40 protein-coding genes and 3 pseudogenes are annotated in these 49541 nt (G+C 52.6%); 22 read left to right on the top strand and 21 right to left on the bottom strand.

The genetic code is table 11. The annotated features are described in order from the left end of the window. Both JM93_RS22030 and JM93_RS20945 read left to right on the top strand, forming a co-directional pair. On the top strand, positions 1-212 hold a 212-nt coding region (locus JM93_RS22030), incomplete at its 5' end, for a hypothetical protein (protein ID WP_208995242.1). Between the two features lie 960 nt (positions 213-1172). Further along, positions 1173-1589 (top strand): VOC family protein, encoded by a 417-nt coding sequence (locus tag JM93_RS20945; protein WP_145347541.1) that lies wholly within the window; start codon positions 1173-1175, stop codon positions 1587-1589. Between the two features lie 57 nt (positions 1590-1646). Here JM93_RS20945 and JM93_RS20950 read toward each other — a convergent pair. The 7 genes and pseudogenes from JM93_RS20950 to JM93_RS20980 form a co-directional block, all read right to left on the bottom strand. Next, positions 1647-1796, bottom strand: a pseudogene (locus JM93_RS20950) (ISNCY family transposase); the annotation flags it as partial. Positions 1797-1969: 173 nt separating this feature from the next. Continuing rightward, positions 1970-2362: a hypothetical protein gene (locus JM93_RS20955; RefSeq protein ID WP_145347543.1), complete on the bottom strand. Its 393-nt coding sequence runs from the start codon at positions 2360-2362 to the stop codon at positions 1970-1972. 102 nt (positions 2363-2464) lie between these two features. Then, the gene (locus JM93_RS20960; protein ID WP_145347545.1) at positions 2465-2803 is read right to left on the bottom strand and encodes a slr1659 superfamily regulator; all 339 of its coding nucleotides are present in this window, start codon (positions 2801-2803) and stop codon (positions 2465-2467) included. A 29-nt stretch (positions 2804-2832) separates the two neighbouring features. After that, the gene (locus tag JM93_RS20965) at positions 2833-3378 is read right to left on the bottom strand and encodes a slr1658 superfamily regulator (protein ID WP_145347547.1); all 546 of its coding nucleotides are present in this window, start codon (positions 3376-3378) and stop codon (positions 2833-2835) included. Between the two features lie 3 nt (positions 3379-3381). Further along, a complete protein-coding gene (locus tag JM93_RS20970; RefSeq protein ID WP_145347549.1) occupies positions 3382-5778 on the bottom strand; it encodes a SpoIIE family protein phosphatase in 2397 nt (798 codons plus the stop codon). Beyond that, entirely contained in the window at positions 5775-6950 is a 1176-nt protein-coding gene (locus JM93_RS20975; RefSeq protein WP_145347551.1) for a class I SAM-dependent methyltransferase, read from the bottom strand. The genes JM93_RS20970 and JM93_RS20975 overlap by 4 nt, the downstream gene beginning before the upstream one ends. Beyond that, on the bottom strand, positions 6947-7507 hold the full coding sequence (locus JM93_RS20980) for a hypothetical protein (protein WP_145347553.1): 561 nt from the start codon (positions 7505-7507) through the stop codon (positions 6947-6949). Before JM93_RS20980 ends, JM93_RS20975 begins: the two co-directional genes overlap by 4 nt. A 261-nt stretch (positions 7508-7768) precedes the next feature. On the opposite strand from JM93_RS20980, the gene JM93_RS20985 reads away from it, so the two are divergent. After that, positions 7769-8707 carry a PP2C family protein-serine/threonine phosphatase gene (locus JM93_RS20985; protein ID WP_145347555.1) on the top strand — a complete coding sequence of 313 codons (939 nt, stop codon included), beginning with the start codon at positions 7769-7771 and terminating at the stop codon, positions 8705-8707. Between the two features lie 24 nt (positions 8708-8731). On the opposite strand, the gene JM93_RS20990 is transcribed toward JM93_RS20985, so the two are convergent. Together JM93_RS20990 and JM93_RS20995 are read right to left on the bottom strand one after the other, a co-directional pair. Next, positions 8732-9172 (bottom strand): ATP-binding protein, encoded by a 441-nt coding sequence (locus tag JM93_RS20990; RefSeq protein WP_145347557.1) that lies wholly within the window; start codon positions 9170-9172, stop codon positions 8732-8734. A gap of 50 nt (positions 9173-9222) precedes the next feature. Beyond that, entirely contained in the window at positions 9223-9591 is a 369-nt protein-coding gene (locus JM93_RS20995; protein ID WP_145347559.1) for an STAS domain-containing protein, read from the bottom strand. Between the two features lie 182 nt (positions 9592-9773). On the opposite strand from JM93_RS20995, the gene tssA reads away from it, so the two are divergent. From tssA to JM93_RS21065, 15 genes and pseudogenes are all read left to right on the top strand, one after another. Next, positions 9774-11453 carry a type VI secretion system protein TssA gene (tssA, locus tag JM93_RS21000; RefSeq protein ID WP_145347561.1) on the top strand — a complete coding sequence of 560 codons (1680 nt, stop codon included), beginning with the start codon at positions 9774-9776 and terminating at the stop codon, positions 11451-11453. Positions 11454-11612: 159 nt separating this feature from the next. Then, positions 11613-12125, top strand: coding sequence for a type VI secretion system contractile sheath small subunit (gene tssB / locus JM93_RS21005; RefSeq protein ID WP_145347564.1), 513 nt, complete (start codon positions 11613-11615; stop codon positions 12123-12125). 84 nt (positions 12126-12209) lie between these two features. Further along, on the top strand, positions 12210-13691 hold the full coding sequence (gene tssC / locus JM93_RS21010; protein ID WP_145347566.1) for a type VI secretion system contractile sheath large subunit: 1482 nt from the start codon (positions 12210-12212) through the stop codon (positions 13689-13691). Positions 13692-13762: 71 nt separating this feature from the next. After that, positions 13763-14176 (top strand): type VI secretion system baseplate subunit TssE, encoded by a 414-nt coding sequence (gene tssE, locus JM93_RS21015; protein ID WP_145347568.1) that lies wholly within the window; start codon positions 13763-13765, stop codon positions 14174-14176. Between the two features lie 23 nt (positions 14177-14199). Continuing rightward, positions 14200-15942: a type VI secretion system baseplate subunit TssF gene (gene tssF / locus JM93_RS21020; protein WP_145347570.1), complete on the top strand. Its 1743-nt coding sequence runs from the start codon at positions 14200-14202 to the stop codon at positions 15940-15942. Further along, on the top strand, positions 15939-16982 hold the full coding sequence (gene tssG, locus JM93_RS21025; protein WP_145347572.1) for a type VI secretion system baseplate subunit TssG: 1044 nt from the start codon (positions 15939-15941) through the stop codon (positions 16980-16982). The genes tssF and tssG overlap by 4 nt, the downstream gene beginning before the upstream one ends. Beyond that, positions 16979-17233: pseudogene (locus tag JM93_RS22430) on the top strand (FHA domain-containing protein); the annotation flags it as partial. The gene tssG and the pseudogene JM93_RS22430, both read left to right, overlap by 4 nt. An 843-nt stretch (positions 17234-18076) precedes the next feature. Further along, positions 18077-18949, top strand: coding sequence for a type VI secretion system-associated FHA domain protein TagH (gene tagH / locus JM93_RS22230; protein ID WP_244300978.1), 873 nt, complete (start codon positions 18077-18079; stop codon positions 18947-18949). Beyond that, positions 18946-19437: a type VI secretion system lipoprotein TssJ gene (tssJ, locus tag JM93_RS21035; protein ID WP_145347576.1), complete on the top strand. Its 492-nt coding sequence runs from the start codon at positions 18946-18948 to the stop codon at positions 19435-19437. Before tagH ends, tssJ begins: the two co-directional genes overlap by 4 nt. A gap of 129 nt (positions 19438-19566) precedes the next feature. Next, complete coding sequence (gene tssK, locus JM93_RS21040) at positions 19567-20901, top strand: type VI secretion system baseplate subunit TssK (protein WP_145347578.1); 1335 nt, start codon at positions 19567-19569, stop codon at positions 20899-20901. 9 nt (positions 20902-20910) lie between these two features. Then, positions 20911-21828, top strand: a complete 918-nt coding sequence (icmH, locus tag JM93_RS21045) for a type IVB secretion system protein IcmH/DotU (protein ID WP_145347580.1) — start codon at positions 20911-20913, stop codon at positions 21826-21828. A 10-nt stretch (positions 21829-21838) separates the two neighbouring features. Beyond that, complete coding sequence (tssM, locus tag JM93_RS21050; protein WP_145347582.1) at positions 21839-25420, top strand: type VI secretion system membrane subunit TssM; 3582 nt, start codon at positions 21839-21841, stop codon at positions 25418-25420. 73 nt (positions 25421-25493) lie between these two features. Beyond that, a complete protein-coding gene (gene tagF / locus JM93_RS21055) occupies positions 25494-26246 on the top strand; it encodes a type VI secretion system-associated protein TagF (RefSeq protein ID WP_145347584.1) in 753 nt (250 codons plus the stop codon). Between the two features lie 67 nt (positions 26247-26313). Next, on the top strand, positions 26314-26988 hold the full coding sequence (locus tag JM93_RS21060; protein ID WP_145347586.1) for a PP2C family protein-serine/threonine phosphatase: 675 nt from the start codon (positions 26314-26316) through the stop codon (positions 26986-26988). A gap of 2 nt (positions 26989-26990) precedes the next feature. Further along, positions 26991-27956: a serine/threonine-protein kinase gene (locus tag JM93_RS21065; RefSeq protein WP_145347588.1), complete on the top strand. Its 966-nt coding sequence runs from the start codon at positions 26991-26993 to the stop codon at positions 27954-27956. Between the two features lie 11 nt (positions 27957-27967). Here JM93_RS21065 and JM93_RS21070 read toward each other — a convergent pair whose 3' ends face one another. The 9 genes from JM93_RS21070 to JM93_RS21110 are packed head-to-tail and all read right to left on the bottom strand — an operon-like array spanning position 27968 to position 40091. After that, on the bottom strand, positions 27968-29710 hold the full coding sequence (locus JM93_RS21070) for a hypothetical protein (RefSeq protein ID WP_145347590.1): 1743 nt from the start codon (positions 29708-29710) through the stop codon (positions 27968-27970). A 4-nt stretch (positions 29711-29714) separates the two neighbouring features. Beyond that, positions 29715-30068 carry a hypothetical protein gene (locus JM93_RS21075; protein ID WP_145347592.1) on the bottom strand — a complete coding sequence of 118 codons (354 nt, stop codon included), beginning with the start codon at positions 30066-30068 and terminating at the stop codon, positions 29715-29717. Next, positions 30068-31966, bottom strand: coding sequence for a tetratricopeptide repeat protein (locus JM93_RS21080; protein WP_145347594.1), 1899 nt, complete (start codon positions 31964-31966; stop codon positions 30068-30070). The genes JM93_RS21075 and JM93_RS21080 overlap by 1 nt, the downstream gene beginning before the upstream one ends. A gap of 52 nt (positions 31967-32018) precedes the next feature. Next, entirely contained in the window at positions 32019-32660 is a 642-nt protein-coding gene (locus JM93_RS21085) for a DUF3540 domain-containing protein (RefSeq protein ID WP_145347596.1), read from the bottom strand. Between the two features lie 24 nt (positions 32661-32684). Further along, positions 32685-33734 (bottom strand): hypothetical protein, encoded by a 1050-nt coding sequence (locus tag JM93_RS21090; protein WP_145347598.1) that lies wholly within the window; start codon positions 33732-33734, stop codon positions 32685-32687. A 34-nt stretch (positions 33735-33768) separates the two neighbouring features. Continuing rightward, positions 33769-35298, bottom strand: coding sequence for a type VI secretion system Vgr family protein (locus tag JM93_RS21095; RefSeq protein ID WP_145347600.1), 1530 nt, complete (start codon positions 35296-35298; stop codon positions 33769-33771). Positions 35299-35324: 26 nt separating this feature from the next. Then, positions 35325-35729 carry a PAAR-like domain-containing protein gene (locus JM93_RS21100; protein ID WP_145347602.1) on the bottom strand — a complete coding sequence of 135 codons (405 nt, stop codon included), beginning with the start codon at positions 35727-35729 and terminating at the stop codon, positions 35325-35327. Continuing rightward, complete coding sequence (locus JM93_RS21105) at positions 35729-36850, bottom strand: pentapeptide repeat-containing protein (RefSeq protein WP_170230790.1); 1122 nt, start codon at positions 36848-36850, stop codon at positions 35729-35731. Before JM93_RS21105 ends, JM93_RS21100 begins: the two co-directional genes overlap by 1 nt. Continuing rightward, entirely contained in the window at positions 36843-40091 is a 3249-nt protein-coding gene (locus tag JM93_RS21110) for a DUF2169 family type VI secretion system accessory protein (RefSeq protein WP_145347606.1), read from the bottom strand. Before JM93_RS21110 ends, JM93_RS21105 begins: the two co-directional genes overlap by 8 nt. 741 nt (positions 40092-40832) lie before the next feature. Here JM93_RS21110 and tssH point away from each other — a divergent pair. The 3 genes from tssH to JM93_RS21125 all read left to right on the top strand — a co-directional run bounded on the left by tssH (position 40833) and on the right by JM93_RS21125 (position 46881). After that, positions 40833-43586: a type VI secretion system ATPase TssH gene (gene tssH / locus JM93_RS21115; protein WP_145347608.1), complete on the top strand. Its 2754-nt coding sequence runs from the start codon at positions 40833-40835 to the stop codon at positions 43584-43586. Between the two features lie 130 nt (positions 43587-43716). After that, complete coding sequence (locus JM93_RS21120; protein ID WP_145347610.1) at positions 43717-45330, top strand: sigma-54-dependent Fis family transcriptional regulator; 1614 nt, start codon at positions 43717-43719, stop codon at positions 45328-45330. A gap of 84 nt (positions 45331-45414) precedes the next feature. Next, entirely contained in the window at positions 45415-46881 is a 1467-nt protein-coding gene (locus JM93_RS21125) for a serine/threonine-protein kinase (protein WP_145347612.1), read from the top strand. A 16-nt stretch (positions 46882-46897) separates the two neighbouring features. On the opposite strand, the gene JM93_RS21130 is transcribed toward JM93_RS21125, so the two are convergent. Both JM93_RS21130 and JM93_RS21135 read right to left on the bottom strand, forming a co-directional pair. Beyond that, positions 46898-47671 carry a MinD/ParA family ATP-binding protein gene (locus JM93_RS21130; protein ID WP_145347614.1) on the bottom strand — a complete coding sequence of 258 codons (774 nt, stop codon included), beginning with the start codon at positions 47669-47671 and terminating at the stop codon, positions 46898-46900. A gap of 21 nt (positions 47672-47692) precedes the next feature. Next, positions 47693-48103 (bottom strand): hypothetical protein, encoded by a 411-nt coding sequence (locus JM93_RS21135; protein ID WP_145347616.1) that lies wholly within the window; start codon positions 48101-48103, stop codon positions 47693-47695. A 189-nt stretch (positions 48104-48292) separates the two neighbouring features. On the opposite strand from JM93_RS21135, the pseudogene JM93_RS21140 reads away from it, so the two are divergent. Further along, positions 48293-49249: pseudogene (locus JM93_RS21140) on the top strand (IS3 family transposase); the annotation flags it as partial. 65 nt (positions 49250-49314) lie between these two features. Here JM93_RS21140 and JM93_RS21145 read toward each other — a convergent pair. Continuing rightward, positions 49315-49541: ATP-binding protein (locus JM93_RS21145; protein WP_170230792.1), on the bottom strand; the 227-nt coding region annotated here is incomplete at its 5' end.

Genomic DNA, 49541 nt, shown 5'->3' on the forward strand with positions numbered 1-49541 from the left:
TGCCGCCAGCGTTCGTTCTGAGCCAGGATCAAACTCTCAGGTTTAACTTAAAAGTCCAATCACAGGCTGCTTTAATCAATCGCTATAAAGCACTCAAACAATCGCATCTCTGCGACCGTGAATTAACAAGAGCTCAACTAACTCAAGGCCCTAAAACCCCAAGCCAATCGGCTTCCTTGTTTGAAAGATCAGCGTACCTGCGTAACTCTTAAAACATCCCAGGATAAATACCCCAGAACCGCAAGAGCAACGCCGTCCACGCTTCCCTTCCTTCAATACCAAATTGTCAAAGAACAGGGACAAAATCCCTAGGACACAACCCTCAACCTTAAGCGAAAACCAACCACTCGCCGAACCGTTCGATCCGGCCAAAATGACCAATTTTCTGGAATTAAGAGCGCAAAACCCTGTCGCCAGCGACGTTGCCGCCGTCGATGAGCCGGGTTATAGGACCACAAACCAAATGCGTCAACTAACTTTTTTCAAAAAATGAAATTCGAGGCTGCGCAAACAAGTCAGCCTGTGTATAACTTGGCTGAAATTGATATTATTTCAATTATATCAGATACTTATTTCAGACTATTTTTCATCCCTCTCACATGCCGTTTGGCGTGTACGTGCCGTTAGTGTGCTCAGATACAACTCTAGGAGTTTATCGTTCAGCCAGGGGAGGCAATTAGTCAATATTGTAACGGATTGTAAATCTATTGGGCCTTCCCGATTTGTGGCTCTACAGGTGCGGGACAACACATCACGTTCTGTCCGATACTGAGAAAGGATACGCACAATGACCCCGGTACTACGCCCCTCCAACGCTCGCGGACGTACCGATTTCGGCTGGCTCAGCAGCAAGCACACCTTCTCCTTCGGGAGCTACTTTTGTCAAAGCTGATTAGAGGCGCGACATGCGCAGCCCGATAGAAATGCGACAGTCAGACAGCGCCACTTGGCTAAGCGATCAGCCCCCGATCCGACCGGCTGGGCCGGGTTGCACGTAAGGTGAGGGGGCGGGTGACGGTCACAAATTGTCTTTAATGCGGGCAGCTGCGAATGCACCAATGTCGATTTTGGGAGATTGATAAGGGTCGTATATTGAGCCGAATTCGCTGTTGGCTTACACCAGCGCGGTGATCTCGTTTGAATGACCCTATTTCCGGAAAGAAACACGAAAAATGATAGCTTACGTCATAGTTGGTGTAGATGATGTCGCGCGCGCAAAGGAATTTTATTCGACGTTTCTGCCAGCGCTTGGTTACGAACTGGAGGAGGGGCCTGAGGGACTAAGTTATACACTGCCGGTACAACCGGGTCAGTCTCCCGTGATGCCTGACTTCTACGTCAAACCTCCCTTCGATGGGCGCCCGGCCACAACGGCCAACGGTTCTATGGTTGCATTTGAGGCGCGCAATCAAAAGCAGGTTCGTGATCTTCACGCCGCCGCGCTTGTGGCGGGCGGTTCCGATGAGGGGCAGCCGGGCTTTCGTGCTTCTTACGGACCTCAGTTCTATGTTGGCTACCTTCGCGATCCTCAAGGTAACAAGATCGCATTGTTCTCCAGTAATCCGAACGAACCAGGGCGCGACGGATAACGCCGCTTCCAGTGGAGGCAAAAGCCTTCACCACATCGCGAAAGATCGGTACCACCGTTATTCCGCCGCATCCATTCGTTCGAGCGCTTTCTTCCTCCGAGCGTTCACTTTCGGATCATTCATGAAATCCGTCCTTCGCCCAGGCTTGCGGCCGCGCTTCTGATAGCCGTTGCTCACGCTGCCGTCCGGGATGCCGAACATGTGGTCTTTTAAGCACAAACTGTTTCTTAAATCGGTCTGAATACCCGCCGATATTAGATCCGAGATAGAAACTTGTCGGAATGGGTGCGCTTCTGCGGAGAAAAAGGTTTGGCGGTGTCTTTAAATGTTTACTGCCACGCAGCCTCCAGAACCGAACCCGTGGGCAGACAGAAATGCACTTATTCGATTATGCTCTGACAGTAAGCCCGTGCATCCTGAACAGAACCAGACGTCGTTTGGACCTCAATCCGTAAAATTTTGCCATCTGCCTTGGTAAGTATCGCGAGGTCGCAGGATTTTTCCGGCGCTTCTAGACCCTTCACAAAATCAGTCTTGCGATTGTTGGAAGACCAGTAATAGACGAGTTCTTTTGGATCGTTTTGGGTTACCGTGATTGGGTCGGTTCCCGGCGGAACCGGTTCGAAGCCGATGACTTGAGCAGGCGGTCCGTATTTTAAAAAGAAATCTGATGAGGGCTGACCCACATACACGCTTTCGAGTCGCGGATTTTGCGAACCGCCCACACATGCAGACACTACAAAGCTGCAAACCAACGCTGGTCCAAATCGCATGTTGCGCCGGCTCCTGTGACGACATATTTCGTCGCACGATGACATGGCGCCCACTGAGGGTCCATAGCAATGCAAAAATGCTTCGGGTTGTCCACGAACAGATTAGTTGATCTGCAGTTCGAGGGCTGGGTGCAATCTTTGCAGATTTTTCAGGGATTTTGATTGCCATGGGATCGTCTTCGACCCCAGTACCTCAATACCGATATCCGGCTGCTTGCGGACTTCAATAGTAAATTTCGCAAGGAGGTTGATGCCAGAACTGTTCAAGAACTCCAGCCCTGTTAGGTCCAGGCAAATGGTTTCAGGCTTTGAGGCTAAAACATCATTCATCAACGACAAAATCGGAGCGTAGGCCTCCGTGCCCGAGAGACGCATGGTGCCCTCGTAGTGGATTTTTGCTCCTTCAACCCAGACCCTGTAGTCGTTGGTGCTAATTTCCATGTTCATCCCGTCCTCAGGAGTTTTTGCCTTTAGGAAAGCGCTAGAGCGGCAATCGTATTCAAGCGTACATGTCCATTTACATGTTCATCTTCAAATTGCCAGCCCAACTCGGCGCCATAATCGTTCATGAGTGTCAAAAGCCCGAGGCCCGACCCGCCGGACTCAGGGTCAAGCGCGTTGGCCTCAATCCGCTCAAGCAAGAGTTCTCCCGGATCCTTTTTTAGCATTACGTTCAAATGCTTTTGAAAACTGTCGGTGGTTTCACGCGAAATGACATTCGCAATCCCGGCCTCAAACCGCCCGTTCTCCAGAGAGCAGATAACTTCGATGTTGCCGGTTTCGCGGAACTTGACCGCATTTTCAAGAATTTCGTTGAGCAAATAACCGATGCTATGACGCGCATCCACGGCATCTACCCCTGCTCCACATGCACGAGAAAAGTACTCTCCCAAAAAATCAGAGGTCGTCCCGCAATGATGCCAGCTTATATCCAGCTTATCTGCAACCAGGACTATTCTGTAATTTTTTGCGCTTGCGCTATTCTCAAGGTGGGCACTCCCCAAATGCTCCGCCATAACCTACCTATGCTTTAGTACAACAAGAGTAATATCATCATACATCTTATGTGACCCTATATGATCTTTAACCTCTTGTATAATTGCTTCCGCAATTTCTTTCGCATTTTTTCCGCGATTGGACTGAGCACAGGCTGCCATTCGGTCGAAACCAAATTGTTCACCGGCCGCGTTGTCCGCCTCTGTGATGCCATCAGTATGCAGAACAAGGACGTCACTGGGGTCAAAAGGGATATCCAAACTCGCCACAAACGGCGAAATATCAAGTTCCAGTCCTACCGGGAATCCCAAGTCCAACGTATCGATACGTTCAATGTCGCCATTTGCCCTGATTACCAAGACCTCTTCATGCTGTCCGGAAATTGTGATTTTGTCATCCGCATAATCAACAAAGGCCAGCGTCAGATGCTTGTCGGAGTCTGTCCTCGCAATGTTTTTGTACATTGTCCTGTTTACGACCGACAGGAAGTTCGCAGGATCATAATCGCCCTTCTCCTGGAGTGCGCGGGCGATGGACTGTACCATCAGCATCAAAACTCCGCTCTCCAAGCCGTGACCGGTCACATCCCCAATACCGATCTTTACCCGGCCATCATTTTGTAAAACATCATAATAATCGCCACCGACTTCATCGGCCGGCTCCATATACGCCGCAATCTCGATTTGCGGGATATTCTCAAGTTCAGTGGATTTCGGCAGCACCATTTCCTGGATACGCTTTGCGACATCCAGCTCTGCACCAAGTCTCAGATTTTCAGTTTGAAGACGCTTGTTGAGTGCCACAATTTCTTTGTTCGCGGATTCCAGCTTCGCAGTCCGTTCCTCGACGAGGTTTTCCAAATTTTCAGTGTAGTGGCTGATCTCTTCAGCCATTCTATTGAAAGCTTGCCCAACAGCTCCAACTTCATCCTTGCTCGGAATGGAAACTCGGACACTATAATCTTTGTTCTGGAGTGCATTTGCTGCGCCAGCTAGTTGGCTCAAGCCGGCGGTGATGCGGCCCGAAATCGCGTAAACCGCAATAAATACAATAACCAAGCTAATTAAAAGCGCGGCCACTTGCCACTGGACAATGTTGCTTGTGGCTGCGGTGATTTCTCGCTGAACCTCATCCAGTGTTTGATACATTTCTTGCCGCGACACGAGAAAGCCAAGGGTCAAGCTTTCCGCAACGATCGAAGAACCGTTCCAAAGGTTGGCCGGATCAAGCCGTTTTAAGACGACAATGAAGTCTTCAGGCCCATCACCCTGGTCAATTGAAATTGTGTCGATGACAGTGTTGTTATCGGTCGGCAGCAAGAGATTGGAGATCGCCGGGAAGCGGCTTTGATTTAAGAAACGGTTCATTCCGGTCACCCCCTGACCGGCGGCGTCCACTGAAATGAGCCCCAAAGTTGCGGCCCCGGCCTCACTGATCGCAATTACATTTCCAGCTGAGCTTGTTAGAAATCCAAAACCTGTATCCGCAATCTGGACGTTCTCAACGAGGTTGGAAAACTGGTCAAGAGTGACGTCTACAGCCGTCATACCAGCAACATCAGTCCGGTCTTGTGTCCATAGTGGCTGGAAAAAACTTACGATTAATGCGCCAGTGATCGCGTCAACATATGGTTCTGTAGCAACGATATTTCGATCAACTGGCCTTGTGCTCGGATCTGCAAGCCAGCTTTGCCAACCTTCATAGACGCCGGGAAAAAAGAAGTCCCAGAAATTATCTTCATTGTGGCCGGGGTAGAGCTTGTCAAAGGTTTGGGCCTGCGTCGTGTAGGGCGTTGTTCGCATGATTGGCGTGTCTTTAGGGCCAACATAATACATTTGCAGCTTGTTCGAGCCCGAGGACATCAAAGCTGGAGCAACAAGATTGAAGGAAGAACTGTTGACGACCTGCTCTTCGGCAGCGGGCAGCATATTGCCTTCGTCATCCAGCAAATACCCCCAGACACTCACCACCGAGGGGCCTTCCAAATTCTGCGCCCAACCACCTTGTGCATCGAACGTAATGTCACGATCGCCAAGATCCGGATCGCTTTCAATGGCCTCACCGACCCGTGTTTCAGTTTCCGGGTGATCTATAAGGGCCTGCATCGAACTTCCCAACGCTTCGACTTCCGAATAGGTCTGGTCGAGCAATAGATTGGTGCGCAATGCTGTTGTATCGATATACGTGTTCAGATATTCGCGTGTGGCCTCGGTGAGGCCTTGGCTGACCGTCTCGGTCGCATCTCGGGACAAGCGCTGAACGTTCCAAATTGCCACACCGCCGGCAAGCATGATGTCGAAGAGAACGGCAGCCCCAACAACAAGCATGAACTTCGCCCGGAAACTATGCCGGGAAAACCGTGTAATTGAGTCAGATCGGTTTTCTTCTGGCTGCGCAGACGCTGGAAGCGTTTCAGTCATTTTGGTTTCCGTCCTGATGCTGCCCAAATGGGCCAGCCCGCGTATCCCTTTGGATGAAGAGCCGCAAAGATATGATCCTGAAAGCCTTGACGAAGTTCGGCAATCTGCTCTGGGGTATCTCCTCTGCGCACCGCCATCTGCCCAGCATAAACGTTTTCCCAAGACTGAATGATGTCGGCGAAATCCTGCGGGTCACCGTCGAGATTTGTTACCATGAAGCTCTCCATCAGGATGTCTTCAAAACCCGCATCCATCATGTACCGTCGACTTTTTGGGCCAAGCTCGATGTCCATATTAAAATGGTTCCAAAGCCGCGCCACTTCGTCGTAGGTCTTCTGGATTGAAGCGCCTCTTGGTTCCCCAAGGCAATGAGAGTTTTTTTCGTTGGTGATATAAACGCGACCGCCGGGCTTGCAGATGCGATAAAGCTCTTTAAGGATGAGTTCGGGTTTGTCAAAGACCTGGAGCGAGTGGCGGCAAGTCACGAAATCGAACTGATCGCTTTCGAGCAACATGTCAGATGCATCGCCAAAAACGTAGTCTATTCCTTTGATGCCAAATTCACTCGCAACTTGGCGCGCATATGCAAGGCTAGACTTTGAATGATCAAGGGCAACCACTCGACCGGGATTGTACTCCTTTTGGATCAAGACGGCGAAGTCACCGATGCCGCAGCAGATGTCGGCCACCAGCATGTCTTCGCGCAAACCATGCTTTGCCAACAACGCTTTTTCGTGGTGCCAAGTTAGATTGGTCTGCGTGCGCAGAATGGGAATAAAGCCGCCATCTTCCAGAAAGCTCTGCCCGGGGTAAAACTCGCTGTCATATTCGTTGACTGTGATTTTCGGAGTGTGCTCCTGCAACGTAGAAAACTTGTGTGTTGCCCAGCCCACAACGCTGGACGTGGTCACGTGAATGCTTAGGTCCGAACGGCCGCTTACGGTATCGATGAGCTTTCGCGCTATCGCCCGAAATGCAACATTGTTCATTCGCACAAGGCGCCGAACGTTAAAGTAAAGGCGGCCCTTTGCTTTTTGCGCAGCGGCCTCGAGCGCCTGAAGACAAGACGCCAACTCATCCGGCCGCTGCGGCCGCAGCGCTCCTTGAACAAGGAACTCTTGGTTGTTTTCATTGAACTGCCAGGTGAAGGAACGTAACTGAGTTGCGATCATGATTTGGTTGCCGTTTCTTCAAGCTGAAATTCTGCGACGATGCAAACACGCTGGTTTTGCTTGTCTTCGCGCAACTGGAGTGCTGCCCCGTAGTTTAAAACGAGCTCCAAAAGCCCGAGCGCGGGATCAATGGCGTCGGATTGGAATAGAATATTCAGATATGCTTCATTGGCGTTAGGGGCTGCAGTACGCTCGATGGCCGCCGCATAAAAATCTGCAACCGCGTCATTGGCAGGAATGCTCAACTCCACCCGATCGAGATTTCCGTTACGGAAGAACTTGCAGACAAGGCTTCCATTTTCGCCGTGAACACGGAATGCGGTTTCAAAAAGCTCATTGACGGCCGACGAATACAAATTCGCAAATAGCAATGAGTCGGTCCTATCCGTACTCACCATTTTCGAGACATACGTGGACATTAGGTCGCAGTTTCCCCAATCACTTGAGAATTCGGCGACATCCACATCCATCTCAAGCATAAAAGGAAGGCCGTTCGACATAGACGGCGTATCAGCATGCACTTGCATCAATCGACCCTTTGCCAGGATATTAAACACTGGACAAGCAAGCGGGTCCCATCAATTCGGGTAATCACTTTATCAAGCCCCCTAGTGCCAACGCGTTTGCGATTTCTGCTCGAACCAGCAATTCATCGCTAATTCACATATTTAACAGTAGGGTGTCATGGAATAGCAATCCCATGCAATTTTTTATGCGCGTAGTCAAAAACATTCACATGAAATTCTCAGTTCCCCTACGTTTCCAAAGAGGCTATCCCAGCCAAAACTAACAAAGGCTTAGAAGTCGCAGAAAAAAGCATGGCAGACGAGAGAAAAGGCGAAACCCCCGAGCCGGTGGAAGCTGAAGGAACAGCCCTCGCGCAACGGCAGGAATTGGAGGCCGAGCTCGCCCACTTGCGCGCGGAGTTTGCAGATCTGCAGTTGCTTTATGAAGCAACGATAGAGCATGGCGAAGCTGTTGAGGACCAATTGGCAGAGAGTAATATTCTGCTCAAGCAAGTTCAAACGCGGTTGGAGGCCGAGCTCCGGGACGCCAGCCGGTACGTCATGTCGATCCTGCCGGACACCAGGCAGGCCGATCCCACGGCCGAATGGCTTCTCGTGCCATCGACCGAACTTGGCGGGGATTCGTTAGGCTATCACGACATCGATGAGGATCATTTCGCCTTTTATCTTATAGATGTATGTGGACACGGCGTTGGCGCTGCCCTGTTGTCGGTATCGATCATTAATGTTTTGCGCGCAAATGCCTTGCCACATACTAATTTTACCGACCCGTCGGATGTCTTGTTTCACCTTAACAACGCGTTCCCGATGGAACGTCAGAACAACATGTTTTTCACAATCTGGTATGGCGTCTACCAGCGATCGACCCGTCGGCTATCCTACGCCTCCGGCGGGCATCCAGCAGCAATACGGATCCGGCGAAGCATCGACGGCACTAACACGTACGACCTTCTCGGCACATCGGAAGGCATGGTGATCGGTGGAATTCAAAACATGGAATTCGAGCAGAGCAGCACGATTTTAGAATCGGGTGATAGGCTGCTGGTTTTGAGCGATGGGACATTCGAGATCGATATCCCGGCTGGAGGGGTCCTATCGATAGAGCAGCTTGCCGAGCATGCGAAAAACACAAATGGCAACACCGCAAGTGTAATTTATGAGTGGCTGAAAAACCTTTCGGGGGTATCGACGCTGCCGGATGATTATACAATGGTGGAACTCACGTTCTAAAAACTCAAAACCATCGCTGTGGACTTAGCCGCTCATATCCGTTTTGCTTCTCGAAACAACGATTTGAGTGAAATTGGTACCATTGTGATGGTGGCTGGAGACTGTTTCGGAAAGTTGGTGCACCAGAAACAAGCCCAATCCTCCAACGCGCCGGTCTTCGGTACTTTGCCCTTCGAAGTCGGTAGCAGTAGACGCAGCCGTGTCAAACGGTATGCCGTGATCGGTTAGACATATCTCTATTTTGTCACCGGTCAGACTAAGACGCAAAATAATCTGGTCCGGACTTCCCGTAGGGTATCCATAGGATACTGTATTGGCGAACAGTTCTTCGACTACAACAGAGACAGTCCTGCGGGCATCGTCTGCTAGACCCGCGCGCAACGCAAAGGCGTCAATAAAATCATACAGCTGATTAAGGCTGCTGACTTCATTCAACACTTCGACTTGTTCCGCTTTTAAATGCATATCGCCAGTCCGGCTTTGGATCTCAATCCTTGACGTGGAATACTGAACCGTTACGCATCTTGGTTTTTGTTGGCAGCCCCTATGGCCGCCGACTTTGTTTTCGTGACTTCTACGATTTTAAGAAAGCCCGAAATCCTGAGGACTTCCATAACTGAGTCGTTTGGCGAAAACATAATGAGCTTTCGCCCCGAAGGCGAAAGTTGTTTTGCAACGATGAGGATTGATCGCAATCCAAAACTGGTCACGTAGTCGACACTTGACATATCCACCAAAAGATCGCCATCGGCTGCGTTTGCAACGCCGTTTAGGTGGTCCTCGAAGGCCTTTGCGGATAACGTTTCCAACCTTCCAACCGGACAGACGATTGTCACACCTTCTTCTTCAACGTCGGAAATGGTCAGTTGCGCGCTGTCAGCCATTGCCCTGATAGTCTCCCAGGCTTTTCAGAAACGAGATCTCGTCTGGAAAAGATATATTCCGTCAATTCGATAACTTTGATGTCAATCGCATGCCGATGTAAAGAAATTACTGACGCTGAAAACAACCGGGGCCGGAACACTGGCAGGTGAACGGACGCTCGCTTTGCTCACGGAGGGCAACTATGGCCAACGATATTCAAGTGCTCGATCTTGGTGACGAACGTGCCGGAGTTGGCCTTATGGACCTGCCAGATGGCGCAGAACCGGAAGAATTCCGCGACAGCGACCTTTTTGAGGAACTGGAAGCTGAGTTTCGCAAACTGGAGATTGATGGCCCTGCTGCGGTCAAATGGAACACGCTTAATCCCAAAACCATCGACGTTCTGGCCACCAGATCTAAAGACTTGGTTCTTGCGACCCGTCTTGCCTACGGTTTATTTCTTGAAGAAGGCTATGGCGGGCTGGCTGTGTCGATCATTATCTTACGCGACATGGCAAAAACGCATTGGGAGACGATGATCCCTCCGGCACGGCGTGAGCGCGGAAGAGCCGGCGCATACGACTGGTTCGCTGAAAAAATATCGCTCTTGGTCGAAACAACGCCTCCGTCTGGACCCGAATTGGTCAAGGCACTGATTTGCCATGATGCGCTGGTTGAACTCGACGAAACACTTGAAGCCAAATTTACAAAATCGTCGGCCGCGCTTGGCCCGCTAATAAGGGCTCTCAGGCCTTACGCTAAAGAAGCTCGCACAAACTTGGAAGCAGAAGCTGCTAAGGCGGCCGAACCTGAAACTGCAGAAACCAGTCCAGCGCCTGCAAGCCCTGAAATCTCCAAGGCAACAGATCAGCTAACGGGTGAGAAGCCGACTCCGACGGATACGCCGAAACCGCCACAGGCACCTGCTCCGCAGCCCATCCCAAACGCCGCTCAGCCGCCGGTGATTTCGACCGACGGGCCTCCAAGTGAAGCCTTGCAGGCATTGATGATTGCTGCAACGAAAACGGCAACTGCACTGCGCCAGCAAAACCCCGCAGATCCAACAGCCTATCAGTGTGCGAGGTTCGCTTTGTGGGGCCGCGTCAGCGAGCTTCCACCCAACCAGTCAGGAAAAACCAGCCTGCCGCCTCCTCAAAAAAGCAAACTCCAAGAGCTTGCCGCCCTGCAGAGCGCCGGCAACTACCAGAGTTTGATCTCTGCGGCAGAATCGGCCTTTGTATCGTCTCCATTCTGGCTTGACGCACAGTATATGCTCCATGAGTCCATGTCAGCTGCGGGAGATAAATTCGATGCAGCCCGTCGAATGGTGGCTGGCGAGTTGGCAGGATTTGTTCAGCGCTTTCCCGATCTTGCGACTCTATCGTTTAGCGACGGGACCCCCTTTGCAGATGCCGCGACCAGAGACTGGCTCAGCGGCTTTTCCGCTGGCTCTGGGTCCGCGCAAACCGCAGAACAAAATGAGCTTGATGGCGTAGTTTCAAAAGCGACAGGACTGGTACAAGGCGGGAAGGCTGTAGACGGACTGCATCTTCTTCAGAGCTATGCCCGTGGCTGCCCTTCAGAAAGAGACTGGTTCAAAGCGCAAATAAAGCTTGCAGATATTTGCCTACGATTTGAAATCCTGGCCCCGCTGTATGCTCAGCTGGCAAGCCTTCGGTCTATAGCTGTTTCCCGCGACCTCAAACGTTGGGAACCAGACTTAATCGTCCCCTTGTACAAACTATCGTGGCAAGCTCTAGTGCACAAAAATGCCCGTCAATACATTGCCGATGCTGAAGCCGTTTCTGTTAAGGCAGAAGTAATGGAAACACTTTCCGTCCTTGATATTTCTGCTGCGGCAGCGCTAACTGGAAAAAAATGATTCCTGATAGCACTGACCTGACGTTTAGGTCATCAAAAAAAATGCTTGTTAGTAAAAGGAATTACAAGAATTGGGGTTATTGCTAGCCCATTGACCTATGCGGACCAAGCCCGCCCTGAATTGGTTTAGTCGGCGCTTATAAACATGCGAGGAGTATCCATGGCTAAAGAATCTTCTGTTGCCCCCAAAGAGCGGGTAAATATCAAATATAAACCTGCGACCGGTGACGCTAAGGAAGAAGTGGAACTCCCGCTGAAAATGGTTGTACTTGGCGACTACACACTTCGCCCGGACGATACACCTGTCGAGGATCGCGAACTCATCAACATTAACAAAGACAACTTCAATGATGTGATGAAAAGCCAGAACCTTTCTCTTGACGTTGCAACTGACAACAAGCTGGTGGACACCCCAGAGGGAGAAGAAGCTGACAAACTAACTGTGTCGATGAAGTTCGACAGCCTGTCTGACTTTTCACCGGAAGCGGTGGTCCGGCAAAGCCCTGAGCTCAACCAACTTCTGGAACTGCGCGAGGCGCTCGTTGCACTCAAGGGCCCACTCGGCAACGTACCGGCTTTCAGGAAAGCCATTCAAAATGTTCTCGGCGACGACCAAGCTCGGGAAAAGCTTCTCGCTGAGTTGACCACAGCAACCGAGAAGTCGGACGACTAATCCGACGAGGACCTTTGGAATATCGCGGCTGCCAACGCAGCTAGATGACATTCTGTCGAAACCCAGAGAACGAGAGTTTTTCTAATGGCCGACACTGAAGCACAACAAGCGGGCGCTCAGACCGAAGAGCTTGACGCCTCCCTACTGGACCAAATCCTTCAAGAGACGAGACTTGCGCCAACCGACGACGGTTATGACGTCGCAAAAAAAGGCGTTGCGGCGTTCATTTCGGAATTGCTCAAGCCGAAATCGGGCGAAACGCAGGTCAATAGCGCCGCCATCGATATGATGATCACTGAGATCGACAGCAAGCTCAGTCAGCAGGTCGATCAGGTGCTGCATAACGAAGACTTCAAAAAACTCGAATCTGCTTGGCGCAGCCTGAAATTTCTGGTGGACCGGACGGACTTCCGTCAAAATATCAAGCTGGAGATGATGAGCGTCTCCAAAGACGAGTTGCTCGAAGATTTCGAAGACAGCCCGGAAGTAGTCAAATCTGGCCTTTATAAGCATATTTATACTGCTGAGTATGGCCAGTTTGGTGGTCAGCCAGTCGGAGCAGTGGTTACCAACTACGATTTTGGCCCAGGCTCTCAAGACATTAAGCTAGCGCAGTATTGTGCAAGTGTTGGCGCCATGTCTCATGCGCCATTCATTGCAGCTGCCGCGCCTGCAATGTTCGGCGTAGATAGCTTCGAGGAAATTCCAAACCTGAAGGATATGGAATCTATCTTTGAGGGCCCCAAATATGCAAAGTGGAACTCATTCCGCGAATCGGAAGATTCACGTTACTTTGCGCTAGCGATGCCGCGCTTCATGCTGCGGACGCCTTACGGTCCTGAAACGACACCTGTTAAGGCGTTCAACTACGAAGAAGAAGCGAACGGCAAGACAGAAAACTATCTCTGGGGCAATGCATCTTTCGCTCTCGCTTCAAAATTGAGCGACAGTTTTGCAAAATATCGTTGGTGCCCCAACATCATCGGACCGCAGTCGGGTGGCGCAGTCGAAGACTTGCCGCTTCATACATTTGAAGCCATGGGCCAGCTGCAAAGCAAAATCCCGACGGAAGTTCTTGTGTCCGACCGCAAGGAGTACGAACTTGCGGAGCAAGGCTTCATTTCCCTCACGATGCGCAAAGGTTCGGACAACGCGGCCTTCTTCTCCGCAAACTCAGTTCAAAAACCAAAGAACTTCGGCAACACCCCTGAAGGCAAAGATGCCGAACTCAACTACAAGCTTGGCACTCAGCTTCCATACATGATGATCATCAACCGATTGGCACACTATATCAAAGTGCTTCAACGCGAGAACATCGGAAGCTGGAAGAACCGGGGTGAGCTTGAGTCCGAGCTAAACAATTGGATCCGACAATACGTGTCTGATCAGGACAACCCCTCCGCAGATGTTCGCTCGCGCCGCCCCTTGCGTAAGGCATCTATCACTGTTTCGGATGTCGAGGGAGAACCAGGCTGGTACAGCGTTGGCATGGCTGTTCAGCCGCACTTCAAATACATGGGCGCGGACTTCACCCTTTCTTTGAAAGGCAAACTCGACAAGGCATAATCGGATTTCTTGCCTTACGAATTGTAACGGGTTGCCGCGAAAGCGGCAGCCTGTTTGCGGAGGAACCTCGAATGCCAATGAGCCTTTTTCAGAGGCTGGAAGAAGACGTTAAGATTGACGATTTCACGTCGCCCGACCAGGCTCAAGGCGTCCTTCTCGATAGCATTCTTCGCGACTTGAGCGTTCTTTTAAACAGCATGGCCGGTTGCTGTGAAATTCGTCCAGAGTATGGGCTCACTGATTTCAACGCGGTGTTTCAAAGCCACCGTGATACCGCTGTCGAATTGTGCCGCGACATCGAAACACAAATCGAAATGTTTGAGCCACGCTTGAAGAACCCTAAAGCGCGGATCGTTGACGATCCTGACCGGCCACTTGAATTTGTTTTTAATGTCGAAGCTCAACTCGACTATGCAGGCAAGACCATGCGTGTCAGGATCGATTCCGTGCTGGATAGCAACGGCAAAATCCGCATTAGCGCGTAGTCTAACAGGAGATTCAACCGAATATGTCGGTGAATTCGTACTACCGGGATGAGCTGAATTACCTTCGGGAGATGGGTGCTGTCTTTGCTCGGGCAAATCCCCGTCTGGCAAAATATCTTGCCAATGACCCCATGGACCCGGATGTCGAAAGACTACTCGAGGGGTTCGCGTTCCTGGTTGGGCGGCTGCGCCAGCGCCTCGATGCTGAAATGCCCGAAGTGGCCCAAAGTCTACTGAAACTTATCTGGCCACACTACCTGAGGCCGATCGCGCCGATAACGACACTCAAATTTAAGCATGCTCCTGGCGTCAGCGAGTTAGCAATCCGTGTGCCGAAAGGAACACGTGTTCAGACCGCGCCGCTCGACGGTCAGGCCCTGCCTTTCAGCACAAGTTTCGATCTCACGGTCCTACCTTTCGAGGTAAAAGACATCAAATTCGAAAACCGCAAAGAAAGCGCCGAACTCGACATCAGCTTCACTAAATCGGCTGGTATTGGCTTGCAGGCCCTAGAGTCGGCGCCGCTCACACTATACCTCGGCGGGCAAGGGGACGGGACAACATCCCGCCAGCTTTTCCTTGCACTTTTAGAGCGCGTGCAATCAGTGCAATTGGTTCCGAATGGGCAAGACCCGATCCCCGCTCAGATTCGAATTGATCCCCTAGGTTTTCTGCCGGAAGAAGCAACGCTCCCCTATCCCCCGGGGGCGTTCGAAGGGTTCCGTGTCATGCAAGAGTACTTCGCATGCCCCGAAAAATTTATGCATATTCAGATCCGCGGGCTGAATAAATATGCCTCGGTGCAGGCTGACGGCTTTCGGCTGGTTTTCAAGTTTACCCAGGGCTTCTCCGATTTAACACGGGTCATGCCCTATCAAATCCAGACAAACGCAACACCAGCCATCAATCTATTCGAAGCCGAAGGCCAAGCATTGCTTGTAGAGCATTCGCGGACCGAATACCCAGTCCGTCCGATTGGCGGCGCCGAGAAACGCAGCGCACACGAGGTACTTTCTGCAACCGGTTGGGTGCAGGGCTCCAACAAACGGATAGACTACAAGCGGTTTGAATCGTTTACCCATGACGTGGAAAACGAAAACGCACTTTATTTTCGGACAAGCGTGAGGCCATCTGTCGTGGGGACAGGTGTCGATCACTACATTTCTTTTGTCACAAAAATGAACAAGGCCGGTTTGCCGGCAACGGAAACCATATCCCTTAATCTCCTATGCTCGAATGGCGAACATGCCACTCGCTTTGGCGTCGGTTCCGTCAATCAGCCGACTTCAGACACACCGGCAAAACTGGTGTTTTCAAACATCACACGTATACAGCCAGAAGTTCCACCACCATTAAATGATCGAACGCTCTGGACCTTGATTGCAAACCTGTCACGGAATTACGCATCACTGATCGACGTAGATGCCTTGCGTACTGTCATTGGCGCTTATGATTTTCGTGCTTTTGTTGACAAACAAGCCGCTCTCCAACGGGATCAACTATTGCAGAGTTTTCAGAGCTTCGAGCGTCAAGGCGTCGATATTTTTAGAAAAGGTCGACCGGTGCGCGCCTACGAGCTTTCGTTACGGCTATCAGAGAGCGCAATGGGTGGCGAAGCCGAAATGTATTTGTTTGGGTGCGTTTTGGATCGCTTTTTGAAGTCTTATGCGAGCATAAACAGCCTGCATCGTTTGTCTTTAACCGGTACGGACTCCAATACTGTTTTAACCTGGTCTCCAAAAGCGGGGAGCGCCGCTGAGATATGATGGACGCCGCCAGCACAGACCTAGTTGAGCAACAGTCTCAATCGACCGCGCTGGCTGAGCATCTCGGTCAAAGCCAGTTTTTTCAAATGGTGCATTTGATCGGTGTTTTACATTCCGATTTGAGCCGCATGGGGCCAGGGGAAGATCCCTCATCCGAACCCATCCGTTTCAGATCAACCCGGTCCTTGAGCTTTGGGCCGAGCGACGTTTCGCAAATCAACTACAATGCCGCAGAAAACCGCTTTGATATCAGGGTGAATTTCATGGGGCTTTATGGCCCCGCATCGCCCATGCCGCCTTACGTTACCGAGAGGATCATTGAACGGGATGAAACACCTTCTTCTCTTGAAGACCTTCTCGACCTGTTCAATCACCGTCTGATAACGCTCCTGTTTCAAATTTGGCAAAAGTCGCGCCACCATATCCGCTATCAATCACACGGTCTTGACGAGACTTCGAAGTGCATTCTTGCACTTTGCGGCTTTCCGATTGAAGACCGGACACAGATCGGATCTGTAGATAGATCGGCGCTACTTCCACATGTCGGGCTGATTTCACTTTATTCCAGTTCGGCAGCCGCTGTATCGTCAGTTCTGACAAGATTTTTTCAAGTCCGGTGCGAAATCGTGGAATATGTGTCCAGAAAGGTTCAACTCGGCGTTGGCGCACGCATGGCACTCGGCATACAAAATACCCGCCTTGGAGAAGACGTCGTGATTGGCGAGACTGTTCAAGACGATTTGGGGAAATTCATGGTTCGACTGGGACCGGCCGAATTCGATCATTTGCGCCCGTTCCTTCCGGGTGGAGAGCGCCACCCAGAAATAGGAGAGCTCCTGTCGATGGTTGTCAGTGACCCACTCGATTGGGATATCGAGTTCAATATAGAGCCAGAAACCATTGAGCCTGCTGTGGTGGGAACAACGCGGCTTGGAGTTTCAACTTGGTTGAGCAATGGAGTCGCAGAGCTGGTCGAAAACTCTATCTGCATCGCACCAGGGATTGATGTTGCGAAAGAAATGCGAGAGGTGGCCGGGTGAGTGCCGAACTTACACTTACTTGCGCAGCGCTCGGCAGCCATCATGTTTTCGGCACAAATGGCGGCACGCTTGGTCGATCGAAAAAGTGTGATTGGGTTCTCCCTGATGAGTCTCGTATTCTATCCTCGCTACACGCGAGGATTATATGCCAAAACGGCAAATTCCTTTTGATTGACGAAAGCACTAATGGGACGTTCATAGCCGGTCAGAGTGACCCCATCGGCCGGGGGCGCGCTGTCGTTGTGGAGTCTGGAACAACATTCGTTGCCGGAACATACGAGCTCCTAGCAAGTGTTACGCTGAGCGGAATCGGAGGTGCTGACCCGATTGCCGCACTGGGAGACAGCAGTGTAGGCTCCAACTCACGAGACTTTGCACAGCATAGCGTCGGCAGTCACACCGCACTCAAACAATACCCGGCCAGCGGACCGGTTCAAATGCCCCCACAACAGGGCACGGGACCAGAGGCACAACTCCTAACACAGCGCACGTCGTACGATGTCCCGACACGGAACAAACCCTCTTTAGACCCACTTGATTATCTTGGAGGAGCCCCCGCTCGGGCTTCCGAACCCTCACAACAACCGGTGAACACCTTCGTTGCACCGCAAATTCCATCTGAACCAACGCCGCTCCAACCGCACCTTCAACAAGCGGCCCAGCCGCGAGAGAGTGCCCCAGTACAGGGTAGCGGCCCGATTCCAGCACACTTCGATGGCGGACTGCTGCCGAACACCAACCCATCACAAACCCAACCGACACAATCTGCTGACGTGCAGCAAGCGCCTGCTGCACCACAAACAGAAAGTGGCTCGGCTCCGCAAAACGCCGACATCATTCCTGAGGACTTCCTTGCCTCATTGACAGGAAGCAATCCACCGGCGCAACCAACTGCGGCCTCAGTCACCGCACCAGCATTGCGACAACAATCAACGCCCGCTCCTAAAGCGCAACCAAACGCCGACGCTGCCCGCGCCAAACAGAGCCATCCAAACGAGGACCGGCACCAGTCAAGACAATTGCCGCCAGTCCAACCTGCGCACAATGCCGCCTTACAATCAACAACGGTCACTCCGGCCTCCGCGCCCCTGCCCATGGGTATTCCACCTTTGCCGGAACGTGGAAGTGCCGGTGGTCTTTCTCATGTGGAAGCACTCAAAGCAAGGCGAGAAAAACGGGAAGCCGCTCTTGATGCAAAGGCTCGCGGTTCTGCCCCGTCTTTGTCGCAGAATACGTTCGGAAAGGCCGCATCTACCCAACCAAATGCTGCGCGACCGCCGGCACAGAGCACGCAAGCAAAAAGCGCGGCGCAAATTCACGGATCAGTGCGGACCCAAGACATAAACCCGGCGTTGTCAGAGGGTGTATTGCTGCAAGCTCTTTTAAACGGTCTTGGTTTTCCAGATGCCAAAATCGAACCGGAGAACGCAGAACGGCTCATGTTGGACACCGGCAAAATGGTTCGGGAAATGTCGTCTGGCATGATCGCTTTGCTTGCCGCCCGTAAAATCATGAAGTCTGAGTTTCGAATGGATGAAACGCGTATCGAACCAAAAGAAAATAACGCGTTCAAACATTTCAAGGTGGCAGAACTTGCTCTGGATGAAATGCTGCTAAGACGCTCCGAAGGTTACCTGCCGCCAGATCAGGCCTCCCGAGCCGCGTTTCAAGACCTTCAAGACCAAACCATGGTGACAATCTCGGCCATGCAGAAAGCCATGCGGTTGCTTTTGGAGCGGATATCGCCTGAAAATCTAGCTGGGCATGATGAAAATGATGGCGCGCTGAGGCTGCGCAGTCTGGGCGGGCGGAGAGACAAATGGGATACGGCAAAACAGTCATATGAGCGCATCCGATCAGATTTCGACGCAATCATGCGGCAGGTAATCATTGAAGCCTTCACTCAGGTTCAGGAAGAACTGGCGCGCCAGCGGTCTAAAGATTATTGGGACAAGAGGAAAAAATGAAAATATCCCGGCGGGATCTGTGCCAAGGACTCCTTATTGCACCGGCGTTTGGTATGGCAGCCTGCTCGCGGGTTCCCGAACCCACTCCGGTTACAGTCCAATTATTCGCTGACGATAACGTTAACCCTAACGAAAATGGCGACCCGGCTCCTATTGTCGTACGCGTATATGAGCTGAAAGGCATGACGGCGTTTAACAATGGAGAGTTTTTCGAATTCGCTGACGACGACACAAAACTTCTTGGCGGAGACCTTATCGGCAAACAAGAATACGAGCTTACGCCTGGGGAAAAGAAGGACTACGACAGGAGTATTTCTAGCGAAGCAACCCACATCGGTGTTGTCGCCGCGTTCCGGGACATTCAATCCGCGCAGTGGCGCGATTCAATCGAACTGGAAGCAGAAAAGAAAAACGAATTCGTCATTTATCTAACAAGCCTTGCTGTGCGAATACAAAAACTGCGGCGACGACGGCTCGGGGTGTTTTAGAGACACCTTTTCGTGCGTTTCCCGCAAAATGCGATTGCCGGATAATTTCGGTTCACAGATAGTCGCTAAGGCGACACATTAAACTCTAAACGAATCATTAGGTTGGCAAGCAATGTGTGGGGGAACAGTTTGAACGCGAGCGGAAAGCCGTTGTGGCTTGAAGGCATGTTCCTGCGGCCACAGCATTTGCAGCAACATGACAGATGGATCGAAAGCACCCTCGAATATCGGACGAAAGACCTCGTCCCATATTCTTGGGGCGTTCGAAAACTCAGCTTCGACCTCGAGGCGTTGCAGCAAGGCCAAGTGCGTATTTCAGATCTGGATGTCATCCTGCCGGACGGCACCGTATTCTCTACTGCCCAACAGCACCGCGTCTCGACTGTTCGGGAAATCAAACCCGAGCACCAAGGAAAAAAGCTGTTTCTAGCTGTTGCAATGCAATCAATCGGGTCATTGGAGGTTACTGATAGCGATGTTCCGCGACACAGGTTCTCCCGATCCGTCTCGGAAGTTCAAAACACGGCAGAGGGAGACCGTCCATCCGCCGAGATTGCGGTTGGAACCTTAACAGCCACTCTCGTCATCGAAGGCGAAAGTCTCGACGAAACGACCAATGTTCCGATCGGGGAAATTGAAAGTGTTGATGCCCAGGGGGCTGTGCAACTCGTCGATACCTTTATTCCGCCGGTGCTACACGCCGGAGCCAGTCGCCAGATTGTCTCGCATCTTGAGGAAATCCGCAGCTTGCTGCGTAAAAGAGGCGACATGCTCGCCTCCAATGCGGCGGGGGAAAACAGCAGCTCGCGGGCAGGCTTGCTTGACTTGATGATGCTTGGCGTCTCCAATCGTTATGAAGTACTTTTGGGGCACATGATCTCTTCAGGGCGCCATATGCCCGAGCAGGTATACCGGGATCTAATTTGCCTGATCGGTGAAATTGCGACTTATGGCACAGACAGCCGGCGGCCGCCGGACATCCCGGCCTATAACCACCGGGACCTAAGAGCAACGTTCCAACAACTTGTCGCCATTTTGCGTGACATGCTCAGCTTTGTCGTCGAGCAAAACGCAGTAAGCATCCCGCTGACAAAACGAGATTATGGCGTTTGGCTTGGCGAAACAACGGATCGCATGATCTTCCAGAACCGTGATTTCGTGTTGATTGCATATGCAAACGTGAGCCTTGAAGTTCTTCGGAACCAAATGCCGATCCAGGTCAAGATTGGCCCGGTCGAAAAAATCCGGGAACTGGTCAATCTTCAGCTGCCTGGGATCGGGATATCACCGCTCTCCGTTGCGCCGCGACAAATTCCGTACATCCAAAATGCAGTCTATTTCGCCTTGGATGTGAACAATGAGCTGTGGCCACAATTTCAGACGTCCGCGGCATTTGCCCTTCACATGAGTGGCGATTACCCGGGGTTGGGGCTCGAACTTTGGGCTATTCAAAAAGGGCAATGATCATCCGCAATGACCAATGACGACCTGGATCATCCCACCGTCGCCAGACGGCTCAGCCCACGAGCGAGAACCACGCTCGGCGCGGGCGATCCAGTCGGTTTGGGCGACATTGATGACGAGCCGACCGTTGCGTTTGTTGCCATGCCGGATGCCGGTCAGCGACCCGACCAACAGTTCACCGGTTCGCCGCAGGCACGCCAAGAAACTCTCCAGGAAACAACCGCTCTTCTGCGTCAGCTCGACCCGGTCCCCGAGCGCATCATCGTTCGGGCGGCAGCCCCTCTTCTTCTTCTGATCTCTCAACTTCGCAATTCCATAGAACAGGCTGACGTTCACGCGCTCCGTCAGCAGGTTGTTGCAGAAATTGATCGTTTCGAACAGCTGGCGCAGAAGTCGGGCGTCGAAGCCGGTGACATCATCGCGGCCCGTTATGTCATCTGCTCAACTATAGACGAAACCGTTTTGATGACACCTTGGGGGAGCCGGAGCGAATGGAGTTCTAATAGCTTGCTGAATCAGTTTCACAACGAAACTTGGGGCGGTGAAAAAGTTTTCAGTATTCTCGACCGCATCATGGCGGACCCAGCTAAGAAGTTGCCGCTGCTGTTACTTGTTCAGTCATGCCTAATGCTTGGCTTTGAAGGCCGGTACCGAGTGCTTGAAGGAGGAAGAGATAAACTTGAAGATTTGCGCTTGGACCTTTCGCGCACAATACGCCGATACAGCAAGGTCAAACCAGACCAACCTCTGTCAAAGGTAACAGAAGGCTTCAAGCGCGGAAGTTCCATCAGCTCTTATCCACCAGTCTGGCTAATCGGCCTAGTCTGCTTAGCGATACTGGTTATTGCGCGCGGATACTCTGATTTCATGCTCGAAGGCGAGATCGTCCCTGCACTGAGCGACATCGAGTCGCTTGAGGTCAAATAGGAGGTCTCGAATGCTGCGTACCTATTTCTTAAGCCTCCTACGGCCAGCCAGCCTGCTGATCTTTTTCTTCCTGATCCTGCTGTCCCTCGCCATCTACTTCTTCGGCGGTTCACTATCGCTGTCTGGTGTAGCGCCGCTTCGTTCTGAGCAAGCCCGTATCGCGGTTATCGTCGGGATTTTTGTTCTCTTTTTTCTAATCACCTTCCTCCGGCATTGGCTTGCGCGACGCGCGAATGCCAAGCTCATCAATTCCATGCTCGCCAATGACGAGCTGGTATCGCTTGGACCGGATAAATCAGCCGACGAAGTTGAATTGATCCGGGAGCGCTTTGAAGCTGCGCTCAAAAAGCTGCGTGACAATCCGCTGGACGGAAAGAAGAACCGCAACTTTCTGTTTGAGTTGCCCTGGTACATACTTATTGGCCCCCCGGGAACTGGCAAAACCACTATTCTTCGCAATTCGGGCCTTGAATTTCCTCTGAGCGATGAAGGCCAGGAAGCCATCCAAGGGATTGGAGGAACCCGGAACTGCGATTGGTGGATTTCGAACGAAGCCGTCCTCATCGATACCGCCGGGCGCTATACGACCCAGGATGTAAACCAAGGTATCGATGCCGCGGCATGGAACGGTTTTCTGGATCTGCTGCGTCAATCGCGAAAGCGCCGGCCGGTGAACGGTGTCATCCTTACCGTCAGCATCGCAGATATCGCCCAGTCGGATGAAGCAGAACGGACGCGCCAGGCCGATATTCTGCGTCAGCGCTTAAGAGAGCTTCACCGGTCGTTCGGCATGCGTTTGCCTGTCTATGTAACTTTTTCCAAATGCGACCTGGTTGCGGGCTTCGATGAGTATTTTGACAGCCTTAAGGAAAAAGACCGCGAGCAAGTCTGGGGTGTCACGTTTCCATATGACGAAAAACAAATCACGGTTGGCCCGGCTTTCGAGGCTGGCTTCGTTGATTTGGTTGCCCGGTTAGAAAAACAAATCCCGGATCTGCTGGCAGAAGAGAGAAACAACAGCCGACGTTGCCGAATTTATGGCTTTCCGCACGAGTTTGGCAGCCTAGCGCAAGTCCTCAGGAGCTTTTTGTCCGACGTGTTTCGTGCCAGTCGGTACGAAGCCCAACCTCTGCTGCGCGGGGTTTATTTCACGTCAGGCACACAAGAAGGGACCCCTGTTGATCGACTGCTTGGAGCAATGGGGCGCAACTTCTCGCTTGCGCCTACTCAGCAGTTGCCTCTGAGCGGACAAGGCAAGGCGTTTTTCATCAAGGACCTCTTAAAGAACATTGTTTTTGCTGAACAAAATCTTGTTGGCCGAAACAGTCGTCTGGAACGGCGGTTGGCGGCAATGTATGGCGGCGGCATTGCAGCTGCGGCGGCTGTTGTCATCGGACTGTCTGCCTATTGGCTTGCCGGTCTCGGCCACGCTAATCAAACTGCCGAAAAAGTGGAAGAATATGCACAGCGTGTGGAAGTGCGTCGGAACGACGCCGACCGGAACCGGTCTTTAATCGGAATACTGCCGACACTGAACGCTGCGCGTGATCTTCGAAATGAAATTGAGGAAGAAAATAACTGGCTGACGGCCACTCCAATAAGCATTGAGGCGCAATCGACACTTTATCCCGCTGCAGAAAAGACTTACGATTCCTACTTGACCGGATACCTGCTTCCAGCGGTCACATCCCGACTTGCTGCACAAATACAGCTAGTGTCGAATGCACCCGATAGCAACAGCGGCTTACTGCGGGATCAGCTTGAAACATACCTCATGCTGACGACAGGCGAAAACTATGATGCCAGCAAGGTCCGCACCGCGCTTCGGTCGCAAACAGAAGCAGCCTTTATTTTAAATCCGGAAAACCGCGGCGACATGCAGCAACATATGGATGCGCTGTTGGCGCTGCTTCCGGTGACAACCGCTGCCGACGCACCGATTGTTGATGCAGCACGCACCCGGATCCAACAAGTCCCGCAAGCAACCGACATCTACAATCGAATGGTCCGCGATGCGGCCCAGCGCTATCAGCTTGCACCGATCAACATTGTCCGGACCCTCGGCTCCGGATCACTTTATGTCGATACTGCCGTTGGCGGTGGGCGATCAATTATTCCAGGAATTTATACAAAGAATGGGCTGTATAACTTCTTCCTGACCCGCCTGCCCGAATACATCCGTGCGTCCACCGGTTCCGATTGGGTCATGGGCAGCGAAGGCATGCCAGAGGCAACCTACAACCGAATAGCCAGCCAAATCGTCAAGCTTTACACGGAAGACTACATCTCCAATTGGAGAGAAGGGGTCGCCTATATTCGGGTGGTGGAAATCGGCTCGCTCGGCCGCGCGCAGATCGTTCTACAGGAACTGTCTAGCCCGAGCTCTCCGCTGACCAATGTTCTAAACGTGTTACGCGAAAATACACAACTCCCTCTACCGGGCTCCCAGTCCAATCAGGCGGCGGACGCGGCAGCCAATGCCGCTCCGGCCGCCGCTAGCGGGATCACTGGTGGCCTTGTCGCTTCAGCAAGCGAAGCAGCACAGAAGTCGGCAGTCGAGACGGCATTCGGTAAAGCACCCTGGCCGGGACTCGAAATCGAGGACGCGTTTAGACCCCTCAACAACCTTGTTGATCCCACGAACGGTCAGGCGACGTTGGACAAGGTGCAGCAGCTGTTCGGTGATCTTTATGGAAACGTATCTGGTGTGGTGACCGCCCCGGATCCGAACAGCGCAGCGTTCGATTTTGTAAAAGGGCGGGCCCAATCCCCGCGGAATGATTCCTTTACGACCTTGCGCTCAGAAGCAGCCATTCAGCCTGAACCGGTCAGATCTCTTGTCTTGTCGACCGTTAATCGGACCTGGGAACTGCTGAACCAATCCGCTTATCTTTTCATCAATACCCGCTGGCAAGATGAGGTTTTACCGGTCTGTAACGATATCATGGCGGGCCGATATCCTTTCACGCCGAGCTCGGAAGAAGATGTCAGTCTTCAGGACTTTACCGATCTTCTCGGCCCCGCTGGCGCGATTGATGCCTTCTACAAGGACTATCTTGATCCGTTCATCGTCAAGCGTGGTCGGCAGTTGACCGAAATCCAAACACAAGGCAGCGGCCTTGGTATTGCACAAACTTCGCTTACCCAGCTTTCGCGAGCCCAAACGATAAAGGATGCCTTTTTCGGCAAATCCGGGACAAGCCCGGAAGCGAAATTTACCATTATCCCGACCTTCCTTGATCCGAAGGCGCTGCGGTCAACTTTCAAGATCGATGACGATCAAATCGTCTACCGCCACGGCCCAGAGCGCGCGCAGGATTTCTCATGGCCGAGCCAGCTCGAGGGCAGCACGGCAGAAATCAGCATCACCTTACTCGACAACCAGAAGAACACGCTCGAAAAAACAGGCACTTGGGCGATCTTCCGGGTGTTGTCGGCGTCGGGACTGTCGAGGGTCCTTGGTCGTGACCGGTTTGACTTCTCGATAGAGATGGAAGAGGCGAAGGCAACGTACAGACTGACCGCCTCCAGCGTTGTCAATCCGTTCAATTTGGGGCTTTATACAGAGTTTAGATGCCCGCCTTCTCTATAAACGTGCCGTTGGCCAAAATAACAGCGTCTGAAAAGGGGTTGCGTTTTCACAGCAGGCTAAGAGGGGTCAATTCATGTTAGCTTGCGGATACTTCGGAAAACGGCCGCACGACAGGGACTTTCTCTTTGACGGTCTGCCTGCGCGGGTAACGGATCGTTGGGCCCAAGTGATGGCGAGCTGGATGCACGAGGCAAAAACCCTACAACCGAACACCTGGAAACATACGTTTCTGCAGGGACCGATTTGGCGTTTCGCTCTTGGTCCTGGGCATCTTGATGATCAGGTCTGGATCGGCATACTTGCAGCCTCTGTAGATACTTTTGGCCGCGAGTTTCCATTTGCGGTTTTGATATCCGCAGAGGCTGAAAGCCTTCCACCGGGTCTGACCCGCAGTGTTGATCAGATTATGGATCGGATTGAACGCGACCTTCTGATTTTTCTGGATGGCGGCTTCAACCGAAGAGAGTTTGTTGCCATCTTGGGGGAGGAAGCGAAGGCACTGCGCCAGGGGATTACCGAGAAACCAACAAAGTTCCGGTATGAGCTTCCAAAACCTGTGAGCGATGAGTTTGCTATCGCGCTGACTGTGGCCGCCTTGGAAGCGCAGCCACAGGATTTGAGCGGGGCTGTCTCTTGGCAGCAAGCATCAATGCAGGGCAAGTCTCCGAGCAACTGTTATTGGTGGCATGAGGGGACCGAAACGCGGGCACCCGAACTGTGCGTTTCATTGGGGCTGCCAACTGGAAAGCAGACCGCGGCGTTTTTTTCTGGAGACTGGATGAATTCAGGTTGGAGACCGCGTGATGAACACCCAGGTTTCAGCTAATGTCATGATTCGAACACCGCTAGTCAATTGCCACTCGGTGCAACCACTTGACGGGTAACGCCCTAACATGTCGCCGAAACCAACCGTTCTTGCAGAGGCAATTACCCATCAGGGTTTGCGTCATCATCGAAACGAAGATTCTTATCTGGTTCTTGGAGACAAATGCTTATTTGCTGTCGCTGACGGCATGGGTGGCCACCGGGACGGCCATGTTGCCAGTCAAATGGCCGTTAGCGAGATCGCGAATGTTGGCAGCGTTCTTACAGGACGGGGCGTCGAAGACGTTGCTATGATCGAAGGCGCGCTTCTGCGCGCAAACAAAAGCCTGTTTGACAGCTATCTGGCGGCCCCCGAAAACGATATCTCGGGCACCACTGTCACCTGTTTGTTAATCCAGGACAAATTCGCTACCTGCATATGGGCAGGGGACAGTCGGCTCTATCTCTTGCGCGGCAACCACTTGTTTCTCATCTCGGAAGACCATGCCGATGATGCCGGTCACCTGGTACGTGCAATTGGTGCCGCGGATGCTCTCCAACTTGACTGTAGGACCATTGAACTCAGTACTGGCGATGCATTCGTCTTGTGTACTGATGGGTTGATCAAAGGCGTGAGCGAAACCCAGATTGCCGACACTTTGAAGCAAGGCGGGACAAACACCGCAGACAGGCTGCTTGCAGAGGCGGTGCGAGGCGGGTCCAATGACGACATCACATTTGTGATTGTCTGGATTGGATCGTGACCATGGCACTCAAGATTGATCCACGGGCTTATGGCTTTCACCCAGAAAAGTGCACCGGCCTGCCCGATGGCCCGCCATCTCCCGGCTGGGTTCTGAAGAGCAGGTTTCTTCTTCTAAAAGAGATAGGCTCTGGCGGACAATCTCAAGTCTTCAAGGCAATGGATCTCGTTGCCCGGAAGGCAGGGCTTTCGACAGCAATCGTTGCCATCAAGCTCATGGTTGCAGGCGAAGACGTTGACCCGGATTTTATATCGCTAATGCACCGTGAAGCGCGACGCTTGCGTGATCTTGTGCATCCGAACATCGTTCGGGTTTACGACATGGACCGCACGGGGCCGGTGCACTTTATGGTTATGGAATTTCTCGAAGGCCGGACACTTTCAGCGCTCTTGAGAGAATCACCGGAACGAAAGCTTCCACCCAACCACGTCGAACGGCTCGTTCAGGATATTGGATCGGCGCTTTCGTTTGCCCATGGCAAAGGTATCGTTCACTCGGACCTCAAACCCGGAAATATATTCCTAGAAAGTTCCGGCGCTGTAAAACTGATTGATTTCAACATCGCCTGCCCCATCGCCCGCTCAATCCGTACTTCGGAAGAAGATACTCTTCGCATTTTGATCAGAACAGGCGCTATCACACCAGCCTATGCTTCGCCGCAACGGCTACAAGGCGCTGAACCTTGTGAGGCCGATGATGTTTTCTCCTTCGCGCTCTTAACTTACCTTATGTTAGCCGGCGTTCGTCCGTTTGGTCCCAAAAACGCACTTGAAGCTCTTGAAGCAAATGCTACCCCCGGGCGCATCAACAGTGTGAACGACGCGCAGTGGCGCACAATATGCAGCGGTTTGGCACTCAATGATCATGACAGGACAACAACCGTCAGAGAGTTTGTTGACGGCTTTTCGTCAGCCAACAAACAGTCGCTTGGAAGAGCATGGCTCCCGTCTTGGTTCCGTCCTGTATAAACATCCAACGGCTATATCTGGATCCGGAATCCGACGGCATAAGGGGTGCCATGGGATGAGCGAACCGTGGCATCAATATCAAGCACAGCATCCCCGTCTTCATCCGTAGCCGATGAGACCTCAAATTGAACGCGTCCGCCGAGGCCGTCCGAAACGCCGGCGAAATAACTGCCAAGATCCCGGGCAGAACCATCTGGATCATCCGAGCGCGGTGCCGCAGTTCGAAAGCCAATCTGCAACAACGTATTCAATCGAGCCAATGCCAGGGCGCGATCCAGACTGCCGCGCCCTTCGGCGGCATCGGCGGCGACCTCCTTCAGGATTGGCGCTCCCCGGAAGAACACACTGATGCGATTTGCCTGACCTTCGACGCAAGTAATACCCACCCGCGATAGTCCATCTGATGCATCCGGCGACGGCACGGTCCGGCAAACACTGGCCACTTCCGTCGCCCCTTGCACATGCTCGCACAGCTCCAGCCGATCAAAATCATAGCGAACGCCAGTTGGAAGGCGCGGCCACTGATCTTCGGCTTCGGCCCTCAAGATCGCAATCAACGCCAACCAAGCTGCGGGTGCAAAGAAAGCCGGCATACCGTCCTCTCCCGGCACCACACATCCGTCGTTCCAAAATAGCGCGACGCTGGCGCTCGCAGCAGAACTCCTGAGGCTCTTAAAGGCAGCAAATGCGTCGCCATCCAAAATCTGGTGCGGTGCATCCATACGCGCCAATTCGGTTTCAGAAACTCCGGCAAATGATGGCAGGAGCGTTGCCAGCACACAGCTGGCATGTTCCTGGGCTAAGGATGCAATCGTCTTAAGATTTGCGACATCAGGAGCAACAATCGATTGGCGATTTGCAGCAAGGATAACGTCAAATGCGGAACTTGAGAGTCCGCGTTCTGCCTCCACAAGCGCAGCCTTCAGTTCGTCAGCACTTGCGGTGCGCGACACTTGGCACAAGAAGAGACGCACCTCCGAATCGCGCGGCAAATTTGCAAGGAGCAAACGCAAAGCCAGCCAGTTTTCAAAAACCTGCCCAAATCGATCATCTTTCAGGAAAACACTCGCCTGAAGTGTGAGAGCATCTTCCAAATCAGTCGTTTGCGGCCTGCCTGTTTCCTTGTCAGACCTTTGTTTGGCGCCCTTCCCCAAAGATTCTGAAACAAACGCTCCAACTGCCTGTTTGGCCAAGTCTTGAGATTGATCCGCCGAGGGCGCTGAACGCCCTGTATCGACCATGGAAAATAGTCCGTCCAATCCGTCGTCCGTCTTGTCAGATGCAGGCGATACACCTGCCTGCCTTGGGTCCCTGTCGGTTGAAGAGCGTTTGTGGTGCTGGTTATCGGCAGCTTCTGCAATTGTGCGCAACCGATCAAAACGGCTGTTTCCTTCGATTTGCGCCGCCGAGAACGCTTCACGTGCGTCGGAAACAAACGCCATCTTCTCAAAAAGCGTCCGCGGTCGCAGATCGCGTGGCCGCTCAAGGGCAAAGGTTTCAGCTAAACGCGTCGGAAAGGATCCTAGGGTGTTTTCAGCAATCACCTCAATTTTGGGAGCCAAGAGTAACAGGATTTCGGAAATGTCCATCCCGGAGACTTCGTGGACATCTTTTTTCAATGTCCCAAAGTCACCCGCGATTAAGATACGATAAGCAGGCGGCGGGGCCATTGGCTTTTTGGGAGCCGAGCCGTCACCGAGGCCGACAGAAAATGACTTTATTCCATGGTCGTTTTGTCCATTTTCTTCAGCCATTGCTTCACCTCAAAATATTGACCTTTGTCGGCGTTGCATGAATTTTCAAGAACGCAAGCGTTTCTCGATCCAAAATCACCTGCCCCGCGACCGAATATCCGCCGTCACGCTCCGCAACCTGACCGGACACATCAAATACAATCACCTCTCGGCCTGAACCAGTCTCGACGCCTACCGGTGCAATCGTTAGATCAATCGTTAGCGGATGTCCCGTGCTCATGGTTTCCGTACTTCGGCCCAGCGCACGTGGTCCGTTGGACTGCTCAAGATATACTTGCGGAGTCCGATTACGCAGATAGTCATAAATCGCTGCGCGCAAAGGATCCGGTTCCCGTTTTGGCGGTGTCCACGATGCCATCAGCCTTCATGCTCCGTATGTAAAAAGGAAGTCTTTCCGAGTTTGCCGGAAAAGCTCGATAGCAAAGAGCCAGAGATCTCCTCCATCACATCGCTCCAAGGCGCTGCGCGATCTGTTCCGACAGTTTCGACTGAAGGGTACCAAAGAGAATGATCATCTTCCGCGACCCAATACCAAGGCCGGTTGAAGCGATAGATCAATATGCCGGGCACCCCGGCAGCACCCGCGGCGTGGAGCGCAAGACTGTCTGGACCGACAACAACATCTAAGACACTGATCAAAGCCGCGAGGTCCGACAAGCTCTTGAAATGGCGTCCAGCATCGATGACACCGTCGACACCTTTCAATTGGTGCCTGCTTTCATCCCAGTTAAGAGCGACCCGCGTTCCCTTTCCAAATGGCAGGCTTGGCAGAAGTTGGTCCAGCTTCAAGCCGGTTTCCGAAGCATCCCAGCATAGTCCAACCCACGGTCGCGGAAACTCAGATAGCGCCGTGCGCCATTTTTCAGCCAAATCCGGATTGACCTTTAGATACGGGATGGCCGCGGCAACCTCTCCACGTACGACAGGAGGGAGCGTCAGCACGTGAGAGCATGGAAAAGATATTTTTGAACCAGCAACCGCTGCTTCGGACGGAACATCGTTCGCAAGATATTTTGGGAACCCAAACAGTCCGGCAACCTGCCCGAATGCAGATGGGCCAACAAGTTCGACATCTTCCAGGGCCCGGACTTGTGACAAAAATCGCGCGATCACCATAAACTCAAGGCTGGATAGTGATGGATCTATCACAAACACAGCATCATTCAGAGCGCGCTTGAGAATTTCCGGATTTGAAATCTCTTCGGGCTCGATTCCCAAAAGTCGAGCCAGTAAGGGCGCTTCAATGGTCTGTGCAACCTCATCAACTTGACCGGTGATCAAGAAACAGTCTCTGAGCAATCCACGAAGCTGATTTTGAGCCGTCTTGGGCAGTTTTTCCACATTTTGACGCAAGGGGGCGAGCAACTTGAGCGCTTGAACCGGATGTCCGGCCAGGCGGTAGGCTGCGGCCAGCGCAATCGTGGTCTCAATTCGGCTTTGACTGCGTTTTGCGACCGGAGCAAACTCCCGTAAAGCGGTCACTGCATCATTCCGTTCCGCCATAATCTTGATATAGCAGAGCCAAGCCTGAACCATATCAGGAAACAAAACCGTCGCGCGTTTTGCAAGTTTGACTGCAGATGTCAGTTGACCAAGGGCCGCAGAATTCGCTGCAACGTAAAGCATGTATTCGGGATTGTTTGGCTCAGTCAGATGCGCCTTCTCGAAAAACGATGTCGCCCGTGTGTGATCGCCCAGTTGACTGAGCATTTCCCCAACCAGCGCATTGTATGCAGCCTTTTCTGGAGCAATATACAGCGCTTCTTGAGCGAGGCTCAAAGCCGGACCAAACAATCCAAAACTGGCATAGAGCTTTGCCAGGCCCTGAAGAATTTCGGTATTTTGCGGATTTTTATCTTTTTGGCCAATCAAAAGGGCTTCGGCTTCTTCAAGACGACCTGCCTTGGCCAAGAATTCAGCCTTCAGGAGCGCTGCCTCACTCTGATCTGGATCGAGCGCGAGGGCTTGGTCCACAAGCGTTTCCGCCTCTGCTAGCTGCTCACTTAATATGAGTATTTTTGCTGACAAAGCCAAAAAGCGCGGGTCTTTGGTGGTTCTCGCATTGGCTTGTTTTAAAAGACCTTGAGCCGCTTCAAGATCACCATTGCCCATCTGTATTTCGATGAGCCCGCTAAGTGCCTCCGGATGCCCCGGCGCGACATCCAGAATACCTTCGTACAACAAAGCCGCATTATCATGGCGCCCGGCCTCAGCGTGTTCGCGCGCAGCCTTGAGGCGGTCATCCACCAACAACATCTATTCCACAGCCTCCCAATGCGGCACCAGAACCGCAGACGACCGTTATCGGTCAGCCAACACTTACTCTTTTTGCATCTAGCCGTACATCTTCTGAGGCTGTCACCAAAGAAATTTCACTATTTTGGGTCGCGACGCTATCGATGTTCTCAACCAAAATTCCAGCTTGAAGGCTATCAACTTCTTTGACTGCCGTTGACCGCGTGTCTGTTGTCGTTGTGATTGTCCGTGCTGAGACAATCTTGTCGACGACGGTTTCCAGTGATTTGGAGAAATTCCGGACCAGCTGGCGCCCCGTTTGGGTCAGGGTTTCAGAGATTAAATTGAGATTGCGAGCAGTAAATTTTACTGTTGGCGCGCTTACCTCCAACTCCGAATTCGCTCTCAGATGCACACGATTTGCTTCGGGTACACGAAGATCCGCCGGGGTGTTCGCGTCTCTGGTCAGCACGGACAATATGAACGCACCGTCGTCCCCCCTTGCGACAAGCACCATATCGCCTATTGCCGGCGCTAAAAGACAGCCGGCCGCCTGATCAGCATGGATGGATTCGCCTCCTGGCAGTCCGACCAACGCTTGGGTTTCGGTCACAAGGGCTGTCACATGCGCGGTGCACATGGTCATATCTTGTTGCCGGATTCGCCGACCCGTTGCACCTTGCGCCTCTGGGACGCTCTTGTCCTGTTTTAGCATTTTCTACTCCAGCTGTTGCAACCATCAGATCTGTGCAGTGCTGGCGATCTTGGCCTCCCAGAAAGCGATCAACGACTTAACGCTCTTGCTTTCCGTCTCGACTGCGGACGTTTCTGCTGTAGTCGCACTGGTTTGTACTTCGACAGCGGAGGTGTTGGCTTCCGTTGCATTCGTATCAGTCTTTACGGCAGACACCCAGTTACTCGTTCCATTAGTTGTGAAGTGGCCACCCTTTGTCTCGGTTTTCCATGAACAAACGTCTAGCTTCCAAACCCCGATATCGAACTTAGCACCGTAGAGTGTAATTTTTGAAATCGGCTCGATGTTTAGGATCACCGAAAGGGTGAATACGAATTCGCCGGAAAGCTTGATCGACATGGCACCGCCATAGAAAAACTTGTGGCTAGTGGCGTGCTGCATCGTAGTAGTCTTTTCATAGACCTCTTTGTATTGTTCTGCTTTGTATATGTCGTATTTGTTTGCTTCATAATACTTGCGGGAGACGCTCGTAACCCGGGTGTACTCCTCGCCGTCAACGTCTTTGGTGTACTTCTTTGATGTCGTTGTGATATCGCCACGTTTGCTATTATCGCTGGAGTCACCTGCACAAATGGTGATGTCCTGACTATCGCCCGAGGTGATTGTGACAGTACTGTTTGTGCTCTCGATGTGAATGGCATCATCGGAATTGATGTATAGCTTTTCACCCACACGAACGAGCATCCGGCCGTCGCAGGCCATCAAGATGCCTTTTCCACCTCCAGCGGCATTTTTATAAACCGAATCCCCTGATTCGTCCGCAATGTGCTGCGCCGGATAGTAGCTTGCCTGCGCACTGTTGCTAAAGGCCGATTGCTCGATGTCCGAGTATTCGCCCAGACGCAGGAATGTTCCCAGCCCGCTGTCGTCCGATGTCAGGGTCGAGTCATTCGCTGCCGTTGGCACATAAAAATAGGTGTATGTCGTCTGATAGTGCGTGCCGCTATCTGCATCAACGAGCGCATCTGTTGAACTGTATGCTTCCCAGTCGTCAATCTGGTCAGCCAGTTGATCTAGTGTCGGTGTACTCGCCATATCTCATATCCTCCGATCGGGAGCGGCGCACGCGTCAGGCGGCTCCATCGCTGATTTGCATAACAATTCCTGATGCTGTTCTCGTACGATGCGCCACGTTCCGGTTCGTCGCTGTCACCGGGTTCGTGTGTTCGCCATTCGAAACAGCCCCGACAATCAACGGCCGGTCCGGGTCTCCCTCTTCGAATGCCAGCAGCACTTCGGTCCCAACCAAAAGCGTCGAATGTGATCCGTAACCATCGCCGCCACCATAGGGCTCCATTTTTCGGACATAGTGGCTGGCACGTCCTTTAGACAAACCACTTTCCTCGCACATAACCCGAATGCGATAGTGGCCAGCGGAATCCAGTTCGGCGCGCTTGCCGTCTGTCTCACCGTCGATAAAACCTATCATGTATCCGGTGACGATTGGCTTAGGAGTTGCCAACGCTGGCCGGAAACCTTTGTCAAAAGGCACACAAACAAACTCATTTGAATAGGGTTCGGGTGTCAGATCAGAGGAGCTGAATCCGAGTGGCGTTGTCTCAACACATTTGTGCGTCACTTCGGTGACAATGTAGAGGCCCTCAAAATCCCGTATTGGATGGTTGGACAGCTCGAAAAATACACCGGGGCGCAGGTTTGGGATATTGCTTTCGCCGCGAAATAGAACGCGCTGGCACTCAAGCAGTTCTACACGGCGCTTGGCGATGAACTGTCCTTCTGCAGGCTTGGCGTAGTTCTCGCCATACCGCGTCACCACACCTTGGCTTTCATAGCTGGCATTTTCGGTGACAGACAACGATACCTTCGGAGTTGCCGGATTATACTCCCGCAAATCGACTGTCCCACTCTGGGTTTCGTATCTGGCATTGAACGACCAAATTCCAAATTCGCCGACGCCGCGTACCTGTTGTTTGCTACGGAACGGCAGCTTATCGCTAATGCTCTGACCGGACAGTTTTTGGAAGTGTTCCTTCCGGTCGCCAAAAACGACTTTCTCCCGGTTACCCGAGTGATCGAAGGAATAAAAAATCCCGAAGCGTTCGCATAGGCGGTTGATAAAGTTTGCGTCGGTTTCACGGTATTGCATGACAAAGTCCAGCATCGGGTAGTCCCCGGCGTTCGGCAGCATGTCATGCTGAATTTGCCGGGCCACTCTACTGGCCGAGGTGTTCGATGACGATTTGTTCGCATCATTCAGTTCACCGGTCAGGATATCGACTACCGTAACATCCTTGTCCGTACCGTAGACCTGATTTTGAGCGCTGTGCCGCAGCATCGCGAGCTCCGGTTCCAGAACAACCCGAAAGCAAAACTCTTGTTTGGGGGTCGGGTCCCGGGTTTCAGCATGCCCAACGACGCCGATGAGTTTCACCTTTTCGTCACCAACTTCGATTTCGAGCGTTGCGGATTTTCCGATCATGTCGTTCAGATTGACCGCATCAGCGGACATCACATCCACCGCGAACTGGTAGTTTCGGTTAAGCGCTTCATGTCCATGGATTGCTTCAACATAGACATCGTCCCGAGATTTGCCAGGCAGCGTCAGATAAAGCTTGTTGTGCGGAACTTTGTTATTCATGGCGACATATACTCCGAGAACAAAGCCTACAGGCTGGGGTTCAGCATGCGAATTTGGGATGGCACGAGTGTCGTGCCGACGGAATTTGGCGATACGCCGTTTTGCAGCGTCGGGTCCAAAAGCGCGCGGGTCGCAGGCATGCACTGCAAAAACAGTTTGGTGGACCCTTTAACGTTTCGGCTGTTTGAGCAAACCATGCCTGACGCAACACCCGGCCCAGGACCACTAACGGTCACCGGCGCGAGGTTCGTCATGTTATGAGCTGGCATGCACATAATTAGAGAACGGAAGCAGGTCGGGATCTCGGTGACGCGGAAACCCATCGAGAACAAGGGGATTGGAACTGGGCCAACAGGCGTCGCCTGCAGATAAATATCCGGAACCGAAAAATCCATGCCGGGGATCGGCCCTTGAGAATTGACTAGTGGCATCACAGCCCCCCATTTCGCGCGGACATATCAGCATCAAGTTCGACCCGTTCCGGCCGGTAGAGTTCCGCAATCGCCCGATCAGTATCGGTGTCAATTGTCGATCCGGATGTGCCGAGCATCACTGTTTTGTCGAGTTTCACGGCATGAAGTTTGGTATTTGAGAAAGTGCTTGCCGAAAGGGATGCCGCAGACAGATCAGCATGAGACATTTCTGCAAGCCGCAGATCACACTGTTCAAACAACACAGCACGGCAATCCGCCTCCTGGAAAACCGCCGAATAGAGCTGCGACCCGTTTAGCTTTGCCCCCGACAAGCTCGCACCAGCAAAGTTTGCCATGGGCAGCGTGCTGCCGCTCAAATCAACGCCATCCAGCTTGCTTTTCGTGAAGCCGGTGGCTTGCCCCGTCAGACCCCGCATAGAAGCGCCTGCAAAATCACACTCGGCAAATACCGACGCACTGACCACCGCACCATCAAGCTTCGTATTCTGGAATACGCCTTTGTGGAACGTGCAGTGCTGCCAGGATTGGTTGGAAAGATCTTTGCCCGATAGGTTAGCGTCTGCGAACAACCCTATGTCGATATGCGCACCTGAGATATCGACACTCCGAAGATCGGCTTCGGTGAGCATGAAGTTCGACAAAACAGAGTTTGCCAACGACATGTTCTCAACCTCACAGGACAGCGCGACTGTGCGGTAGAAGGCAACCTCAGAAAGATCGGATCCCGTGAGATCAACCTTTGCCAATGACGTTTCCGAAATACGGCTACCTTTCAAACTGCCGCCGGATGCATTGCTCGTTACAAATTGCAGCCTTTCGAGCTCTGTATCGTTGAGCTCTAATCCCGGAATTTCGCAACTGACCAGTTGAGCATCCTTGAGTAACGCCCCGCTCAATTTGGCCCCGTCCATTTTACAGGACACGATTTGCGCGCCCCGCAAATCTGTGTTTGTAAAATCACATCCAGTCAAATCGCATTCGATGAAGCGGACTTTGCGTAAATCAAGTCCCGCGAAGCTCAGTCCAGACGCATCCCGCACAAGCATAGGCTGCTCGTGCTGTTGAAACGCGAGCACATCTTCAAGCGTAATCGGTTTTTTCGGGGGCAACTTAGGCATGAGTGGGTTGCTCCAGCATGGTAAGTGCCAAGTTGGCTCCGGTAAAATCGCAGCTCGCCAGCTTGGCCTCCAGAAGATTGGCGGCATAAAGGTTTGCCGAGCGCATGGAACAGCGCCGCAAATCAACGCCTGTGAGAGCTGCCGCAAAAAGATGGGCGCCGAAAAAGTCGCTGTCTGTAAGTACTGATTTTCCAAACAGACTATTTTGAAAATAAGAGAGCCTGAAATCCGTCGCTTCGAGCTTGCACGCATTGAAAAAGCAAGAATTGCATTCAGCTCGCAAGAAACACGACTCTCCCATCCGCGCGGTGTTCCAGGATGATTCTACCGCTTTGACCCCAGTGAAATCAGACTGCGTGAGGTCGCTATCGCCTAAAAATCCGACCGAAACCAAACTGGCGCCGGAAAAAGATGAACCAGCTGCAGAGATTTCAGTAAAGCCGACACGCTCAAGCGAACTCTTGGAAAAGTCCGCTGCGCCCAGCTTGATCGTGACAAACATTGTCCGCTCAATCCGGCAGCCTTTGGCACTAAATCCGTCGGCTGATCCAGAAACAATCTGAATGTCCGATAGATTGCAAGACGTGAACGCAGCCGCGTCAAGTGTACATTCAATGAGTCGGACCTGGGTGAGATCGGCCCCGTCCGCCCTTACCCCACTCAAATCTGACCGGATGATGACGTTGTCGTCCAGAACCGCGCCATCGAGGATGGTATTGCGCAACGTTGCCTGACTGAGATTTGTCTTCACCATCTTTGTATGGGACAGATTGGCCTGATCCAGGCAGGCACCCGAAAAGACGGCACCATTAAGAATGGAACCAGAAAAATCGGCTCCGGTCAGGTCGCAGTTTTCGAAGAACGTATTGGCCAGATTCTGACCACTGAAATCCATGCCGCGCAAGTCTGCGCCGGCCAAGTCAGCTCCCTTGAAATCGTGGCCCTCGTTCCGCTTGGCCTTAACAAAATCACCTACCCGCGCAGGGACACCTTCAGGCAACTCTTCAAGCGGGAAAATCGGCGCTGGCGACTGTTGCCGCGCAACAAGCATACCGTCTTCGATTTGCTCTTCCGCTTCGTCCATTCGCTGCTGCGTGTCCTCTAGCGAGGAACGTGCAATTTCTCCGGGAGACATTCCTTCGTAATCCGGAACTTTCGCCGGTTTGATTTCGCCAACCCGCTGCATGAGGCCAGCAATGACATCGGCCCCTTCCTCTTTCGGGATCAACGGGCTTTCGATCGACCGCAGGGCATCTTCGACCTGCGATACCATTTCCTCATTCCGCGCTTTTTCAGCTTCGGTCGCGTAAGGATTGTCCGGCAACAGATCCGCCCGGGTGAGGCTCGTGATGTCCTGCTTTTTGCTTGGTTCCGCAGGACTGGGGTCAGCTCCGGATGAGGCAATCAGCTCCCGAAGCGTTTCGTCTACCAGATCCGGCGGGCGGACTTCGTCGTTTTCGAGCGCATCTAGCGCCGACAAATCCGTCTCGCCAAGTGCCTTGCGCGCATCGTAGAGCAACGAGCCTTCCGGCTCCCGCAGGACCCTTGCCACGGCCTTGCGGTAATGCTCTTCAACCGCGTCCGCATCAAGGCCGTGGTCGTTTTCAATATCGTCAAATGCAGCCTGCAAGAGCGCATTCAGTTCATCTGTTTTCGAACCTTCAACGCTATCTGGAAGCTGGATCCCCCCTTTTGCAGCTTCCATCTGTTCGGCTACGGAATCGAGCCCATCGATCAACTGAGGTTCAAGTTCGACGTCCGAAAAACGTGCCAGATGCTCATCGTCGACAATCGGTTTTTTCGCGTGCTCCGGCAAAAGACCTGCCGGAGACGCTTCGACAATCGCACGACGTTGAAGTTCAGCCCGCGCCATCTCCCGGTCCCGCTTTTCCAGCAGCGCATCTTCGAGCGTTTTCATGTCGTCCAACAGCTCGGCAAGATCCAGATCGCCCGTTTCAAGTTCTTCTTGAGTTGGCAGGCCTACCAAGGGCAAATCGTCGATGATTTCGGTATTGGGCGGTGGAATCAGATCGGACGGCAACCCTTCGTCCTCAAGGTTCTTTCTGGCTGCCCAATCCTGATTGGCCAGAAACCGGTCCCGTTCCTCTTTTGCCTTTTCAAGCTTCGCCCGCCTTTTCGCGCTTATCTCAGCCGGGTCGCGCTCTGGCATCAACTGATAGTCAGCAAGGGCATATTTGTGCGCGTCTACTTTTGACGTGCGTTTTTGAAATACATCGAAATAGTAAGCAGGCTCCCGTTTTGACTGATCGGCAGCTTCAAGCGCTACCATAATTGTTCCGATATCCTCGGCGAACCGGTCAGTACCACGGACAAGACCCCGAAACGCCAAGGTCGCCTTGTCGACATTTGGAAACAGCGTAACGGTGTCACAACGCATCGTTGTTTCTATAAATTCGTCCTTGACAACATCGTGATAGAAACATCGCGCACGCAACCGGGGCAGCACGCCGCCTGTTTGACCGGTTCCACGCGACATTCCGAACACCGAGAAAGTCTCACCTCCTTCAAAAAACTCGCCAAAGCGCTGCTCCTCGGGAGCCTCGCAATGATAAAGCGGATTGAAATCGGCAGGCTTTAATGGAGAGACGTTCTTCACCCAGTTCTGATCATAAGTTCCAAGGTATCGTAAACGTTGAGCATCATCGGCGGGCAGCGGCCCAAAATGCGCGGGTGGCGGTGTGTCATCGACCGATTTAATCAGGACCCGAGCATCCTCAACGTTCGGCAGAGGCGCATCGTATCCCGCGTCAACCAACTTCCGCGCTCCATGTCCCTTTCCGCGGGCATTTGGACCATATCCTGGCGCGCCGAAGGCTTGAACGTCTCCTATTGGCATCGCACTAAAGGGTATCGGACGCGACATTTGGATGCCCTGATCCGTCAGCCGCCAGAACCGGTCACCGAAAACTGCAAGTGTTTTTTCAAACCCCTGAAAACGAACCGTCACACGCGTCGCCTCGATTGGCTCATCGGCGGCGGGCGACAGTGCGCAACCAGCCACAATCAGTTCCGCTTTCGGTTTTAATTGCCCCTTGTCAAATACTGCGCCGTTGGGCATTTGCTCAGTAACCATAGGCCACAAAGCCTGTTCCGTAAGCAGCCGATTTGGGTCTGAAAAATCGAACAGCGCGTAGGCCGAGACGGTCGTCAGAGCACCCTGTCTTGTGGGCTCTGTTTGGTGTGCAACAGAAAGCCGAGTTGGTTTAATAATGGCTGGCACACAAACCTCCGTCTTTTGCCTGCTCCGCTTTGACAAACCGCATGGGAATAGCAGACTACATATCTACCCTTGCGGCGCGTTGCCACGCAGTTTAGGTGCCGTTCCCGACAATAAGTCCAGCCTAAACGTGGGGGAACTAGGCCGAACGGTCAATTCTCATTTATCTGCACAAAAAACGCATCTCCCCTAAGAATGGGTGGGAAATGGTTTCGCTTTCGCTACAGAAAATCGCCAAAAACGCTTGATCGGGACTGCGGTGGCCAAGCCAAAAAACGAATTGGTTCCTGTAACAGTGCAGTTTTTTGCACGGGCAGGCAGTCATTGTGCAGCTTTCTTCACAGCAAGCTTGTCCGATTGGAACCTAACAAACCCAATCATCTCTTTGTTTTTTCTGAATTTTTGTAATTTCAGGAGACGCGTGTGGAGGCCAGCTTCTATCGCGGATTTTTAAAAACTTGCTACTGAACACTGAAGGTTTACGAAAACTTAATATGCAAGAACCGTCAATGAATGATGCGCTTTATCGTCCCGAATCGTTAACTTGGAGGATCATCGAAAGAATTCTGTCATACCACATACGAATTGTTTCGTTTACGTTTCGGTATTCGACAAGGGTTGGGAGGACAGTCATGGCTCATCGGTTTTTTGGATCCGGATAGATAAATCCTTGATCACCCTGCATCGCAGCGCCCGGAACGGGCATTCAAGTCATTAAACTAAATTTCAAGATTGGACACGCCCGTGCTGGACCTTGATCTTAGACGCCTTATCGGCCGCCTCAACACCTATTCCCGCCGTTCTCTGGAGGCTGCCGCCGGTTTGGCCGTGACCCGCGGGCACTATGAAGTGGCGATCGAACACCTTCTGCATGTATTTGCAGAAGACAGCCAGCATGACATTCAAAGCGCATGCCGCCATTTCGAGGTTGATCCTGCAAGTTTCAAAAAGGAACTTCACGGAGTTCTTGAAGAGATGAAACGGGGAAACCAGGGACGCCCGGTGTTTTCGCCGCTTCTCATCGAGTGGATATCCGATGCGTGGCTCATCAGCTCTGTCGAGTTTGATCTGGACCAAGTTCGTTCAGGCACCCTATTTGCAACGGCCTTTGCGCAGCCGAACAGATACGGTGATGCGCGCTGGCTTGACCTTTTTTCAGGGGTGACACTGGCACAGTTCAAAAAGGACTTCCCCGACATCCTCGCGGAATCAGAGGAGACAACTGCAGGCCTGACGGCTTCTACCAGCGGAGACGACAAGACTGCTTCAGTTGCACCGGGCATGAGCCCGGACAGCGCCCTCGCCCGCTTCTGCACCAATTTCACCCAGTCCGCGCGTGAAGGGAAAATTGATCAGGTTTTCTGTCGGGATCGCGAAATCCAGCAAATGATCGATGTGCTCGGCCGCAGGCGCAAGAACAATCCGATCTGCGTCGGCGAACCCGGGGTCGGAAAGACTGCTGTCGTCGAAGGGCTTGCAGTTAAAATCGCGCAGGGCGATGTCCCGGATATGCTCAAAAATGTTGAGCTAATCGGTCTCGACCTTGGTATGCTGCAAGCGGGTGCCGGCGTAAAAGGCGAATTTGAAAACCGTCTTAAGGGTATCATCGACGAGGTCAAATCCTCTCCGAAGCCGATCATTCTGTTCATTGACGAAGCGCATATGCTCATTGGAGCGGGCGGTTCAGCCGGAGGCGCTGACGCGGCAAACCTTCTGAAGCCTGCTCTGGCGCGCGGTGAATTGCGCACAGTGGCTGCAACCACCTGGAGTGAATACAAAAAGTACTTTGAAAAAGACCCCGCCTTGGAACGGCGCTTCCAGTTGGTGAAATTGGACGAACCGAGCCCGGAACAAGCCATTACGATCATGCGTGGCTTGAGGGGAGCATATGAGAAAAATCACGGCGTATATATTCGCGACAGCGCGGTCGTTGCGGCTGCAAAGTTATCTGCCCGCTACATATCCGGACGTCAGCTTCCTGATAAGGCAGTTGATGTTCTGGATACTGCCTGCGCCCGGGTGAAGCTCTCTCTTTCCTCAAAGCCCTTTATCATTGAACTCAAAGAAAAACGGCTTGGCGAACTCAATCGTGCCCTTGAGTCCCTGAATAGGGACCATCAAGCCGATTTCTCGACTGATGATCTAGAAGTTGCCGAAATTGAAGGTGAAATCAAAGAAGCAGAAGCCGAGATAGCGGAACTCAGCGACCGCTGGCAAAAGGAGCTCGATCTCGTTCATCAGATATTGAAGTTGCGGCATGACCTCGGCCTGACTCTGGAAGGTGACGAACCAGTGGAAGAGGCCCCAGATGGAGAAGGAGGTTCTGATGCTGGTGCTGCTACCGATGCGGACGAGGCGCCAAACAAGGAAGCCGAACAAGGTTGTGATGCTCCACAACCGATCGACACCGACGCGATGAAATCCCACTATTCTCAAATATCAGCAGACTTGAAGGCGGCTCAGGCAGGTGACCCTCTCGTGTCTTTTGAGGTAACCGAGGAAGCGATCGGTCAGGTCATCTCCGATTGGACGGGAGTCCCGCTCGGACGGATGGTCGAAAACGAAGCTGATTCCATTCTGAAGCTCTCGCAAAATCTTCAAGCTCGGGTCATCGGTCAGGACCACGCGATCCAAGCGGTCGACGAAGCGCTGCGCACAGCCAAGGCTGGCGTTCAGAACCCCGATGCGCCAATGGGTGTGTTTCTATTCGTTGGTCCGTCTGGTGTTGGTAAGACAGAACTTGCAACTGCAATTGCGGACCAGCTCTTTGGCGGCGAGCGTTTCCTGATTTCGATTAACATGTCCGAGTTTCAAGAAAAGCACACAGTCTCCAAACTGGTCGGGTCGCCTCCGGGATATGTCGGATATGGTGAAGGCGGCGTTCTAACCGAAGCGGTCCGCCAGCGGCCCTACTCGGTCGTGTTGCTTGATGAAGTTGAAAAAGCCGACCTCGAGGTAATGAACCTGTTTTATCAGGTTTTTGACAAAGGCGTCCTTTCTGATGGTGAGGGCCGCCAAATCGACTTCAAAAACACAATCGTTGTTTTGACCAGCAACCTTGCCACTGATGTTTTGACCGAGATGGGAAGCCTTCCGGACAAACCTGATGCTGACGAGTTGGTTGCAGCTTGCCGCCCGGTTCTAAGCGCGCACTTCAAACCAGCCCTTTTGGCACGCATGCAGATTGTGCCATTTTATCCGCTTATCGGAGAGCCGCTTGAAAAGATCGTCCGCTTGAAACTGAACAAGGTTGGAAAACGGCTTCGGGAGAACCAGAAAATGGAACTCGTCTATTCGGATGCCGTTGTGTCTTCCATTGCAGCACGGTGTACAGAGGTCGAGACCGGCGCACGGAACATTGACCACATTGTCAACCGGACCATTTTGCCGGAGTTGTCGACCGAACTTCTTACTCAGATGGGCGGCGAGGATACCGATTTTACCAAGGCTTCCATCGATGTGGGTGCGCCGGGTCATTTTACCTACACATTGTCCTAGCCATTGTTGCCTGGCAGTCAGCTTGCCTATGGCCATGACTGCCAGGCAATGAATCAAGACGCCATCCGAGGAAAACGATGGGGCATCAATATTTGCTCTCGCGCCTTCCCGGGATTTGAGGGTTTTCTAGATGCTCGACGACCTTTTGGAGCTCACAGAGGCATTGGCCGGAGCAGAAAGGCTGGAGACGGTCTTGGATTTGGTTCTAGATTCCGCATTGAAAATCTCCCGAGCCGAAAGCGGATCTATATATACACTCGATACGCTGGGCCGGCACCTACACCGGACCGCGGCCAAGGGGTTTGCCGGCGGAACGTGTCTGCCAACACAGGACCACATCGATATCTATGGAGCCGACGGGATGCCAAACCTAAGGCTCCCCGCTGCTTTGGTTGTGTCGACCGGGACCCCAATCAATATTGCCGATGTAAACGCAGCCGTTGGCTATGATTTCACCGGACTAAAGGCAGATGACAGGCTAGGTGGCACCGCTACCAAGTCGTTGCTCATCGTTCCAATGACCGTTTTGAAAGACCGGTCAGTGGGTATCTTGCAGCTGATCAACACGCGCAACAGCTCCGGGCAGATAAGTGAGGTGTCAGAGCAAGGACTGAAACAATTACGGGCTCTTACCATTCACGCTGGCATTTGCATTTGGAATACCCGGATATTGGAAGAAAACCGGCGTATGAAGAAGCAATTTGATCAGTATCTTTCTGAACTTCCAAAACAAACAGCATCCTCTCAGACGAGAATTTCCACGCCGCCGCGCAAAAAACCTCAAGGATTAATTGGCGATAGCCCTCCGATCGAAAAAGCCATTAACTTGATCCGGAAAGCAGCGAACTCAGACGTTCCGATTCTGCTGCGAGGTGAAACTGGCACCGGAAAGGAGATGATGGCCGCCTTTATCCACCAGTCGAGTGACCGATCGGACAAACCATTTGTTGTTCAAAATTGCGCAGCTCTTCCTGAAGCACTTTTGGAAAGCGAACTGTTCGGACACGTCAAAGGGGCCTTCACCGGCGCAGGAACGAACAAGCAAGGGCTTGCACACGAAGCTCATCGCGGAACATTGTTCCTCGACGAGATCGGCGACATGCCCTTGGCTCTCCAAGCCAAAGTTTTGAGGCTGCTTCAGGAAGGGGAGGTTCGCAGGGTCGGTGCCACGAAGACCGAGTTTGTTGATGTCCGAATCGTTGGCGCAACAAACGTAAACCTTGAAGAGAAAATCGAACAAGGAGAATTCCGCCGAGATCTGTATTATCGATTGAACGTTTTCCCAATCAATCTTCCCCCTTTGCGCGAACGCCCGTCGGACATTCCAAAACTCATGGACCACTTCCTGAAGCAAGGCGCAGCAAAGGCGAAGACAGCAGTGCCTGTGGTTTCTGCCGAGGCCATCGAGGCGTTAATGTGCTGGAGTTATCCGGGCAACGTCCGCGAGCTCAAAAACATCCTTGATCGTGCTAGGCTTATGGCTGAGGAAGGTTATCCGATTCAAATGGAGCATTTGCCGCCGGAATTGATCGGTCCCGCCGAAGGATCGAGCGGACGGATGCCTCCAACCATTCCTGATGGGGACCTCAAGTCTATCGTCGGCCAATATGAAGCGCTGGTCATAGAGGCAAAAATGCGCGAAGCTAACTGGAACAAGAGCAACGTGGCGCGCAGGCTCAACGTAAGCCGCCGAACGATTATTGAAAAGCTCAACCGCTACAACATCACAAGACCAACGTCTTAGTTCCATGCAAACGTGAAAGCTACGGCGCTGAAATTCTTAGGCATTAAATCAAAGGCTCAAAAAGCCGCGCAAACTTCGGCGGAGATGCCTGATGTTCTTCAGGCGTTTCTTGGTGGCCGTCTGAGCTACGATGATCTGCTTCGTGCATTGAGGGACCACGCAACGAAGTCAGACACTCACGCTTTAGAAAGTCACAAAACGATTCGTGAGGCGGTAGAGCTTGGCAAGTTGCCTCAAGACCTCGGCCAGATCATCATCGGTCAATTACCAAATATTGGAGGGGCGGCTTCCTCATCCGGCGAGCAAACGACAGCACCGTTTTCTGCGGCCGACCAAACTCAAGAGTCGGAGGATGATCTTGACCCTCCGACCATACCCAATGGCGCAACCACCGCCGCGCCAGCGAATGCGTCATCTCCCAATAGGTCTGGACAACAGCTTCTTCCGCCCTTGCCGTATCTCATGAAATCACCGGCAACAGCTGGCGAGGAAATGCGAGAGCGGGTGGACGATGTCGTACTTGGTTCACTTGTTGGCGGTTTTAAAGAGTTTCGGAAGGCGCGCGAAAGTGGTGACACAGGGCAATCAGGCTACCCGGCATCCGAGCAAGTTGACAATTACCTGACAAGTTTTCGCAGCGCGCGCCTTCGGTCTGATGCACGCCGCGCAGCGGCAGGGCAATCAAAAGGCCCTGCGTCGCTGGAGGATCTGGCCGGCTCCAGTGCCGCAACCGCTGGAATAGGGTCGATCCTGCGAGATCGGTTTGTGCTTGACGATGAGATTGGCCGCGGCGGTATGGGGGTCGTCTATTCCGCTGTTGATAGAAGGCGGCTCGAAGCAGGTCACAATGAGCCATATGTTGCTCTCAAGCTGCTCAACGAAGTCCTTCGAACCGACGCCATAGCGCTGCGCTTAATGGAAGCAGAAGCGCGGAAGGCTCAGGCTCTCGCGCATCCGAATATTACCACTGTATTTGATTTTGACAGAGACGGTTCGGAAGCTTTCATTATTATGGAGCTCCTAAAAGGAAAACCCCTCGACAGGTATTTGGCTCAATCGATCGGGCGCGGCCGTCCAATGGAAGACTGCCGAACAATCATAGAAGGCATATGCAGCGGTTTAGCCTATGCCCATAGTCAAGATGTCATCCATTCTGACCTGAAACCCGGAAACGTCTTCATTTCGGGAGACAAGAGTGCCAAATTGCTTGATTTTGGCTTGGCGGCAGCCGCTAAAGCAGCCGAACCGTCGGAGGTCATTCAGGAAGCGCTGACGTCCGCTTATGCAAGCCCTGAAATGCTGGCTGGCGCAGAGCGCGATCCGCGTGACGACATCTTCGCTCTTGGATGCATTGCGTATCAACTGCTTAGTGGAACGCACCCGTTCGGCATGCAACCCGCTCTGGAGGCTGCCAAAAACGGAGTGGCACCGAGACCAATCGATGGTCTAACGGAATCGGCCGCTGAAGCCATCACCGGAGCACTTCAATTCGAGCGCGAAGCCCGGACAAAAACCGCGGCCCTGTTTCAGGATCAGTTTTCGCGACCTTAGCAGCAAATCGGTAGCGCTATTCAATTGCGTCTACAATGCTTTCAATAGCCAAGGTAAATGAGTGATTCGGCTGCAGGGTCCGGATCAGGCCCGTACTTCCTATTTGGATAAGTTCGGTCGTCAACGGAAGAACGGCGACAACCGGCGTTCGGTAATTGGAAAAAATCCTCTGCGAAAGATCTTGGAAGTCAAAGGTGTCGAGCGCTTTGTTTACTACAAGAAACAGCTGCGGGACCTCCAGTTTCCGTGCAAGCTCAAGAGTGACCGCAGTGCCTTGATAGTCTTGAATATCCGGTCGCAGAATGAGCAACAAGGTGTCTGAGATTGCGATTGATAAAAGCGTTTCTTCATTGACCCCGGGATGGGTGTCGATAAGTAAATAATCTAAATCAAGAGAATCACAGAGTTCGATGAAACCGCGATTTAAATCCTCGACATTATACTTTTCTTTTAGTATCCGCGCGATTTCACCGGTCTTGATCGAGGACGGTACGAGAAATAATTGGCCTGCCTCACCGAGGATTTGAGCGCCGTTTCCGTCTACCACCCCAGCTGTTACATCATGTGCTGCTTCAACCATGCGGCAATGGCCCCACAGGAAATTGTTCAGCGTGTTGTGGACCGTGTTCAGATCCATTTTGAAAAGAGTATGAATACCGGGCGACTGAATATCGGTATCTACTATTCCTACTTTATGTCCCCTTAGAGCCAAGGCAGCTGCGATATTGGCTGTAACATTCGATTTACCGGTTCCGCCTCGGTAGGAATGGGTAGAAATAATCTTTGTCACGAATGTCTCGCCACGCTCGATCTAGGTAGATTTAAACCGCGCCCGCAATGACCGTGCCTGGGCCTGAAGGTTCTTAAAGTACTCGGATTCAGCAACTTTCTCGACCTCGGAAGCAGCTTCGTCCTTGTCATACGCAACATCATACTTTTGAAGTTTGGATCGTAAAACCACGTTTTCTTTACGTAGTCTTTGTTCCGCGGCTTCTAGTTTCCGCTTGGTGGCCTGGAGATCGGAAATTAATTGACTCGAATGGAATTCACGGGCCTCTACCTGAACCACCATTCCGGCAAAACTCTCCGCAAGCGCCCGAATATCCTCCGGACTTTCAGTGTCTGTGATGACTTGATAAAGGTCGTCAACGTCATCGAAACGGCCATTCGCGATGGCCTCACAGGTCTTAGCTAAGCTGGTGACTGCGGACTTGGGAGCCATTCATTCCAGACCAATAAGTGAATAGTATCTTAGATGAGTGATACATGACCGATCCCATTGACCCAAGCAAATTCCGCAACCTTTTGATACCCCTTGCTTCAGAGGGAACGGGTCCGATTAGGATTGACCAGTTCCCCTGAAAGTTCCTCGTTTTGAGGTTAGTCTGTTCCCAATTGAAGGAAACAGACGATGAAGCGATCCAGGTTTTCCGAAGAACAGATCATCGGCATTTTGAAAGAACATCAGGCGGGGCATTTCAGCCGCCGAGCTTTGCCGCAAATACGGTGTCAGCGATGCGACCTTTTACAAGTGGCGCTCGAAGTACGGCGGCATGGAGGTGTCCGATGCCAAACGGCTGAAGTCCCTTGAAGAAGAGAACGCAAAACTGAAGAAGCTACTCGCGGGGTCGATGATGGATGTGTCGACGCTCCGCGAGATGCTCGGAAAAAACTTCTAACGCCTGGCTCAAGGAGGACTGCCGTGAGCTGCGCAATCAAGACCAAGGGCTATTCGCAACGCCGCGCCTGTGGGCTGGTTGGCATCGATCCGCGTGTTTACCGCTATCGGTCGACGAGATCCGATGATGCCGGGTTACGTCAGAGGCTGAAGGAATTGGCTTCGGAGAGACGGCGCTTTGGCTATCGCCGGCTGCACATCCTGCTGAAGCGTGAAGGCATCGAGGCCAACTGGAAGAAGGTCTACCGGATCTACCGGGAAGAGCGCCTCACAGTGCGCAAGCGCGGTGGTCGGAAACGAGCCCTGGGAACGCGAGCGCCGATGGCTGTGCCGCAAGCCACCAATCAACGCTGGTCTCTCGACTTCGTCTCTGATGCCCTGATTGACGGACGCCGGTTCCGGATCCTGTGTGTCATTGATGACTTCAGCCGCGAATGCCTGGCAACGGTGGTCGACAACTCGATCTCCGGAGCCCGGGTCGCACGGGAACTGGACGAGATCGCGGAAAGTCGTGGCCGTTACCCCTTGATGATCATCAGCGATAACGGCCCCGAACTCACGTCAAACGCCATGCTCACATGGCAGCAAGATCGAGGCGTGGAATGGCACTACATCGCCCCGGGCAAGCCAATGCAGAATGGCTTCGTTGAAAGCTTCAATGGACGCCTGAGTGTTGATTTTCACCGAGAACTGCCCCGGTATTTCCACCGAGAATTGACCCGCCTTTTGTGTATGGAACGGCAGTTACGCCGTGGTCAAGATTTTGGTTTCCTCCCTTCGTTGTCGGCCTGATTTGCGGTGCTGTTTTTGAAGCGGAAGCTTTCGTTTCCGGTTTCAAGGATATGGCAGTGGTGGGTGAGCCGGTCGAGCAGTGCGGTGGTCATCTTGGCGTCCCCAAAGACTGATGCCCATTCCGAGAAGCTCAGATTGGTGGTGATGATGACGCTGGTGCGCTCGTAGAGCTTGCTCAGAAGATGGAAGA

The organism is Roseibium hamelinense (assembly GCF_007830545.1).
GTDB classification, from domain to species: Bacteria; Pseudomonadota; Alphaproteobacteria; order Rhizobiales; family Stappiaceae; genus Roseibium; species Roseibium hamelinense.

Coding starts and splice junctions, on each gene's coding strand:
- JM93_RS20945 (WP_145347541.1), top strand. CDS start 1,173: ATGATAGCTTACGTCATAGTTGGTGTAGATGATGTCGCGCGCGCAAAG.
- JM93_RS20955 (WP_145347543.1), bottom strand. CDS start 2,362: ATGCGATTTGGACCAGCGTTGGTTTGCAGCTTTGTAGTGTCTGCATGT.
- JM93_RS20960 (WP_145347545.1), bottom strand. CDS start 2,803: ATGGAAATTAGCACCAACGACTACAGGGTCTGGGTTGAAGGAGCAAAA.
- JM93_RS20965 (WP_145347547.1), bottom strand. CDS start 3,378: ATGGCGGAGCATTTGGGGAGTGCCCACCTTGAGAATAGCGCAAGCGCA.
- JM93_RS20970 (WP_145347549.1), bottom strand. CDS start 5,778: ATGACTGAAACGCTTCCAGCGTCTGCGCAGCCAGAAGAAAACCGATCT.
- JM93_RS20975 (WP_145347551.1), bottom strand. CDS start 6,950: ATGATCGCAACTCAGTTACGTTCCTTCACCTGGCAGTTCAATGAAAAC.
- JM93_RS20985 (WP_145347555.1), top strand. CDS start 7,769: ATGGCAGACGAGAGAAAAGGCGAAACCCCCGAGCCGGTGGAAGCTGAA.
- JM93_RS20990 (WP_145347557.1), bottom strand. CDS start 9,172: ATGCATTTAAAAGCGGAACAAGTCGAAGTGTTGAATGAAGTCAGCAGC.
- JM93_RS20995 (WP_145347559.1), bottom strand. CDS start 9,591: ATGGCTGACAGCGCGCAACTGACCATTTCCGACGTTGAAGAAGAAGGT.
- tssA (WP_145347561.1), top strand. CDS start 9,774: ATGGCCAACGATATTCAAGTGCTCGATCTTGGTGACGAACGTGCCGGA.
- tssB (WP_145347564.1), top strand. CDS start 11,613: ATGGCTAAAGAATCTTCTGTTGCCCCCAAAGAGCGGGTAAATATCAAA.
- tssC (WP_145347566.1), top strand. CDS start 12,210: ATGGCCGACACTGAAGCACAACAAGCGGGCGCTCAGACCGAAGAGCTT.
- tssE (WP_145347568.1), top strand. CDS start 13,763: ATGCCAATGAGCCTTTTTCAGAGGCTGGAAGAAGACGTTAAGATTGAC.
- tssF (WP_145347570.1), top strand. CDS start 14,200: ATGTCGGTGAATTCGTACTACCGGGATGAGCTGAATTACCTTCGGGAG.
- tssG (WP_145347572.1), top strand. CDS start 15,939: ATGATGGACGCCGCCAGCACAGACCTAGTTGAGCAACAGTCTCAATCG.
- tagH (WP_244300978.1), top strand. CDS start 18,077: ATGGGTATTCCACCTTTGCCGGAACGTGGAAGTGCCGGTGGTCTTTCT.
- tssJ (WP_145347576.1), top strand. CDS start 18,946: ATGAAAATATCCCGGCGGGATCTGTGCCAAGGACTCCTTATTGCACCG.
- icmH (WP_145347580.1), top strand. CDS start 20,911: ATGACCAATGACGACCTGGATCATCCCACCGTCGCCAGACGGCTCAGC.
- tssM (WP_145347582.1), top strand. CDS start 21,839: ATGCTGCGTACCTATTTCTTAAGCCTCCTACGGCCAGCCAGCCTGCTG.
- tagF (WP_145347584.1), top strand. CDS start 25,494: ATGTTAGCTTGCGGATACTTCGGAAAACGGCCGCACGACAGGGACTTT.
- JM93_RS21060 (WP_145347586.1), top strand. CDS start 26,314: ATGTCGCCGAAACCAACCGTTCTTGCAGAGGCAATTACCCATCAGGGT.
- JM93_RS21065 (WP_145347588.1), top strand. CDS start 26,991: ATGGCACTCAAGATTGATCCACGGGCTTATGGCTTTCACCCAGAAAAG.
- JM93_RS21070 (WP_145347590.1), bottom strand. CDS start 29,710: ATGGCTGAAGAAAATGGACAAAACGACCATGGAATAAAGTCATTTTCT.
- JM93_RS21075 (WP_145347592.1), bottom strand. CDS start 30,068: ATGGCATCGTGGACACCGCCAAAACGGGAACCGGATCCTTTGCGCGCA.
- JM93_RS21080 (WP_145347594.1), bottom strand. CDS start 31,966: ATGTTGTTGGTGGATGACCGCCTCAAGGCTGCGCGCGAACACGCTGAG.
- JM93_RS21085 (WP_145347596.1), bottom strand. CDS start 32,660: ATGCTAAAACAGGACAAGAGCGTCCCAGAGGCGCAAGGTGCAACGGGT.
- JM93_RS21090 (WP_145347598.1), bottom strand. CDS start 33,734: ATGGCGAGTACACCGACACTAGATCAACTGGCTGACCAGATTGACGAC.
- JM93_RS21095 (WP_145347600.1), bottom strand. CDS start 35,298: ATGAATAACAAAGTTCCGCACAACAAGCTTTATCTGACGCTGCCTGGC.
- JM93_RS21100 (WP_145347602.1), bottom strand. CDS start 35,729: ATGCCACTAGTCAATTCTCAAGGGCCGATCCCCGGCATGGATTTTTCG.
- JM93_RS21105 (WP_170230790.1), bottom strand. CDS start 36,850: ATGCCTAAGTTGCCCCCGAAAAAACCGATTACGCTTGAAGATGTGCTC.
- JM93_RS21120 (WP_145347610.1), top strand. CDS start 43,717: ATGCTCGACGACCTTTTGGAGCTCACAGAGGCATTGGCCGGAGCAGAA.
- JM93_RS21125 (WP_145347612.1), top strand. CDS start 45,415: ATGCCTGATGTTCTTCAGGCGTTTCTTGGTGGCCGTCTGAGCTACGAT.
- JM93_RS21135 (WP_145347616.1), bottom strand. CDS start 48,103: ATGGCTCCCAAGTCCGCAGTCACCAGCTTAGCTAAGACCTGTGAGGCC.